Below are 56,738 nucleotides of genomic sequence, written 5' to 3' on the forward strand. Positions count from 1 at the left end.
AGACAGGCCTATATCGCCGGTTCTTGAACGCGCCCATCGTCTAGCGGTCAGGACACCGCCCTCTCACGGCGGGAACAGGGGTTCGATTCCCCTTGGGCGTACCAAGTTTTTCGACAAATTTGCAGGATGCCGTTGATTTCGTTCTGAAGTCGACGACCCTCGATACTGTGGCGTTCAGGAAACCAGCTCTGCACAGGTAGCCGCAGCCTTGAAAATCCCAGTGGCACCAACCACTCGGGCCTTCATTTCATTCATCTGGCAAATGTTAACGGACCCGAAACCGAGAACCTTAACGCCCCCGCAACTCACGGCAATATATTAGTTGTCGCTTTAGTAGCTGTAGGAGGTTGAAATGCAGAAAACAGCCTATCGTTTCGCTTGGGACGAGTCTGGCGCCACCGCGATCGAGTATGGCTTGATCGCGGCTCTTATCGCGCTCGCGATCATCACCGGCGCCGGGGCACTTGGCAATTCGCTCAACGGGATATTCACGAACGTCGGCACTACGGTCAACAGCAGCGGCTCGTAAGTCGGTACCTCAATTCGGTCGGCCGTCGGCCGGATCGTCGACCCTCAGCCTCCAAAAGCGTAGCGTGTACGTCCTTCCGATGCCGGGCATCGGAAGGACGGCGCACTCTCAATCACCCGGCTTATCCGTTGCGCTGCCGCGTTCGTCGCTTCTGGCGCTGCGGCCCTGTTTGCATTAGCATCACGTCACGGATCCTGAGGTGCGGCTCCGGCGGCGCGCAGAACGCCGCGCTGCCCGGACGGCCAGTTGATGCCGTGGGGAGGAAGGCCAATGCAGAAGCTGCAATCGCAGGGCGTCCATCACATCACGCTGGTCGGCGCCGGGCGCCAGACCTCTATCGATTTCTGGGAAGGCGTGCTCGGCATGCCGTTCATCTTCGAACAGCCCAATCTCGACAAGCCGAGGGAAAGCCACCTCTATTTCGATCCTGGCGACGGCCGGCTGGTCACCATCTTCACCGACGAGAGCCGCACACCAGAGAAGCGGCGCACGCCGACCGATCCGGGCTGTGTCCACCACATTGCCTTTTCGGTGTCGCGCGTCACCTTCCTGCAGGCGGTCTCTCGGCTCGACGAGCGCGGCATCAAGCACAGCGGCGTCAAGGATCGCGGTTTCATGGATTCGATCTATTTCGAGGATCCGCTCGGCCTGCTGATCGAGTTGGCGTCCTACCGCTTCGAACCGCCAGCGGGCTTCACCCACGCCGATGTGCTGATGGAAGCGCACAGGCTGCGGGTCGCGCGCGGCGACTACAACATCGCCGAAGTGCATCTCGCCGATGCGATCCAGGCGCTCGTCGAACGTTCCCGCGCCACCTTGTCGGACGATCGGGCGCCGAAAAACCCATACTGAACAGACCAGAGGGAGGAACAAGATGGCCAAGACAGCGACGAAGACTGCCGGGAAATCCGCGGCCAAAGCTGCCGCCAAGCCGGCGGCGAAAGCTGCGGCAAAGCCAAAAGCCAAGGCGGCCGCCAAGGCGACGGCAAAAGCCGCGCCCAGGGCCAAGGCCAAGCCGGCCAAGAAGCCGGCGCTGAAGCTCAGCATGCTGAAGCCCAGCGTCAACAACATGACCGTGCGGGTGTTTGCGCGCGCGGCCGGTTTCGACCATGCCGAGACCGATGCCTGGGGCCACACCCGTTCGCCGGAGTTCATGGCGCGAAATCCCGCCCATTTGACACCGATGATCGAGGACAAGGGCCTCCCCAGAGGCGTGTTGTGGGAAAGCTGCGCCATCATGCAGTATCTCGCCAACAAGCACGGGCTGGAGAAATTCTATCCGAAGGCGCCGGCCAAGCGGGCGATGGTCGACAGTGCCATGTTCTACCTGATCGGTACGCTCTACCCCTATGTGGCGCGCGCCACCTATCCGGCGCTCGGCTTCCCTCATTATGCCGGCGAGGTCGGCCACAGCGACGCGCACCCCGACAGGAAGTCGGAGGCCCAGAAGGCGGCGATGGCCGCGATCGCCGAGCCGCTGGAGGTCTTCCACAGCTTCTTCAGGGACGGCAAGCCGTTCATCGGCGGCAAGCATCCTTCGATCGCCGATATCCGGCTGGCGGCGACGCTCGAATTCCTGGCCGTCGTCGACTATTCCTTGCCCCGATGGGCGAAGGACTATGTGGCGGCGATCGAGAAGACGCTCGGCAAGGCCTATAGCGAGCCGGCCGGCGACGTGCGCGGCTATATCGCGCATGTGAAGTCGCAGGCCAAGGCCTGAGGTTAAGGATGCGTTAACCAAAGCCCTGTCTACTGCGGGGCAATTCGCTTTCGGCCCGCGACCACGGATGTACTGGCGCAGAACGTCGTAGCGATAGGAAAGGTCGGCGCAATGCCGGCCTTTTTGCTTTCGCACGCGGTCTCTTTGTTCAACGCAATTCCCAAGGGAAGCGCCATGCGCTTTCCCCGGGAAAACCGTTTCACACTTTTCCTGGAATTGCTCTATCGCCGGGCGCGATCGAGCAGCGATCAGGCCACGCAAGCCTCGGCCGCTGTCGCTTTTTTGGCGTCAACTTTTGCGGAGAGATATTGTCATCGCCGGCGTTGACCCTACCATCCATTTCGGCAGTCCGGCATGGATTGTCGGTCAGGCGCGAAATGAGGGCTGGCGATGAAAAGCGTTGCGAAGCGGGTTGCGGTTGTGGGTGTGATGCTGGCGAGTGCTGTTCATCCTTCAAATGCGGCTGAACTGAACACAATGAACGATGTCGGGACCGCCATTCAGGCATGCTGGACACCGCCGGCGGATGCCGGAACCGCCAGCGTCACCTTGAGCTTCAGCTTCAAGCGGGACGGCACGCTAATCGGCCCACCGAGGCCGACAGCCATCAAGGTGGAAGGCGGTGCCATGGCGAAGAAATCGTTTGTCGACGCCGCGACAACCGCCCTGCAGAATTGTCTGCCCCTGACCTTCTCAGCGAAGCTGGCGCAAGGGATCGCCGGCAACGTGTTCACATTGCAATTCGCTTCTCCAAAATAGGCGCTGCCGCTCAGTGGTGACTGCGCCTTGCCTCGGCATGCCGGGCAAGATCGGGCGTCTCGAAGACGTAGTCGCTCCAGGCTGATTCAGGAACCTGGCCGGCCAGATAGCATTCCAGCAACAGGCTCTGCTCGGGATTGAGTGGCCTTGGCGCGCGCTGGTCCAGCCCCAGCGAGTGAAACAGGTTTCTTGTCAGGTCCGAGACGGTGAAGTGGATCGACATCTGCAATCTCCCTTTGGTCCTTCAACGCGGAAGGCCCGGCAAAGGTTTCGAACGCCTGGCGATAATGGCGCATTGATCTCGGTCCGTTGCGTTGCAAATCCTCGGCCACGGTCAGGCTTGCGCTTTCTTTCGAGGTTCGTCTCAATCTTGAAATAAAAATGTAATATCGAATTTACATGAGGTAACGTAGTACAATAGACAATAGGTCCTTCAGGTTGAAACTCTTTAGATTATTAGAAATTACTCATGTAGCTGAAGCTTGCTGAAGTCATGGGCTCTAAATTCCAGGTTCTCCGCAAAAGGACCAAGTTGTCCCGATGATCCGTTTCTGGCCTTCCATGGTGATCGCATTTATTTCACTGGCGGCAGTTTTGTTCGGTACGCTTTCGTCCTACGCGGACAGCTGCGGCGCGATCAGAAGCCAGTTGCTTTCGGCTGGCCGCAGCGGCGGGGCAAGCCCGGAGCTTGCCCCGTTGCGCCGGCAACTTGCAGCCATCCAGACTATCGAGAGACAGCGCCAGTGCACGGCGAAAAGTTCGCTTGGTGGTCTCTTCAACGCCTGCGCCGATCTCGCCAGGAGCCGCTCGGATGTGCAGCGCCGGATCGCTGCCGCCGGGAATTCGGGCCGCGACACAGCGGGCCTGCAGGCGCGCCTCGTCGCGCTTGGCTGTGCGCCTTCAGCAAAGCAACGGCCTGTGCGCGCCGCGCCCAGCACCCAATCGGCGACCACCACGTTCGCCGGCAATGCGATGCTGTTTTGCGTGCGTCTGTCGGACGGGTATTTCTTCCCGGCGCCAAAGTCGCAGTTCGCCGCCAGTGGCGATCTTAAGGAGACGGTCGATCAATGCCGTTACATCTGCGATGACCCCAGCGTCGACCTCTACACGTTGAGCGACGCCAGCCTCGAAACCGACCAGATGACCGCGCTCGACACGCGCAAACCCTATACCGAGCTGCCGGCAGCCTTCAGATATCGCGATGATGCGAATTTCAAGGCATGCGACGTCAAGCGCTACTACCAGCGGGTCACCGAACTGCGAGCCAGGACCGTGACGCCCGCCAACATGCGCAACGCCATTATTCCGCTGCCGACGGCGAAGCCGGATCTCGGCACGGTTGCGGCCGTCGCCGGGATCGATGCCGAAGCCCCAGGTGCGGCCCAGCACCTTTCGATCGAGGCCGGCGAGCGGCCGGTGCGCGTGGTCGGCCCGGCATTTTTCCCGGCCGAATGATCGCCGGTCTTCCCCGATCGGCGATCACCGGTGGCGGCGTGCGTGCTGCGATGCGGTTGCGCGATCCCTCTGGAACAGAGGGGCACTCACGGCGTTGTGATCGACATCAGCCGGGAGGAACGCCGTGGCTACGTTCAGGGAAATGCGGGTGCTGGAGATCGTCGAGGACGACTCGCTGACCACCGAACAGAAAATCGCCGAACTGCGCGAGATCGAATCCGAGGCGCGTGGGTTGCAGCGGGCTGCCTCGGAGGGTCCAATGGACGACGATGACGGTTGGCAGGAAGATCTGCGTCAGGTTCGTCTTGCACTCGACAAGCTCGGAGCGAAGGAGCCGAAAAAAGGCGCTGCTTCCCTGTGAAGGCCGGGTAACCGAGCTATCCGCGGATCGCGTTTTGTTTGATCGAATCCTGCTTTTAGAGACCCGCTCCAATCTAATCACAGACCATGCGAGCTCTCTTGCCGGGCTCGCTGACGTTCCTGCAGGTCAGCGGCTTCGCCGGCGCCGATAGGGACGCCGACGCAGGCAACCTCGTCTGGTGCCGTCTCGGTGCGGCATGGCTGACCTTGCGCTCGGAAAAACGCCGGGGTGGCTGCGGCGCCACCGGAAAAGCGCCGTTTTCGACCTCGGATTGGCCGTAGTCGACATTCGGTGGCGGCCGATCCCAGATGCGCCGGACATCGAGCGGTCTCGGGATGACGACCGTGCCGTCATAACTGCGAGAGCAACCGCCGCCGAAAAGCAGCGCCAGCCCCATGAAAAAAGGCACAATCCGTCCAAGCATCAGCAATACCCCTGCCGTTGCTTATATAGCGGGTTCGACCCTGCCGACAACCGGGCGGATGAAGCAGACCCTGCCGCCCAATCCTGTCTAACCAACCGTTAAGGTTAGCGGATCCTTAATGCTTCTCGGGCACATTCCGCCGACGAACCGCGGAGGAGGGTTCGGCCTTGGTTTTCGGGGTGGGGACGGCATGGCGGAAGCGAACGAAACAATCGGCGCGCGCGGCAAGCGCGAGCCTCGCAGATCCACTGCGCATGGCGATGATGCATCATCGTCCGCCTCTTGCATGGATTCGAACGATGCGCTTCGCCAACTCGTTGAAGCCGGTTCCGACTGGATCTGGGAGACCGACGCCGAACTGCGCTTCTCCTGGCTTTCGCAAAACTACCAGGCAGCCACTGGCACCGATCCGGCAAACGTGCTCGGCCGGTTCCGCTTCGACTTCCTCAACCAGGTCCTTAACGGCGATCGCAGTGGCGCCGCGCATCTGGAGGATCTGCAGGCGCACCGGCCTTTTCGCGACTTCGTCTACGAACTCAAGGGTGGCAACGCCGACTGTCGCTGGGTCTTGACGTCAGGCTTTCCGAAGTTCGACGACGAAGGAAGATTTGCCGGTTATCGCGGCATCGGCCGCAACGTCACGGCACTGGCGGGCGCCTTCAAAGATCCGGGGCCGGGACCATCGGCCTACGGCGAGCCCGACCAGCATCTGGCCGACCTCGAGCAGACCATGGACGCCATGCATATGGGCGTCGTGCTTCTCGATGCCAGGCTCGACACGCTGATCATCAACAAGGCCTATCGCGACCTCTCGAGGATTCCGGACGGCGCTGTTAGCGTCGGCGCTCCGTTCAGCCTGTTGATGGAGCTCAACCGCCGCAGCGGCATCTATGGCGACATCGACGAACAGCAATGGCAGCGCTACCTCGCCACCCGCCTCGACGAGATTCGCGCCGGATCCGTCGCGCCGCGCGAATTTGTCCATGCCAACGGCAGGACGATGATGTTCTCGGTGACGGCGTTGTCCGGGGGCAGGCGGCTGCTGACCTATTATGAGGTTACCGAGATCAAGCAGCGCGATGCGGAGATCAAAAGCGCCAATGCCAAGATCGCAGAGACCTTCGCCAGTCTCCGCACCATGGTCGACCAGATGCCGATCGGTGTCCTCGTCCTCGACGCCAATATGCGCGCGGAGATCATCAACCGTGCTTTCTATGATTTCTGGCAGATCGACGCCCGGCGCGCCGAGATCGGCTGCAGCTTCCGCGATCTGATGGACGCCAGCCGCGACATCGATCCGTTTGGTGCCGACGATGCATCATGGCAGCGGCATGTGGCAGAGCGCGAGGCGGAAATCAGGGCCGGGATCGCCGCCTCGCGGCAGTTCCCGCGCAATGACGGCCGCACCCTGATCTCGTCGATGGCGCCGCTGGCCGGCGGCAAGCGGCTGATCTCCTATGTCGACGTCACCGACATGAAGGACCGGGAGGCCGAACTTGCCGACGCGCTGGAGAAGGCGCGGCTGGCGGAGGCGGTGATCAACGCCGTCAAGGATCCGATCTTCGTCAAGGACGACCATCTGCGCTTCGTCTTCGTCAACGAGGCGTTCGCCGCTCTGTTTGGCCAGACGCCGCAAGCCATGCTCGGCAAGCCCGGCGGCGATTTCCTCCCGGCGAACGCTGTCGCGCTTTTCGAGCAGAGCGAAGGTGAGGTCCTTGCGACCGGGCGGCCGTACGAAGTGGAAGAGAATTTCGAGGTCGATGGCGCCAGCCGATCGCGCATCGTGAGGAAGAGCCGCGTCGGCATGGCCAGCGGCCGCGACTATGTTGCCGGCTTCCTGTTCGACATTTCCGACATGAAGCGCCGCGAGACCGAGGCGCAGGATGCGCGCAAGCATCTCGCCAGCGTTCTGGAATCCTTGCCGGCCGCCGTGATCATCTACGATAGCGACGACAGGTTCGTGTTCGCCAACCGCAAGATCCAGGATACGCTGCCGGCCTTGAAGCCGGCATGGCAGCCCGGCTGCACATTCCGCGAGGCACTCGTTCTGGGCCATGCGAACGGCTATTTCCGCAACAGCGGCGATCCACAAGTCGACCAGCTCTACGACAGCGACCATGACCGCTGGCTGGATGCGATCCTCGCCCGCTACCGCTTGCCCAATTCCTGCTACGAGCGTCATAACCCCGACGGCCGCTGGTACCAGGTCTACGACATGCGGACCGATGATGGCACCTTCATCGGTGTTCGCGTCGACATCTCCGAGATCAAGAGCCGCGAGGCGGCATTGCGCGATTCGATGCGCCAGATCGACCTGTTCCGGCACGTGATGGACGAGTTGCCGGTGGCCGCCTTCATCAAGGCGCAGGACCTGAGCATCGAATTCGTCAACAAGGCCTGGTGCGCGATCACCGGCTTGGCCAAGGAGGATGTCATCGGCCGCACCGACCGGCAGTTGTTCGGTGCGCAGGACGCCGATGGCTACAGCCATGACGACACGCAAGTCGTCGTGACGGGCGCCGTCAAGGAGGTCGAGGAACCCGTCACCCATCGCGACGGTACGGTTCGGCAGTTGATGACGCGCAAGAGCCGCCTGGTGACGCTGGACGGGTCGGTGCATCTGGTCGGTTCGAGCACCGACATCACCGACGTCAAGGCGCGCGAGCGTGCGCTGGAAGAAAGCATGCGCGAGAACGAGGTGTTCCGCAGCCTGATCGACAACGTGCCGGTATCGATCTACGCCAAGCGCTCCGATCTCCGGCAGTTCTATGTCAACAAGGGCTGGTGCGATCTCACGGGCTTCCGCAAGGAAGAGGCTATCGGCAAGACCGACATCGAGATTTTCGGGCCGGATGGCGAGGCTTTCGTCAATGGCGACCTCGCCGTGCTGCGCACCGGCGAAACCCAGGAGGTCGAAGAGACGGTGACGTTGGCCGACGGCAGCGTCAGGCATCAATTCGCCCGCAAGGGCGCGATGATCGCCTCCGACGGCTCGCTCTACCTGATCGGCTCGACCACCGACATCACCGAGCTGAAGATGCGAGAGGCCGAACTGCGCGAGGCGCGTCAGCGCGCCGTGCTCGCCGACCGCGCCAAGTCGGAATTCCTCGCCAATATGAGCCATGAGATCCGCACGCCGATGAACGGCGTGCTCGGCATGGCCGAACTGCTGGCCAAATCGGACCTCGACCCGAAGCAGAAGACGTTTACCGACATCATCGTGAAATCGGGCAATGCGCTGCTCACCATCATCAACGACATCCTGGACTTCTCCAAGATCGATGCCGGTCAGCTGGTGCTCGATCCCGCGCCCTTCAATCTGGCCGAGGCGATCGAGGATGTAGCGACGCTGGTGTCGACACGCGCCAAGGAAAAGGACCTCGAGCTGATCGTTCGTGTCGAGCCTCGGCTCGAGAGCCTGTTCGTCGGCGATGTCGGCCGTATCAGGCAGATCGTCACCAACCTGCTCGGCAACGCGGTGAAATTCACCGATGAAGGCCATGTGCTGGTCGACGTCACCGGCGAGAGGGTTCCAACCGGAACGAAGCTGACGATCTCGGTCACCGATACCGGCATCGGTATCCCCGAGGAAAAACTGAAACTGGTGTTCGAGAAATTCAGCCAGGTCGACACCTCTTCGACGAGGCGACACGAGGGGACCGGTCTCGGCCTCGCCATCACCTCGCGGCTCGTCGAGCTGATGGGCGGCGATATCGGGGTCGAAAGTGCGGAAGGCAAGGGCTCGACTTTCTGGTTCTCGGTGACGCTGCCGAGGGCCGGACAGCAGAACGGGCAACGCATCATGCCGATCGACGTGACCGGTGCGCGTGTGCTGATCGTCGACGACAATGCCGTCAACCGGGCGATCCTGACCGAACAGATGACATCGTGGACGTTCGATTCCTGCGCGGCCGAAAGCGGCGCCGAAGGCCTCAAGGTGCTGATCGCCGCCGCAGCCTATGGCGTGCCGGTCGACTGCGTCGTGCTCGACTACCAGATGCCTGAAATGAGCGGCGCCGAAATGGCGCGGATCGTGCGCAACACCGCCGGTCTTGCCGGCACGCCGATCATCATGCTGACCTCGGTCGACCAGTCGCTCGCCAACACCAGCTATCGCGATCTCGGCATCGATGCCCAGCTGATCAAGCCGGCGCGCTCTTCGGTGCTGCTGGAAACGCTGGTCGCCACCATCCAGCGGCATCGCCACAATACTGGCGACACGCAGCCGCTCGCGGCCGACGCCACTCCAGGCAATGTTGCACGGCCGCAGCCCTCGGCACCGTCCGAACAGCGTGCGCTGCTGCAGCCGCCTTCGATTCGCCCCCGGCCACCGGTGGCGGCTGGTGGCGACAGGCTGGATATCCTGGTGGCCGAGGACAATGAGGTGAACCAGATGGTGTTCACCCAGATCCTCGGCGAGACCGGTTATGGTTTCGAGATCGTCGGCAATGGCCGCAAGGCGCTCGACGCCTTTGGCCGGCTCAACCCGTGCATGATCCTGATGGATGTCTCCATGCCGGAGATGAACGGTCTCGAAGCAACCGCCGCCATTCGCCGGCTGGAGGAAGAAACCGGCACGCATGTGCCGATCGTCGGCGTCACCGCGCATGCGCTGAAGGGCGACCGCGAGCGCTGCCTGGAGGCAGGCATGGACGACTATCTGCCCAAGCCGATCAGTCCCCGGGCGTTGCTCGAGAAGGTCGAGCGCTGGGTCGGCGCCAGCCGGCAGGCTCAGCGCAACGCCGGGTAAGCCGGCTCTGCCCGAGTGCGGGGAACGCGGCGAAGATTCGCGCCCCTGTCAGCGGCCAAGACTATGGCGCGATCGCACCATATCAAAGGCGGCATCCAGCCGAGACAATGGCTACATTCGAATTCCGCTCTTCCCAGTTACGGGCGGGAGCAGCGACCGCCGGCATGAGACAGCGTCAACCTACCCCAACGGACCTGTTTTCGGCGATGGCCCGGCCACGACACCGTCTGGCTGAGAGCAACGCGCTCCCGTCCGGCTTTTCTTCACAGAGGCCGGCTGGTCCCAAATCGCCGGCCAGCCTCGGCTGAATAGAGCAAGTCCCTGATTCCGGTGACAAAGCCGGGCTGCGTCGGGAGTGCCGGCCAGGCGGCATTCTGCTCATCCCGCTGAAGCGTTACCGGGGTGACATCAAACTGTCATGCGACTGTTATAATCGAAGGCTATTGGCCTCAGCGGGCGCCGACTGACGAGCGCCGAGAGACCATCTTCCGAACAGGAGCAGGCCACATGAAGAAATTCCTCTATACGGCGTCGGCCGCTGCGCTTGCGCTCGCCGCGTCGTCCGGCTTCGCCGCCGCGCGCGACCAGATCCAGGTCGCCGGGTCATCGACCGTGTTACCTTATGCCAAGATCGTTGCCGAGCAGTTCGGCGAAACGTTCACCAACTTCAAGACCCCGGTCGTCGAATCCGGCGGCAGCGGCGCCGGCATCAAGGAATTTTGCAAGGGCGTCGGCGAAGACACGATCGACATCGCCAACTCGTCGCGTCCGATCAAGGAGGACGAACTCAAGTCCTGCGCCGACGCCGGCGTGAAGGAAGTCCAGGAAGTCCGGATCGGCTATGACGGCATCGTCTTCGCCACCGACATCAAGGGCCCGGACTGGGCGCTGGTTCCCGCTGACATCTACAAGGCGCTCGCGGCCAAGCTGGTCGTTGACGGCAAGCTGGTCGACAATCCGAACACCAAGTGGAGCCAGGTCAATCCGAAGCTGCCCGACTGGGACATCGCCGCCTACATTCCGGGCGAAAAGCACGGCACGCGCGAAGTGTTCGAGACCAAGCTCCTCGATGCCGGCTGTGACAAGGCTGCTCTCAAGGCTGCCGGCATTGCCGACGACAAGGAAATCGGCAAAACCTGCATCGCCATCCGCAAGGACGGCAAGGCCGTCGACATCGATGGCGACTATACCGAGACGCTCGCCCGCATAGACTCCAACAAGACCGGCGTCGGCGTGTTTGGCCTCGCCTTCTATGAGAACAATGCCGACAAGCTGAAGGTCGCCACCGTGGAAGGCATCGTGCCTTCGACCGAGACGATCGCCAGCGGCAAGTATCCCGTCTCGCGCCCGCTGTTCTTCTACGTCAAGAAGGCGCATCTGGGCGTCGTTCCCGGCCTCAAGGAATATGTCGAGTTCTTCCTTGACGACCAGATGGTTGGCCCGGAAAGCCCGCTCGCCGAATACGGCCTCGTTGCTGCACCGGATGCCGAGCGTCAGGCCCAGCGTGACGCTTTCGCCGCCGGAAAGTCGATGTAATCAGCTGCCGAACCGGGGTGCGGGCCAATCCCGCGCCCCGGTTTCATCGCAGGCCGCAATGGCGGCTGCGTAAGAATTTCTCTTGGGGTGGGTCCATGTCGTCCTTGCTCGTACTGGCCATCGTCGTTGCCGTCGGCCTGGTTGCCTTTTTCATCGGCCGGCAACGTGCCGCGGCCCAGGACAATGGCAAGGTCAAGCCGCATTCGCGCGCCCATTATCATGGCTGGTGGGCCTTCCTGCTCGCCGTTCTGCCTGCTCTTTTGCTGCTTGCCGTCTGGACCGTCGGGTCTTCCATCTATCTGGACCGACACATTCACGCTGCCTTGCCCGAGCGCACCGTCGACAGCAAGGTTGCCAGTGAGGCACTGGACGTCAGCCTGGTAAAGAGCCTCGCCAGGGGCCTGCGCAAACTCGATGCAGGCACACTGGCCGCAATGCCTGCCAGCTTTGCCGAGCTGCAGCCGCTGCTCGCCGCCAAGGGTGTGGCACTGGCGAGCGACACGCAGGATTACATGATCCCGATCGCCGTGGAGGCGAACAAGGTCCAGGACCGGCTCGGCCTGTTCGGCGCCATTGTCATCCTCGTTTCCTCGATCGCCGGCGCCTTCTATGCGCTCAGGCAGATCGAGCCGCGCGCCAGGGCACGCAACAATGTCGAGAGGCTGATGCTGTGGGGGCTGCTTGCCGCCTCCACCATCGCCATCCTGACCACCATCGGCATCGTGCTTTCGATGCTGTTCCAGACGATCACTTTCTTCGAAAGCGTCTCGCCGATGAGTTTCTTCTTCGGCACCGTCTGGGATCCGCGTTTTGCCGCTGCCGGTTCGGGCGGCAGCCAGGGCCAATTCGGCCTGATCCCGCTTCTTGCGGGCACGCTCTACATCGCCGCCGTCGCACTGCTGGTTGCGGTGCCGGTGGGGCTGATGTCGGCTGTCTACATGGCCGAATACGCAACGCCCAGGGTGCGCTCGGTGGTCAAGCCGGCGCTTGAACTGCTGGCCGGCATACCGACCATCGTCTACGGCATCTTCGCCGTCGTCACGCTTGGGCCATTCCTGCGCGACCTGTCCGCGGCGCTGACCGGCGGTTCGCCCTTCATCCAGGGCCAGAGCATCTTCACCGCCGGCCTGGTCATGGGCGTCATGCTGATCCCGGTCGTGTCCTCTCTTTCGGACGACATCATAACCGCGGTGCCGCGCGCCATGCGCGACGGGTCGCTTGGCCTCGGCGCGACCCGCTCCGAGACGATCAAGCGGGTGATCCTGCCGGCTGCACTGCCCGGCATCGTCGGCGCCATCCTGCTGACTGCCTCGCGCGCCATCGGCGAAACGATGATTGTCGTGCTGGCGGCGGGCGTCGCCGCCAACCTCACCATCAACCCGTTCGAGGCGATGACGACCATCACCGTCAAGATCGTCAACCAGCTCACCGGCGACCTCGAGTTCAATTCGCCGCAGACGCTGGTGGCCTTCGCGCTCGGCCTGACGCTGTTCGCGCTGACGTTGGTGATGAACATCGTCGCGCTCTACATCGTGCGCAAATATCGGGAGCAGTACGAATGACCGACATTTCCATGGATACGATGGTCAGGGCGGCGGCCCATCCGCGCCGCGACATCGGCCTGAAGGCCCGTTACGCCGCCGAACGCCGTTTCCGCATCTATGGCGTCGTGGCGATTTCCGTAGGCCTGGCGTTCCTGGCAATCATGCTGATCACCATCGTCTCGAAAGGCTACACCGCCTTCTGGCAGACGACGGTATCACTGCCGATCTCGTTCGACGAGAAGGTGATCGATCCTTCCGGCAAGCGCGCAACCGATCCGAGCGTTCTGATCAAGGCGAATTATCCCAAGCTCGCCGAAAACGCGCTGGTGGCCAAGCTCGGCATCAATCCCGACGACAAGCCGGCGATCAAGCAGCTCAAGGGCTTCCTGTCGGAAGGCGCCCGCGTCCAGTTGCGCGACATCGTTGCCGCCGATCCCTCGGTGATCGGCACGACACGCGACGTCAACATCCTCGCCGCCGCCAATCTCGACTCGGCTTTCAAGGGCCAGATCGACCTCAGTGTCGAGGAAGCGCGACGCAAGGTCTCGGACCAGCAGATCACCTGGATGAACAAGCTCAAGGCCGAGGGCGCGATGGCCGAGCACTTCAACAGCGGTCTGTTCACCTACGGCGCCTCCAGCCGCCCGGAAACCTCGGGCATGGGCGTGGCGATCATCGGCTCCTTTTATATGATGGTGATCGTGTTGCTCCTGGCGCTGCCGATCGGCGTCGCCGCCTCCATCTATCTGGAGGAGTTCGCCAAGAAGAACCGTTTCACCGACCTTATCGAGGTCAACATCAACAATCTGGCCGCGGTGCCGTCAATCGTCTTCGGCTTGCTCGGCCTCGCGGTGTTCATCAATTTCCTGGGCATGCCGCGCTCCGCCGCTTTCGTCGGCGGCCTGGTGCTGACACTGATGACGCTGCCGACGATCATCATCGCGACGCGCGCCGCACTTGCCGCGGTGCCGCCGTCGATCCGCTCGGCGGCTCTCGGTCTTGGCGCCTCCAAGATGCAGATGGTGTTCCAGCACATCCTGCCGCTTGCCGCGCCCGGCATCCTCACCGGCACCATCATCGGTCTAGCGCGTGCGCTCGGCGAAACCGCGCCTCTGCTGCTGATCGGCATGGTCGCCTTCGTCGCCGATCCACCGACGACGCCTTTCGATCCGGCCACCGCGCTGCCGGTGCAGATCTATATGTGGGCGAACGAGGCCGAACGCGCCTTCGTCGAGCGTATGTCCGGCGCCATCATCATCCTGCTCGTCTTCCTCATGGCCATGAACATCACCGCGATCGTGCTTCGGCGTCGGTTCGAGCGGCGCTGGTAGAAAAAAGGCATCTTGGTATGAACATCATGACCGAACAGTCCCTTGAAAACGCAGTGGGCGACAAGATGAAGTCGAACGAAGTGATCAAAATGCGCGGCGACAAGGTCGGCGTGTTCTATGGCGAGAAGCAGGCGCTGTTCGACGTCGATCTCGACGTCCGCCTGAACCAGGTGACGGCGCTGATTGGCCCCTCCGGCTGCGGCAAGTCCACCTTCCTGCGCTGCCTCAACCGCATGAACGACACCATCGATTCAGCACGGGTAACCGGCAAGATAACGCTCGACGAAGAAGACATCTACGACAAGAACATCGATGTCGTCGAACTCAGGGCGCGCGTCGGCATGGTGTTCCAGAAACCCAATCCGTTCCCCAAATCGATCTACGAGAACGTTGCCTATGGTCCGCGCATCCACGGATTGGCCAAGCGCAAGGCCGACATGGATCAGATCGTAGAGTCGAGCCTGAAGAAGGCGGCGATCTGGAACGAGGTCAAGGACCGTTTGCAAGAACCTGGCACGGGTCTTTCCGGTGGCCAGCAGCAGCGTCTGTGCATTGCACGCGCCATCGCCGTGTCACCCGAGGTGATCCTGATGGACGAACCGTGTTCGGCGCTCGACCCGATCGCCACTGCTCGCGTCGAGGAACTGATCGACGAACTGCGTCAGAACTATACGATCGTCATCGTCACCCATTCGATGCAGCAGGCAGCACGCGTGTCGCAGCGCACCGCGATGTTCCATCTAGGCTATCTGGTCGAGGAGGGCGCCACCGACAAGATGTTCACCACCCCCGACGACAAACGCACCCAGGACTACATCACCGGCCGGTTCGGCTGAGCTCAGGCATACGAGGGACGAAGATCATGGGTGAACATACCGTCGCATCTTTCGATGAGGATCTGGAGCAGATCAGCCAGCTGATCCGCGACATGGGCGATCTCGCCCGCTCGATGGTCAGTGGCTCGACCAGGGCTTTGCTCAATTCGGACAATGCGCTGGCGCAGCGCGTGGTTTCCGATGATGCCATCATGGATGCACGCCAGCGCGAGCTGGACGATCGCGCCATCACGCTGATCGCCAAGCGCCAGCCAATGGCCAACGATCTGCGTGCGGTGGTCGGTTCGATCCGCATGGCCGGCGACCTTGAGCGCATCGGCGACCTTGCCAAGAACATCGCCAAGCGCGTCGGCACTGTCGGGCTGAGTGTCACGCCGCACGACCTTTCGCATTCGATCGACGCGATGGCGCAACTGGTGCTGATCCAGGTGCAGGGGGTCGTCGACGAGTATGCCGCCGCTGACGCGGCAGCGCTTGCCACGCTCAGAAACAATGACGAACGCATCGACGTCAAATACACCTCGGTGTTCCGCGAGCTGCTGACCTACATGATGGAAGATCCCCGCAACATCACGGCGTGCACGCACTTGTTGTTCTGCGCCAAGAACCTCGAGCGGATCGGCGATCACGTGACCAACATCGCCGAAAATGCCTATTATGTTTTGACCGGCACGCAGTTGCCAGCCAATCGTCCGAAGCAGGACGAGACGGCAATGTCCGCGCCAGCGGCATAACAGGGGTGACCAGCCGATGATCGCACCACGCATCATGGTGGTGGAGGATGAGGAGCCGCTAGGCGTGCTGCTCCGCTACAATCTTGAATCCGAAGGTTACCAGGTCGAGGTGGTGACGCGCGGCGACGAGGCCGAGATCCGGCTGCAGGAGAACGTTCCCGACCTTCTCGTGCTCGACTGGATGGTGCCGGCGGTTTCCGGCATCGAACTCTGCCGCCGGCTAAGAATGCGCCCAGAGACCGAGCGGCTGCCGATCATCATGCTGACCGCGCGCGGCGAGGAAAGCGACCGCGTGCGCGGCCTCTCGACCGGCGCCGACGACTATCTGGTCAAGCCGTTCTCGACGCCGGAGTTCATGGCCAGGGTCAAGGCGCTGTTGCGCCGCGCCAAGCCGGAAGTGCTGTCCAGCGTGCTAAAGGTCGGCGACATCTTGCTCGATCGTGAATCGCACCGGGTCTATCGTAAGAAGAGCGAGATCCGGCTCGGACCGACCGAGTTCCGCCTGCTCGAATTCATGATGCGCCATCCAGGCCGCGTGTTCTCGCGCAGCCAGTTGCTCGACAATGTCTGGGGCGAAACGATCTACATTGACGAGCGCACGGTCGACGTACATGTCGGGCGGCTGCGCAAGGCGGTCAACAACGGCCGCATGCCTGATGTCATCCGCACGATCCGTGGGGCGGGCTACGCGATCAGGGAAGACTAGGTGGCTGTTCCGTCCCGATAGATCGGGAAAACTCGATTAGCACGCGGTCGCCAACAGCCGGTGGAATGTTGCACTCGTCTCATCGATGGGGAGCGAGCACGTGACGACAGGAGCGGTCATCCTCATCAGGTTTCGAATGACTGCATTTGGACCAAAGCGACAGGCAGCTTCTGGCGTTCCTCGATCTCCCAAACTCTCTATTGGGCCCCGGCTGGCCGCAGGAACCACGGCGAATTACTTGGTACGTCGCCATCTTGCCCGCAGGCTCCGACCAGAAAGCCACGCAAGAATGACTTTGAGTTAATTTAGATATACGTTCGTCGGATGACGCGCATTCTGCAGAAATATACAATTTTAATAAATTACTTCAAATTATTGCGAGTCCTCTCCTCTTTATTCATCGCTTGTCCGTCGATTGTTCAATGCGATCTCGGATCTAATGACGATTCCGTGGAACGATCTCGTTCTTTGCAGCGTTGCTTGGAAGCGGTCGCGGGACCTTTGACCAGGTCGGACACCATGAGGAAGGATTTCTGATGAGCACGGTCTTAAACGCCAAGGGCATCCCTCTTGCCTACACCGGCGCTTCCACTCATTGGTTCTCGGCCACCGGGTCTGGACCGGAACTGCATGGCACCTCCGGCAACGACTCCTTCTGGGGAGACACCGGCGTCACTGTCACGATCTACGGTGGCGCCGGCGACGACTACTATCATCTCTATTCCACCAACAATAAGGTGGTCGAGGATCCTGGGGCAGGGATCGACACGATCGACACATGGATGAGCTACAAGCTCCCCGACAATTTCGAGAACCTCGTCGTTACCGGCACCAACCGATTTGCGTTCGGAAATGCGGTGGACAACATCATCAAGGGCGGGTCGGGTCACCAGACGCTGGATGGCGGCAAGGGAAATGATGTCCTGATCGGCGGCGATGGCGCCGATACTTTCGCCATCTCCAAAGGTAATGGAAGCGATCTTATCTTCGACTTCGGTGCGACCGATGCGGTCCGGCTTGACGGCTACGACTTCACTTCGTTCGATGCCGTCCGTTCACAGATGGTCCAGGTGGAATCGAACGTGATGCTGAACCTCGGATCCGACGAGATCCTGGTGTTCAAGAATACGACCATCGACAAGCTGCAGCCCACCCAGTTCGAACTTCCGATCGACAAGTCCGCAATGACGCTGTCCTTCTCCGACGATTTCAACACGCTGAGCCTTCGGGACGGGCAGGACGGCACCTGGAATTCATTTCTGGTGGGGAGCGCCGAACGGCAGCACGTTGAGCAGCAATGGTGAGTTGCAGTGGTATATCGACGCCAATTATGGCCCGACGAGTTCGGTCCATCCGTTCAGCGTTGAGAACGGCGTCCTCACCATCACCGCCGCGCAGGCGCCGGAGGACATCAAGCCTCTGATCAACAACTACGAATACACCTCGGGGATCCTGACGACCCACGACACCTTCTCGCAAACCTACGGCTATTTCGAAATGCGGGCGGATCTTCCTGAAACAGCCGGAGCCTGGCCGGCGTTCTGGCTGCTTCCGGAGGACGGATCGTGGCCGCCGGAGCTGGACGTTGTCGAAACGCGCGGCCAGGACCCGAACACGCTCTACATGACGGCGCATTCCAATGAGACGGGAGCGCACACGAAGGTTTCGTCAACGGTGAACGTTGCGGATACCGACGGTTTCCACACCTATGGCCTGCTCTGGACGAAGGATGAGCTTGTCTGGACCTACGATGGTGTAAAGGTCGCTCAAGCAGCGACGCCGGCCGACATGCACGATCCCATGTATATGCTGGCCAATCTCGCGGTGGGCGGCATTGCCGGCCAGCCTCCTGACCATCTGGCTACGCCAGCGGAGATGAAGATCGACTACATCCGCGCCTATACGCTGGACGACCTGCAGCACCACCCCTTGGACATCGCCGGCGACCATTCGGTCTAAGCGACGCCCTTATGTTGGGGCCATGAGCCGTTAGGAGCGCGGGAATGATTGCACGGTCTGATCTGCGGGCAGTCTTGAGGCGCGCCATCGCCGATGTCGGCGTTTTTTCGTTCCTCATCAACATCCTGCTATTGGTGATCCCCCTTTATCTCTTGCAGGTCTATGACCGCGTCCTGCCTTCCTCCAGCGTCGAGACGCTTCTTTACCTCTCTGCTATCGCGGTTCTCGCACTCGCCTTTCTCGGTCTCCTTGATGCGGTCCGCTCCGTTTACACGCAGCGCGTTGCAGCCATTGTCGACAACAGACTGGGCGCGAGGACATTCGCCGTCTCGCTGGAGGCTAAGTACGCTGCGGGAGCGGCCCTGTCTCCACTGCGCGACCTTGCCTCGGTATGCGCCTTCATCAGGTCACGCGGCGCGGCGGTCTTGTTCGACCTGCCGTTTGCTCCGTTCTTCCTCGCCCTGCTGTACCTCATCCACCCTATGCTGTTCTGGCTTACGCTGGCGGGATCTGGGCTGTTGCTTGCGATGGTCGTGGCAAATCAGTTTGCCATCGGCAGGAATGATGCCTTGTCGGCGGAACGCTCGGCTGTTGCCAGCCTGTCGGAGCAGGCCTTTGCCCGGAATGCAGAGACGCTGCGCGCCATGGGCATGATCCAAAACGCCGCGCGAGTGTGGGGAAGGCACGTGGCGGAGGCGCTAGTCCTGCATGACCGTTCGTCGATGGCCAACGCGATTTTCAGTGGAACGTCGCGAGCCGTACGCATGATGCTTCAGCTGGCAATACTGGGTGTCGGAGCATGGCTCGTGCTGCAAGGGAAGATGACGGCCGGCATGATCTTCGCGTCTTCCCTGGTGTCGTCCCGCGCGCTGCAGCCGCTCGACCAACTGATCGGGTCATGGCGGCAGATCGTCGACGCCAGACGATCGTGGAAGCGGTTGGACAAGGCGTTTTCCGCCCATCCGGCGCTTGCGCAAAAACTGACCTTGCCGGACCCGTCCGGCGAAATTGTCGTGCAGGGCCTCATCTTTGTCGCGCCGAACGCCACACCCGGCACCGAACCCATCATCAAGAGACTGAACTTCCGCATCGGCGCAGGCGAAGCGGTGGCGATAATAGGTCCGAGCGGAGCCGGCAAGTCCACCCTGGCAAGATTACTTGTCGGTGCGATTCAGGCAACCAGCGGCTGCGTCAGGATTGATGGCGCCGATCTCAGAACCTGGGACGAGAAGCAGCTTGGCCGGCATATCGGATATCTCGCTCAGGAGGTGGAGCTCTTTCCCGGATCGATCGCGGAAAATGTCGCCCGCTTTGAACCCGATGCGAATGACGCCTCTATCGTCGAGGCAGCAAAGAATGCCCGGGCGCATGAGCTGATACTGGAGCAGCGAGACGGCTATCAGACCAGAATAGGTTCGTCGGACAGAACACTGTCGGGCGGCGAACGCCAAAGGATCGGGCTGGCGCGCGCTTTTTACGGCAATCCGCATGTTCTCGTTCTGGATGAGCCCAGTACCCATCTCGACGGCAGCGGCGAAGCCGCGCTCGAAGAAGTGCTTGCCGCCGCGAAAGCGGCGGGCGTTACGACAATCGTGATAACGCACCGCCCTTCGGTCGCCGCAGCCTGCGACCGCGTGATGCTTCTACGCAGCGGAGTGATCGAAGCCTTCGGTCCAAGCGGCGACGTGATGCGGCAGCCAATCGCCGGCATCGGCCTTGCCCCACAGCGCAGCATGGCGGTGACAGGGTCTTTTGCAACGACGAACCGCGGCACCCCTCATAGTGTCCGCTTTGGATCGTAGAAGATGACAGCACAGAGCCTCGTCCGGGAAGGCACAGCACGCACCGACATTCGCCGGGTGGCATTCGCCGGATACGCGGCAATGGCGATATTGATGGGTTGCTTTGGCTATTGGGCGGTCAGTGCACCGTTGTCCGGCGCGGTCATCACGCAAGGCACAATCTCGGCGACAGGCGGGAACATCCTCATCCAGCATCCCGAGGGCGGCATCATCCAAGAGTTGCTCGTCCATGAGGGTGATCGGGTGCAACAGGCCCAGGAACTGATCCTGCTGGATCGAACAGCCGCGCAAGCCGAACTCAACCGGCTGACGAGACAGTCGATCGCGTTGAAGGCCAGCGCCTCGCGGCTGGAGGCGGAACGCGACGGGTTGGATCGGCTTGCGCCAATCACAGAGGCTGCGCCGGCACCGTTCCAACACAATTTCGAGGTCCTGGTTCAAGAACAGCAGAAGGAATTCAACGCCAGGCTCGCCCGATTTCGATCGGAACAATCGATCCTCAGGCAACGGGTTGCCATGCATCGCCAGTCTGTTGTCGGATTGCAGGCCCAGAAACAGGCCATTGAGCAACAGGCCGAAGTCGTGAAGAAAGAACTCGGCATCAAGACCAGCCTTTTGGACAAGGGCCTCACCAATCGCACTGAATATTCACAGCTTTTGCGTAGCGAGGCCGATCTCGTCGGGCAGGCAGGGGCGCTGGAGGCAAATCTTGCATCGGCCAACACCCAGATCGTCGAAGCCCAGGAGCAGATAGAGCGCCTGACCACGCAACGCGTGGAGGAAGCCCTGACGAAACTCGACGAGGTACGTTCTTCGCTGGCTGACATTGACGAACAGATGCGGGCATCCGAGGCAGTGCTGCGGCGGACGACGATCAAGGCGCCGGCGGCGGGCATCGTGGTATCGTCCACCTACAATTCCAAGGGCAGCGTGATTGCCCCCGGCGAGAAGATCATGGAGATTCTGCCTACGGCATCGGGCTTGATCGTCGATGCACGGCTGCCGCCGAAAGACATTGACCAGGTTCGTGTCGGCCAGCCGGCAAGACTGCGACTATCAGCGTTGAACATGCGGCTCACCCCTGAGATTTCAGCCATGGTGACACAGGTTTCCGCAGATCGGCTTATCGATCAGGCTACGCATGAACCCTATTTCCGCGCCAAGCTGAAGATTGCCGCCAACTTGCCGCCCGGCGTGAAAGCGGAGCAGCTTTACCCTGGAATGCCGGTAGAAGCGTTCATCAGCACCGGCGAACGGACTTTCTTCGAGTATCTCGTACGGCCGATGCGCGATTCCTTCGCGCGCGCTTTCAAGGAGCGGTAGATGTTGCGGACCGCGCAATTTTGACCCTGGTCCTCACGCCACGCTCTTTCCGGCGCTCCCTCTCGCCTGCACGCCCGGCGCAAAAATCTCTTGATCGACGAAGATCAGTGCCCGCATGGCGCAGCCTTCGCGGATCAGTGGCAGTTCGTTCGGCTCGGTGTCGAAGGAAATCGATTTTGAGTGCTGGCCACCGGCGGTCTGGGCAATCGCCTCGCGCAGTGCCGGCTCTATCAGGTCGAAGGCGGCCGCGCTGACGCCGACCATGGCAACGGGCGCCGGATCGATCAGCGCGAACAGGCTGCCGAGGCCGTAGCCGAGCGCTTCGCCAGCCTTGCGATAGGCTTCCCGTTCGGGTCCGTCACCTTCGCGGGCCGCGGCAGCCAGGGCGCGCATGTCGGCGTCGCTGACATCGGCGACGGGTTCTGCATCCTCGCCCATCTGCCTGGCGTTGCGCCAGATGGCGTAATTGCCCGCATAGGCTTCGACGCAGCCGCGCCGTCCGCAGCGGCAGAGCGCGCCGTTCGGCCGATGGATCATGTGGCCGAATTCGCCGCCCGAGGAATGGGTGCCGGTGAACAATTCGCCCTTCAGCACCAGGCCCATGCCGATGCCGTGCGACAAAAGGATAGCGATGAAATCGTCGCGGTAACGATCGGGGTCGCGCCACCGCAGCGCCACCGCCATCATGTTGCAGTCGTTCTCCATTATGGCGGGGATGCCGAACGCGTCTTCGAATATGTCAGCGAAGGCGATATCGGTGTGCGGCGTGATCGGCGACCACAGCATGGCGCGGGCACGGGTGTCGGTAATGCCCTGGATCGCCAGCGCGATGCGGGCGATGCTGCGCACGTCCAGGTCGGGATCTGCCAGGCGGCGCCGCACGATTGCCGTGCATTCACCGATCAGCGACTCGCGCGACATCGTCAGCGTGTCCAGCCGGCGCTGTTCCTCGGATACTACCTGGCCGGCATAGTCGATGACGGCGACGGAGAGGAAGTTCAGCGACAGCACCACGGTCATTACCGCGGCCGCTTCCGGATTGAGGCTGAGGCCGACCTGCGGCCGGCCGCGTTTGAGCGAGCCGGCCTCGCTCGGCTTGCTTTCGGTCAGGATGCCTTCGACGATCAAGTCGGAGGAAATCGCCGAGATGGTCGAATGGCTGAGGCTTGTGGTCGCGGCGATTTCGGTGCGGGACGGTTGTCCGGCCTGGCGCACGGCCGCAATTACCATCGCCCGGTTGCGGCGACGCAGATCGTCGTGGCGGATTCCGACCGACATGTTCTTTCACGTCCTCCCGGTCGCCGCGGTTCTTCCTGCCCTGGAACGCTGTCGGTGACGCAGGTAAATACTGGCAGAAGCTGCACGCCCTGTCATTTATTTATTCCGAGACTCGAAAAAAACTCGAAATCACATCAAAATCCATCAGAATCGATGTTGACAGCGTTCGGACGTTGGCCCAGTGTTTTTTCGAGGCTCGAAAAAATAGGGCTTCTGTGCCGGCCCTCGGGTCAGTTTGGTCGCGCCATACGCGGCGCAGGGAGGATAATATGAAAAGATTCACAGCCGCCATCCTGGCGGGTGCCGCCATGTCGCTGACGCTCGCGTCTGTCGCGCAGGCGAAGGACAAGGTCGTCGGCGTTTCGTGGTCCAATTTCCAGGAAGAGCGTTGGAAGACCGACGAGGCCGCCATGAAGACGGCGATCGAGGCCGCCGGCGACAAGTACATCTCCGCCGATGCGCAGTCCAATCCCGGCAAGCAGCTCACCGATGTCGAAAGCCTGATTTCGCAGGGCGCCAATTCGCTGATCATCCTGGCGCAGGACGCCTCGGCCATCGGCCCTGCGGTGCAGAAGGCGCTGGACGAAGGCATTCCGGTCGTCGGCTATGACCGGTTGATCGAAAACAAGGACGTCTTCTATCTGACCTTCGACAACAAGGAAGTCGGCCGCATGCAGGCCCGCGAAGTGTTCAAGGTCAAGCCGGAAGGCAACTACGTCTTCATCAAGGGCTCCGGTGCCGATCCCAATGCCGACTTCCTGTTCTCGGGCTCGATGGAAGTGCTCAAGGAAGCCATCGACAGCGGCAAGATCAAGAATGTCGGCGAAGCCTACACGGATGGCTGGCTGCCCGCCAACGCCCAGAAGAACATGGAACAGTTCCTGACCGCCAACGACAACAAGGTCGACGCGGTGGTCGCGGCCAATGACGGCACCGCCGGTGGCGTCGTCGCGGCGCTGACGGCGCAAGGCCTTGCCGGCACAGTGCCGGTCTCGGGTCAGGACGGCGACCACGCCGCGCTGAACCGTATCGCGCTCGGCACGCAGACCGTTTCGGTATGGAAGGACGCGCGTGAGCTCGGCAAGACCGCCGCCGAGATCGCTTCGCAGCTCGCAGACGGCAAGAAGACCGGCGACATTGCCGGCGCCAAGGACTTCACGACGCCGGGCGGCAACACCGTCAAGTCGCTGTTCCTGACCCCGATTGCCATCACCAAGGACAATCTCAACCTCGTCATCGACGCTGGCTGGATCAAGAAGGAAGAAGTCTGCACGGGCGTCGCTGCCGGCACCGTCGCGGCCTGCAACTAAAAGCTGGCTTGTGCCTGCATTCTCAACGCCGCGGCCCAAAAGCCGCGGCGTTTTCTCAAAAACTTTTGTGTTTCCGCATCATGCGGATAGCTTCTAGGCTGGGCTCCGGCATGCGCGTCAGACGGCCAGTCGGTGGGAGGAAATCATGACCGATACGACGTCCAACCCACAGGCCGATACGGCGCGCGCGTCGGAACTCGGGGCCGTCGCCCGGTTCCTGAAGGCGACCGAGATCGACACCCGCATGCTCGGCATGATCGGTGCGCTGCTGGTCATCTGGATTGGGCTGCATGTCATTTCCAGCCTGCGCCTGGGCGTCAACCCGCTCGATTTCGACAGCCGCACCTTTCTCACGCCGCGCAATCTGTGGAACCTGTCGGTGCAGACATCCGCGGTTGCCATCATGGCCTGCGGCATGGTGCTGGTCATCGTCATGCGCAACATCGACCTGTCGGTCGGTTCCGCCGAGGGCCTGATCGGCATGGTAATGGGATTTGCTCAGGTTCATTTCCTGGTGCGCTTTGTCGGGCTCGAACTCGGCAATCCGTGGATCTGGGTCCTGGCGCTGGTCATCGGCCTGGCGCTTGGCCTGTTGATCGGCGCCTTTCAAGGCTTCGTCATCGCCTATCTCGAAGTGCCCGCCTTTATCGTGACGCTGGGTGGCCTGCTGGTCTGGCGCGGTGCGGCCTGGTGGGTCACGTCAGGCCAGACCGTGGCGCCGCTCGACGCCACCTTTCAGCTGATGGGCGGCGGGCCGGCGGGATCGATCGGCGCGACCTGGAGCTGGGTCGTCGGGATCGTCGCCTGCCTCGCCGTGGTGTTTGGGCTGTTCAACGGCCGGGTGCAGCGCAAGCGTTTCCGGTTTCCGCTACGTCCGATCTGGGCCGAGACGCTGCTCGGAGTCGTCACCTGCGGCGCCATCATGGGCGCGGTCTGGCTCGCCAATTCCTATCCCTGGCCGATCGGCATCGTGAACAGATATGCGGCCGCCAACAACATCACCCTTCCCGAAGGCGGCCTGTTCATCGCCCACGGTATCGCCATACCGGTGCTGATGGCGGTCGCCGTCGGGCTGGTCATGACCTTCATCACCAACCGCACCCGCTTCGGCCGCTATGTCTTTGCCATCGGCGGCAATCCCGAGGCGGCCAATCTCGCCGGCATCAACACGCGCTGGATCACCATGAAGGTGTTCATGATCATGGGCGTGCTGGCCACGATCGCCGCGGCAATCTCCTCGGCCCGGCAGAATTCGGCCACCAACGTGCTTGGAACGCTCGACGAACTGCTGGTCATTGCAGCCGCCGTAATCGGCGGCACGTCGCTTGCCGGCGGATCGGGAACGATCATCGGCGCCATGCTGGGCGCGCTGCTGATGCAGTCGCTGCAGTCCGGCATGGTGCTGCTCGGCGTCGACTCGCCGCTGCAGAGCATCGTCGTCGGGGCCGTACTGGTCATCGCCGTGTGGCTCGACACCGTCTATCGCAAGCGCGTCTAGGAGGGCATGCCATGATTGACAAGACTGCTCCTGCAGCCACCGCGCTGATCGACATGAGGAACATCTCGATCGCGTTTGGCGGCATCCGCGCCGTCGACGACGCCTCGATCGATCTTTTCCCCGGCGAGGTCGTGGCGCTGCTCGGCCATAATGGCGCCGGCAAGTCGACATTGATCAAGATCCTGTCCGGCGCCTACAAGCGCGATTCGGGCCAGATCTTCGTCAACGGCGAGGAGGCATCGATCTCCAATCCACGCGACGCCAAGAAATATGGCATCGAGACGATCTACCAGACGCTGGCGTTGGCCGACAATGTCGATGCCGCCGCCAATCTGTTCCTCGGCCGCGAGCTGATGACCGCCTGGGGCACGCTCGACGACGTTGCCATGGAGGCCGAGGCGCGCAAGGTGATGGGTCGGCTCAATCCCCGGTTCCAGCGCTTCAAGGAGCCGGTGATCAAGCTGTCGGGCGGCCAGCGGCAATCGGTGGCGATCGCGCGTGCGATCCTGTTCAACGCCCGCATCCTGATCATGGACGAGCCGACGGCGGCGCTTGGTCCGCAGGAAACGGCGCAGGTCGGCGAACTGGTCAAGCAGCTCAAGTCCGACGGCATCGGCATCTTCCTGATCAGCCACGACATCCACGATGTGTTCGAGCTTGCCGACCGGGTCTGCGTCATGAAGAACGGCCAGGTCGTCGGCACCGCCCGCACCACCGATGTCACCCAGGACGAGGTGCTGGGGATGATCATTCTGGGCAAATGCCCGCCGGGCGCCATTCCCGGACCGGGCGCGCTGAAGATAGCGGCCTGAGATCGAGCCAGATCGCGGTTGCCGGACACGTGATATGCCAGCCGTAAGGATGGCTTGGCCTTGGCATTGTGTTGGCACGGCGACTTGCCCATAAAGGTCCGACATTGCTCAGGGACCGCACGATCCGTTGAAGAAGCTTTTTCCGATCATCGCCTTTATCGCCGTCGCGCTGATCAGCATGGTGATGGCAGGTTTTGCCTATTTCGCCACGCAGGAAGCCGCGCGCATCAAGTTCGAGGCGACTGCCGACGATGCGCTCAACCGGATCGAGAGCCGCATCGACCTGCATCTGTCGCTGCTGCGCTCAACGCAGGCCCTGTTCGACGCCCGCAATGGCGATATTTCTCGCAATGAGTTCAAGGCGTTCTTCAACGCGCTCGATGTCGACAAGAATTTCGCCGGCTTGCGCGGTATCGGCTTCCTCAGGCTGGCAAAGGCGGGCGACGAGGCGACGGTCGAACGCGATATGCTGCACGATTATGGCGACAGTCATCCAATCTATCCGGATACCACTCAACCCTGGCGCACCCCTATCGTGCTGTTCGAACCGCTGGATCCATCCAATCAAGCCGGCATCGGCTATGACATGTTCAGCGAACCGGCGCGGCGTGTGGCGATCGAAAAGGCGATGTCCGACGACCAGCAGCACGCCAGCGGGCTGGTGCAATTGGGCCAGGACACGGGCGCCGCGCAGACGTTCACCGGCTTCTTCGTTTTCGTGCGGCTCAATGTCGAAACCGCTCCCGACGTCATCAATGCTTCGAGATCCTCGACGGCCGGTTTTCTCTATGCGGCCTTTCGGGCTCGCGATCTGTTCCAGACCGCGCTCAGCCGGTCGCCGTTGCTGCCGGTCAACACCGAAATCTATGATGGCGATGGTGCCGTGAACGGCGATAATCTGCTGTTCCGGTCGGAGACGCCGCCGGCGTCGACTTTCGGCGACAGGCTGCTGGTCACCCGAAAGATCATCGTCGCCGGACGGCCGTGGACTGTCCTGTTCCGGCCGACAAGCGCCTTCTCGCAGCCGTCGTCGCGCGCCATTCCGGTGATGCTGGGGCTGTTCGGCCTGCTGTTGGCGGGCGCCATCGCGCTGGTGGCGCGCTATCAGGAGCGGGCCTATGAGGCAGCGTCGCGATTGCACGAAACGACGGAAAAGAGCCTGATCGAAAAAGACCTGATGCTGCAGGAGATGAAGCATCGCATCAAGAATTCGATTACCAGGGTGCTGGCTATCGCGCGCCAGACGGCGTCGCGGGCTACCGACGTCAACGAGTTTTCCGCATCCTTCTCGGCCAGGCTGCAGGCGATGGCGGCGTCCCAGGATATGCTGACGCGCTCGCGCTGGCAGAAGGCCGATCTTGGCGATCTCCTGCGCATCGAGCTGGGTCAGGTGTTCGGCAAGGAGCTACCCGATGAGCTGTTGTCGGGACCACAGGTGCTGCTCGACGAAACCACGACGCAAGCGCTCGGCCTGACCTTCCACGAACTGGCGACGAATGCGCTGAAATACGGCGAAGCCGGCAATTCCGTCGGCGCGCTGAAAGTGGACTGGTCGGTCGAAGGGCGCGGGCGCGACAGGACGCTGGCTCTCAATTGGCGCGAAAACGGGCAGACGAAACTCGAAGCGCCAGCCAAGACCGGATTCGGCACCAAGCTGATCGATCTCAACGTGACGCGCGAACTGCGCGGTACGATTAAACGCGATTACCAGGCCAATGGGCTGAACGTGGAAATCAAAATTCCACTCGCCAACTGAGCGCGACCTTCACCCGAAAAGGATCAAGCGTCCAGACATGAAAAATCCGAAGGCCAGCGGACCGGCCTCCGGATCGACGTTTCGATGATCGCCGAATTAGTTGCAGCGAGCCGTGTAGATCCGGCCGCGATGATCGCGATATTGGCAATAGCCGTTGCGCAGATTGCGCACCAGCAGGCCGGAACCGGCACCAACGGCCGCGCCGATCAGCGCACCCTTGCCGCCGCCGACCAAGCCGCCGACACCGGCGCCGATCAAGCCGCCGCCAACCACGTCCTGCTCGGTCGAGGTGCAGCCGCTGACGGCAACCACCGCAACCAGTGCAATAATCATCTTCCGCATAGAGTCACTCCTCACTTTTTGTCCTCACTTGGTAAAGCTCCAGCTGCCATTTAGCATGAAATGACGGCCTTTGCTGCTGCAATCTATTGTTGGTGAAGATAGTCTTTTTCTGGGCGTGCCGCGTTCGACGCCATTACGAGGCTGGAAATTGCCAAAGACGCGTCAAGCGTACCATCGGCGCGCACATTCCAGACGATCTTATCATAGTCGTCTTCAAGCGCCGGATCGACGGCAAGGCATTTGGCGACGATGTTGTCAGCCTGCCCTTGCACGTCGCCCAAGGCGAACGGGCGTTCGGCCACGCATTGCTCGGCGCTCGCGAAAACGCTTCTGGGCACCTGGAGTTCACGGCAGTCGGCCATCGTGTTCGAGCAACCGATGACCAGCAGCAATGCAGCGATATGTTCCATGGCGGGAAGTCCTCTCGCCATAGTAACGGTCTACATTCGCCAAAGTTCCTGGCTCGCTGGGCCGGGCAGGGAAGTAAGAGGGCGACAATCGATTCTGTCACCGGCCGAAACGAGCTGGCCTCAGACCAATTGGTACAGGGCGACCACCGCGATCACGGCCAGCAGGCCCAGCGCGACAAGGCGCAAGGCCCCATTGGGAACAGGGGCCAGCGGTGGCGCGGATGCCTCGGAGTCCTCAAACTCGCCCATGGAAATCCGGGCGGCCTGCTCCAGTCTGTTCATGTCGGCAACCGTCAAGGCATTCCTCCCGCACCATGCTGCAATCCTGCTGCGGAAATGTTCGGTGATGCAACAAGTTCCAGCGGTATCTGGGAAAAACAGCATCTGCTTTTATGGTGAACAGCTGGTTAAGGAAGCTCGGGTCGCTCAATCCGTCTCGAAATTGCCGTGCGGAACGACAAGGCGGTACTCGAGACGGCCAGCCGCGATTTCGAGCGTCGCCGTTCCGTTCAGCGACGTCGGCACGACCCGTTCGAGTGCGACGCTGCCGAAGCGCTTCTCGCTACGCCTAACATCACTGGCTCCGATTGCCTCGGCCCATGTCAGGGACAGGGAGGTTCCCGTGTCGGCGGCGGTCAGGTTAGCTGTAACATCGACGAATCCATCGGGCCGCGACAGGGCGCCATAGCTCACCGAATTGACGGCGAGTTCATGCATCGCAAGGCCGATATGCAGGGCAGCGTTGGGATTGAGATAGGGGTTTGCCCCCTGAAATCTCAGGCTGCGAACCGGATCGCCGCCGTAGCGGCCCACCTGGCCCGATACGAGTTCGCGAAGTGCTGCACCCCGCCAGTTGGAAGAGGTCACGAGATCTTGGGACGAAGCCAGCGATTGCAGCCGGCCGCGAAAGCGTGTCAGGAAATCGCCGATGCTGTCGGAGTAGCGACCGGTCTGGGTGGCTATGCTCTGGATGATCGCCAGCAGGTTTTTGGAGCGATGGCTTACCTCCCGCAACAGCGTCGTCAGGGTCTGCTCGCGGCGCTTTTGCTCGGTCGTCTCGACCATTGTGGTGACGACGCCTTGCACCGTGCCGCCGTCGCCGTGGTCGGCATCGATCCAGACCTCAAACCAGCGGCTGCCATCCTCGACGGGAACGCTGATCTCGAGACGTTGGGGGTTGCCGGATGCAATGACGTCGCGCTTGGCCGCGCCGATGCGGTCGGCCTGCGCCTCCGGCAGAATACCGATGCTGTCGGTGGTGTCCGAAACCCAGGGCGCACGCATGTTGCGCGCCCATACGGTTTTCATCTCGCGATCCTGGTAGAGAACGGAAATGCCGGCATTGTGCAACGCGTGAAGAAGGGCGCGGCCGAGCTGCATGCCGCTTTCGGCAGGATGGAGGGCGATGACTTCATCGCTTTGCACGTCGTCCTTCCTGTTTCCGGTCCTGGAACCCATCGGCCAAACTGTCCACCCAATTCAGGCTGAACGGCTCACCGGTAAATGGGTTCCAAACAGGTTTCCCGAACCCGCCGCCAAAAACGGTCCGCCGGACGGCGTCCTTTAGGACACCGCCCGGCGGTGGCTGGAAACCGTTTGAGGGGTGCGGCTTCCAGTGTTCGGCCGTTGGTCGTTACGAAGCCCGTTTGAACAGGCCCGCAAGAAGCGAAATGACCAGGAAAGCGAGGAAGATGAAAAACAATATCTGCGCTATGCCGGCAGATGTACCGGCGATGCCGCCGAAACCAAGCGCGCCGGCGATGATCGCAACGACGAGAAATACGAGCGCCCAGTAAAGCATGATGCATCTCCTTCGAATGCTGCGATAAAAACGTGGATGGGTGCGGTTTGTTCCCACCCTTTGCCGAAAAAGACCGAGCTTGCAAATCGTTAAAGCAGGAAGCGCGCAGGAATTTCACCGTCGCCGCCCGCGTGCATCAGGCGGCACGATTACCACTTCCCCAATTCACGACTATGCGGCGGCTTTCGCCTGGCGGTCAAAGAACAGTGCCTGGCTGATCAGCGCCTTGACCATGTCGGGATTGAAGGGCTTGGTGACCAGGAAGGCCGGTTCCGGCCGTTCGCCAGTCAAGAGGCGCTCGGGGAAGGCGGTGATGAAGATGACGGGCACCGACGTCGATGACAGGATCTCGTTCACGGCCTCGATGCCGGAACTGCCGTCGGCAAGCTGGATGTCGGCCAGCACCATCTTCGGCCGTGTCTTGCCGAACATCATCACTGCCTCGGCATGGGTGCGCGCCGTTCCAACGACGCGGTGCCCGAGGCTCTCTACCATTTCTTCGATATCCATGGCGATCAGCGGTTCATCCTCGATGATCAGGACGTCGGTTGCCACCTGACGGGATATCTCGTTGCTCGCTTGGGCAAGCAGCTCTGAAAACTCCTGGTCGCCGACGTCGAGGATCTCAGCCGCTTCGTCCTCGCTGAAGCCTTCGACAGCCACGAGCAGAAAGGCCTGACGAGGCCGCGGCGCGATCGCATTCAGATTGGCGGCGGTGCGCTGTTCCCACGCCGATTGCGCCTGCTCCTGTGGGACGCGGATGGCGACCGATGTGAACAGCTTGGCGAACACCTTGTACAGCGCGATGCGGTCGCTCGATGCTTCGGGAAATATTTCGATATCGGCGATGATGGCCTCGAGCATCGCGGCTACCAGCGCATCACCACTCTCTTGCGACCCGGAAACAGCCCGCGAGAAGCGGCGCAGGAAGGGCAGATGTGGTGCGATGGTGGCGGATAAGCTCATGGTAAGACGTCTCCCTCAGAATGACGTGATTGCATAGGTGCATAGGTCAAGCTGACTGCAAGCCCTGACGTTAACGCGGATTTTTTGAAAAAGTTCCGCCTCGACGGAACAAAAGCCGGGGAGTGGCGTTTGTGGTCGGGATGGGCGACCAGACGAGGGCGCCGCTTGCGTTGTGTTGAGTATGATAAGAGCGGCTTGAGCGCTGGGAATACAAGGGCAAAATGAAGGATATGACGAAAGATATTCTGGCTGGCGCCGAGAGCAGGCGCCGGAACGGTTCTGGTGACGCCCTTGGGCCGAACTCCGAAATCGGACGCAAACTCAAACAATATTACGACGCGCTGGTCTCCGACGATGTGCCGGATCGCTTTTCCCAGTTGCTTAGCCAGCTGGAACAGGCTGAACCCGCACAGAAGAAGGACTGAGGCATGGCCGCGGTCTCCCAAGGCTTCAAGACCGATCTGCTTGGGGCAATCCCAAGTCTGCGCGCGTTCGCCGTGTCGCTGACGCAAAATGCCGATAAAGCCGACGACCTCGTCCAGGAAACGCTCGTCAAGGCTTGGGACAAGCATGAGAGCTTCCAGCCCGGCACCAACCTCAAGGCCTGGCTTTTCACCATCCTGCGCAACGAGTTCTATTCGCAGATGCGCAAGCGCGGGCGCGAAGTGCAGGACAGCGACGGTATCATGACGGCCAGGCTTGCCGTTCATCCGGCTCAGCACGGCCAGCTTGACCTGAAGGATTTTCGTGGGGCGCTGGAGCAATTGCCGGAGGACCAACGCGAAGCCATCATCCTCATCGGCGCGTCTGGTTTCTCCTACGAGGAGGCCGCCGAGATCTGCGGTTGCGCGGTGGGGACGATCAAGAGCCGCGTCAGCCGAGCCCGTACGCGCTTGCAGGAGATCCTGAAAATATCAGGCGAGGACGAGTATGGTCCGGACGCAATTTCGGCCCAGGTAACGAGCTCGCCGGCAAGCTGACCGCGATCGTGTCTCAAGCGCGTCCGCAGGCCGCGGCGACCGCTTGCACGAGGTCTTCACCCGAATAGGGTTTGCCAATCAGCCTGACGCCCGGAAACGATGCCTTGATCTCCTCTGCATCCGAATAGCCCGACGCAAACACGAAAGGTATGCCTGCCGCGCGCAGGCCGGAGGCGAAATCGATCGTCGAGACACCGCCCAGCATCAAGTCGACAATGGCTGCATCGAATCGCGTGGCGACCTCGCGGCCATCGACCTCGGTCAGGTCACGGGCGATCACCACCTCATCGGCGCCATGGTCGCGGCAAAGCTGCTCGACATCCATGGCGATCAGAAATTCGTCCTCCAGGACCAGAATCCGCAATCCGTCAAGCAATGTGGGCACAGGCAAAGACTCCTTGAAACGCCGGAGTCATGATCGCTAATTCGCTTGCTGTCATTTAAAAAAGACATGTGGCAAGCGGGCGGAATCTCAATCCTTGCAACGGGATGAAACGCGCTCCTCCAAGAGCGGGCTTTCGAAGGGGGTCGAAATGTCAGTCCAGAACAATAGCGCTTTCTCCAGCCGCCAATATCCTTGCGAGAACTGCCCATTGCGGCCGTTGCCGATTTTCCGCGATTTCGAAAAACAGGAACTGGCCTTCATCAGCAAATTCAAGAAGGGCGAACTCGCAGTCGAAAAGGGTGGCACGGTGCTGGTGGAGGGAAGCCATAGCGCCCATCTCTACACCGTGCTCTCCGGCTGGGCGTTTCGCTACAAGTTGTTGCGGGACGGCCGCCGCCAAATCCTCAACTATCTCATGCCCGGCGATCTGATCGGCCTGCAAGGCAGTGTGATGGGCGAGATGCAGCATTCCGTAGAGGCACTGTCGCCGATGCTGCTGTGTGTTTTCGAGCGCGAATATCTGCATGAGCTGTACCGCAATCATCCCCGGGCTGGCCTATGACATCACCTGGATCGCATCGCGTGAAGAGCGGATGCTGGACGAGAACCTGCTCAGCCTCGGGCGCCGCAGTGCGATCGAGCGCGCTGCCTATCTCATCGCCTTCATCGGCAGCCGCGCCAAGGTCGTTGGACTGAATGGCAACCAAACTGTCCAGATACCGATCACGCAGCAGCACATTGCCGATACGCTCGGCCTGTCGCTGGTTCACACCAACAAGACGATCCGCAAGCTGATGGATCGCAAGCTGATCGTCTGGCGCGACGGCGGCTGCGTGGTCTCCGACAATGAAGGCCTCAAGCGGCTCGCCGGCTGGGAAGGGCTGGGTGAAGCGCGCCGGCCATTAATCTGAGGAAGCGTCTTTTGCGGGAGCCGACGGACCGGGTGCGCGCCGATGCGTTTTCGGCTACTTTGTCCCCAATGCCGGAACCTTGAGGCGGGCAGCGCGTTTGAAACCAAGCAATCACAAGGAGTTAAGCCATGGCCACTGCCGCAGGAAAGACCGCAAACGACGCCCGTGCAAATGCGGACCTGGAAGCCGACATCAGGCAGTTGAAGGCCGACATCGACAAGCTCACCAAACAACTGGCCAAGACCGGCGAGCATGGTTATGGCACCGCGCGCCGCGCAGCCACGGAAGGGGTCGAGCAGTTGCGTGCGCAGGGCGAAGCAGCCTTTGACAGCCTGCGCAGCAATGCCAAGGACATCGAAGCGCAGATGATGGCAAGTGTACGCGAAAAGCCGGTGACGTCACTGGCGATCGCCGCCGGCGTCGGCTTCCTTTTCGCGCTCATCGCGCGTCGCTAGTCGCGCTTCGGATGGGAATGCTGGCAACCCTGATCTCGGGTCTCGCCTCGGGGGAGACCGTGGCCGCCATATACCGGGCGCGCACGGCGGCAATCGTCTATGTGATCGCCATGGCCGCCGCACTTTGCGGTCTCGGCTTTCTTGTCGGGGCCGCCTATATCTGGGCGGCGATGCGCTATGGGCCGCTTGCCGCGGCACTGGGGTTCGGCGTCGGTTTTCTGGTGCTTGCCGGGCTTGTCCTGCTGGTCTACCGGATATCGGCAGGCTCGCGTGCCCGGCGCCGGGCGCAGCGCCGCAATGCCGACATGAAGGCGATCGGCATCACCGCCGCACTCGCCGTGCTGCCGAGCCTGCTTAAGGGAAAAGGCGGTCTCGGCGTCATTCTGGGGCCGGCCGTGGCCCTCGCGGCCTACGCCATCTACCGCGAGAATGTGAAATCCGACGATCCGGACGAGAGCGAGCGGAGATAGAGCTGTCGGGAGGTCACTTCGACAGATCTTCCAGGGGCATCGATATTTCGGCAAATACGCCTTCCGGCCGGAATTCATGGGTCACTTCGCTGGAAATGACCTTGGCAAGGCTGCGGCGAATGAGGATCGAGCCGAAGCCGTGCCGATCCGGCGGAGCGACTTGCGGGCCGCCGCTTTCACGCCAGGTCAGCACAAGACGCCGGGCATCCCTCCTGCCTTGCGTCCTCCAGCCGAGGTCGACCCTGCCTGACGGCACCGACAGCGAGCCATATTTCAGCGCGTTGCTGGCGAGTTCATGCAGGATCAGGCCAAGCCCGATGGCCTGGTCGGGCGACAGCAGCAGGTCGTCGCCGGAGATCGTCATGCGCGGCTGCTCGGCCGTTTCGAAAGGTTTGACCTCGATTTGGACGAGTTCACTGATGCCGATGCCACGCCACTCGCGGTCCGACAACAGATTGTGGGCGATGCCCAAGGCCTGAAGCCTGGCGCCGAAGGCCTCAAGGAACTGGCTTGGCTGGCGGGCGTGGCGCACGGTCTGGGTTGCCAGCGCCTGGACGGTCGCCAAAGTGTTCTTGACGCGATGGTTGAGCTCACGCAGCAGCAGCCGTTGCCGTTCGTCGCCGAGCTTGCGCTCGGAGATGTCGTAGTTGACGCCGAAGATCAATGTCGGCTTGCCGTCGCCGTCACGCTCGATCACACGGCCGCGCGTGGCGAGCCAGCGCGGCGGATGAAAGCCCTTCACCCGGTGTTCGCCGAAATAGTCGTCGCTGCCGGTCAGGGCGTCGCGAAAGCGGGTTTCGGTCTGGTAGACGTCACGCGGATCGATGGCGGCGAGGATGTCACGTGCGCGCAGCCGGTTGGAGCGCGGCAGGCTGAACAGCTCCGACATCAATGTGTCGCATTCGATGATATCGGTGCGGATGTCCCATGCCCAACTGGCGAGCGACGCCGCATCGAGTGCGATGGCGCGTCGTTTTTCCTCGCGCACCAGTGCGGCCTCGGCGATCGCGCCGCTGCGGGTTGCATCCTTGAGGGTGAACAGGCTGGCGGCGAGGCTGGCGAGCGCCTTCAACTGGTCGAGCTCGGCGCGGGATGGAAAACCATGCGGCTCGCGGTCGAGCACGCACAGAGTACCGATGCGGGCACCTGCCACGATCATCGGCGCGCCGGCATAGAAGCGGACATGATGTTTTCCGGTGACCAGCCGGTTGGTCTTGAAACGGGGGTCCGTCGTTGCATCCACGACCACCATCGGCTCGTCGCCGGCGGAAATCGCATGGGCGCAAAACGAAACGTCGGTCGCCGTTTCGGTCTCGTCCAGGCCGAAGCAGGATTTGAACCACTGCCGTTCGAGGTCGACGAGCGTGACCAGGGCCATCGGCACCTGCATCACCGCCGCGGCAAGGCTGCTGACGCGGTCGAAATCGGGATCGGCCGCCGTATCCAGCATCTCCAACCCGTGCAGCACGGCGAGCCGGTCAACATCCTTGACTGCGCGCGCAACTTCGGCCGGCAGCTCGGGCACTGTTTGCGTCTTGCCAGTCACCCCACTTGCCTCGTCCCGGTCTTCGCCGCCGCCTGCTTGCGCTGGTGCAAGGCCAGCGCGCTTTTCCGGAACCATCCAAGCGAGGAACCGTTACCCGACCATGATTTGCCGAGCGCGCCAGCTGGTGCAGAATGAGACAGGGATCGAGCATGGCCAAGATCATTCCAGAAAACAAGGCGCGGCAGGGGCGTTGGGGCTGGCATGGATTTCGAATCCTGATCGCCGCATTGCTTCTGGTGTTTGCTGCGTGGGGCATTGCCGAGATTTATGGTGTGTTGATCAAGGCGCCAACCAGCGATGAACAGCATGTCCCCGCACCCAGCACCACCGAGCAGGCTCCTGCTGGCTAAAGCCGGTTTGTTCGTTGCAACGCATCGCATCAGGCGGCTCTCGATTGGGCCGCGCTCGCCGGCACCAGTACATTCAGCGCGCCAGGCTGGATTTCGATTACCGTTTCATGGTCAAGCCTGACCAATTCGCCGTCCATCACAGCGCGAAACTTGCGGCTGCTCGAATGGATTTTCAGCACCGTTCTGTTCGTCTGGTGGATTTCGACATGTTCGTTGTCGCGCCATTTGCCGCGCGCCACGTTGAAGAAAAACTTGACCAGTTCGGCGCGCTGCTTCGCCACCGTGACATAGACACCGAGTACGCCGCCCGCCGGATTGTCGGCGTAAGGCAAATGGCCTTCGCCGAACAAATTGTTGGTGATGCCGATGCCGGTGATGCGTGCCGCCATTTCGGCTTCGCCGATGCTGAGCGTCACATTCATCGCAGGTGGATTGTTGATCGTCGCCCAAGCCGCTTTGGCCGAGGCGCGGATCTTTCCCAACCGCGAACCGAACTCCATCTTCTGGCGCAGTTGCACCATCTTCGCATGCATGCCGATCGAGAACTGATGTATGAAAGGTTGGCCATTGGCTGTCGCCACGTCGACCGCGATGATTTCGCCGTCGGCGAAGGATTTCAGCGCTCCATCGAGTGACTGCGGAATGCCCAACCCCCGTGCGAACAGGTTCATGGTGCCGGCCGGCAATATGGCAAGCGCCTTCTTCGTGCCCATCAGCCGGGCGGCCGCGGCGGAAATGGTCCCGTCGCCGCCACCCGCCAGCACGATGTCGACAGAGCGACGCGAAGCCGCGCTGTCGAGCGTTTCCACCACGTCCTTGCCGGCGACAATTTCGATGCTGAGCGAGTGCCCTGCCGTCTCCAGCGTCTGATGCATCCTGTCGGAGAAGGCGACGAGGTCGGTGGTGCGCAAAGTGCCGCCATCCCGGTTCAGCACCGCTGCGAATTTCATACCCCGCTCCACCATGTCAGCCAAAAAGCGGCCGGGACACGCCCAGCCGATGGCTGAAACGCGGCAGCGACGGAAAGGTTCCTTTGACACGGAGGGGCTTCTAAGCCGCTCGATCATTCCGTGTTTTCGTTTCCCGAACCGCAGTGGTTTTGTCGGAACAACAGACTGGTCACGACGTTGTGAACCTGTAGATGCCGCGTCCGATTTCCCCAGCGAGCACGACGCGGCGCATGAGATCAGGCACGAGGAGAGACTATCATGATCCGCAATCTTTTAGCCACGACCGCACTCGCAACACTGATCGCGACGGGCGCATATGCGCAGAGCGCGACGACCCCGGCGCCGGCACAGAGCCCAGCCGTTCAGGAGTCAGGCGCCGCGACGGTCCGCGCAGAGGGCAGCATCGTCACCAACATCATCGGTGAATCCGTCTACAACGGCACCGGCGATGATGCCGAGAACATCGGCAATGTCAGCGACGTCGTCTTCGACAAGGATGGGCAGGCGAAATCCGTCGTCATCGACGTTGGCGGTTTTCTGGGTGTCGGTGCCAAGAGCGTCGCCTTCGAGTACGGCAAGCTGCAGTGGGCCGAAAAGAATGGTGACCGCTGGCTGGTAGCCCAGACGACCAAGGACGAGTTGACCGCTCAGGCGGAATTCGACAGCCAGCCCTACAGTCCGGCCCCCGCACCTGCGGCATCGACCGACGCGACCGCACCTACGGCACCTGCTACGACGGATACGGCACAAAAGCCGGCCGACATGAACGCCGCTCCGGCGGAACCGGTAAAGCGCGCGGACGGTAACCTTGCCACCAACATCATCGGTGAAGACGTATATAACGGAACCGGTGATGACGCGCAGAATATCGGCGACGTCAACGACATCGTGCTGACCAAGGAAGGCAAGGCCGAGTCCCTGGTCATCGGCGTGGGCGGTTTCCTTGGCCTCGGCGCCAAGAATGTCACCTATGATTTCTCTAAGGCGCAGTGGGCCGAGAAGAATGGCGACCGCTGGCTGGTGGCCCAGACCACCAAGGAAGAGCTGCAGGCGCAGCCCGATTTCGACCGCAAGGCCTATGATCCGGCGCCGGCCACGACGGCTTCCAACGAGCCTGCGGCCACCGCTCCGGCTGCTGTGCCGTCCGACACGACGGCTCCTGCTGTCGCTCCGGCAGATAAGACCGCCGAAGCTCCGGCAGCGACCACCCCTGACGCCTCGGCTCCCGACCAGACACAGACTGCCGCCATCGACAAGTCGACGTTGACCGAGATGCCGGTCGGCGAGATTCGTGCCGATGACCTGAAGGGCACGACTGTCTACGGCGCAAACGACGCCAGGGTAGGCGAAATCGGCGATGTCGTGCTTGCGCCTGACAACAAGACGGACGCGGTGGTCGTCGACGTTGGCGGCTTCTTAGGCGTCGGTGAAAAGGAGGTCGCGGTTGGTATGGATAATCTCAAATTCATGACCGACAAGGACGGCAACAAGTACCTCTACACGACCTTCACCAAGGAACAGCTCGAGGCTCAAACCGCCTATGATAAAGGCAGTTACGCCGAACAGCGCGATCAGCAGCGCATGATCGTAAGGTAATTCTGTTCAGCCCAATGAAGCCCGCGCTGGCAACGGCGCGGGCTTTTTATGTGTGGCCAGGTGGCAGGCCAGCGGCATGGCCGACGAGGCCGTTCTCGGTCAATTCGGCCAGCGCCAGCGACTGGTCGAGATGTTCGGCCCGCCAGGCGAGCAGCCGTTCGGCGAATTCCAGGCGCACGGTGAGATGGCCGGGGTCGGCCGCGAGATTGTCCAGCTCGCCCGGATCGCTTTTTAGATCAAAGAGCAGCGGCGGCAGATTGCCGCCGAAATGCACATATTTGAAATGCTCCGTGCGGATAACGGCGAGGTTGCATTGGCGTGCGGCGATGCCGAAATGGTTTTCGGCCTCGCCCGCGGCAATCGAGCGGAAGTCAAACTCCCAATGCGCGGCATCGCGCCAGGCCGCAGGGGTTTCTCCGCCCAGGAACGGCTTCAGCGAGGCGCCGTCGAGATGCGGCGCGGGCTTTTCGCCGAGCAGGTCGAGAAGCGTCGGCAAAATGTCGACCGCTTCGGTGAAGCTGTCGACACTGCCGCCGGTCGCCTTGCCTTGGCGCGGATCGCGAATGATCAGCGGAATGTGGTAGCTGCCGTCGAAATAGCCGCCCTTGCCCAGCATGAAATGGTCGCCCATCATCTCGGCATGGTCCGAGGTCAGAACGATGATGGTGTCGTCCCACGCGCCTGTGGCCTTGACCGCTTGCCAGACGCGGCCGAGCTGCGCATCGACCTCGGAAATCATGCCGTAATAGATCGCGCGGATGCGGCGAAAATCGTCTTCGCTCCAGTCGTGCACCTTGCCTCTGGCGTCCGGGCGGAATTTTATCTGTTTCTGCCGGCCGAGATCATAGGCAAGGTAGGGATGGTTTTCCGCCTCTTCGTGCCAGCTTGCCGCGCGCCGGAAGGCCGGGCCGTCAGCTGGATCGTACATCGTGTTGTAGGGCTCCGGCACAATGAAAGGCGGGTGCGGGCTGATGAAGGAAAGATGCGCGAACCACGGCGTGGCGTCCTCCTGTTCGCCAAGCCAACGCGTGAATTCGCCGGTCAGGAAAGCCGCCGGCGTTTGTTGCCCGGAGTAGACGGGCGGCGCGTTGCTGATGGTCCCGGCCACGCCGTCGGCCAGCGGACGGTGGATGTCGGGAGACCCGGCGCTGGCGTCGACACCTTGCAGCTCCAGCCAGGATAGCCATTGCTTCTGGTGCTCGGGCAGCAACTGGCGCACCGTAAAGCCCGGCAGCACGCCTTCATAGCTTTGCAGCCGCGGATCGCCCGGCGCCAGCAGGCGCGGATCGAGCGAGACGTCGGTGTAGCCGAACAGCGTCGGATCATAGCCCAGGGCGCGAGCCGAGAGCGCGATGTTGCCGTGGCGAGCGTCGAGCGGCGTGCCGTTGCGGCAGACGCGGTTGTTCATCTGGTAGAGGCCGGTGTAGAGGCAGGCGCGAGCGGGCGAACAGGGTGCCGCGCCGCCATAGTGCCGCTTGAACAGCACACCCTCCGCGGCCAAAGCGTCGGTATTGGGCGTCTGCACGACCGGATGGCCGGCTGCGGACAGACAATCGCCACGCCACTGATCGCATGTGATCAGGAGAATGTTGGGCCGCCTGGCTTTTCCAGTCACTCACGATACCTTTTTCGCGGGATGTCGAACGCCGTTCATGGAACCGAATTCCGGCCACGGCGCAAGCCCGACTCTGCGGGCCAATTGGTGAACGAACCTTGTTCCATCGTTCACTTTTACGACACAGTCCATTCTGTGTTTGCCGCCTTTGCCTAAACTGCTCTGGTCCTCATATTGGCGTGGACAGCGGCGAGGGCCGCACATGCACCAAGGAAGGAGCAAGACAATGCTCGACCAGATCAAGGGCCTGCATCACGTCACATCGATGGCCAGGGATGCCCGCCAGAACAACGAATTCTTCACCAGGAAACTCGGCCAGCGCCGGGTCAAGAAGACCGTCAATTTCGACGCGCCCGACGTCTACCACCTCTATTACGGTGACGAGATCGGCACGCCGGGTTCGGTGATGACCTATTTCCCTTTCCCCGATATAGGCAAGGGCCGGCATGGGGTCGGGGAAGTCGGAACCACCGTCTACTCGGTGCCGGAAGGCACGCTTGGCTATTGGGAAAGCCGTTTTGCCGATGAGGGCGTCACCGGCCTCTCGCGCGAAGAGACCTTCGGCGAGAAGCGCCTGGCTTTTGCCGGACCGGATGGTGACGGCTTCGCGCTGGTCGAGGGCAAGGGTGACGGCAGAGCGCCCTGGGCGAAAGGCGGTGTTCCGGTCGACCAGGCGATCCGCGGTTTACATTCGGTATCGCTCAGGCTGAAGGATGGCGGCGCCACCGAGGAGCTGCTGAAGTTCATGGGCTATGAGGAAGTCGACAAGTCCGGCAATCTCAGGCGGCTGGCGGTGAAGAACGGCAATGGCGCCGACGTCATCGACATCGAATCGCTGCCGAGCACGGCCTTCGCCGATCTCGGTGCCGGCTCTGTCCATCACGTCGCCTTCGCGGTCGAGAACCGCGCCAGGCAGCTCGAGGTACGCAAGGCGTTGATGGACACCGGCTATGGGGTGACGCCGGTGATCGATCGCGACTACTTCTGGGCGATCTATTTCCGCACACCGGGTGGCGTGCTGTTCGAAGTCGCCACCAACGAGCCGGGTTTCGATCGCGACGAGGATACCGCTCATCTGGGCGAGGCGCTGAAGCTGCCGTCGCAGCACCAGCACCTGCGGCCGTATCTGGAACAGCATCTGCAGAGACTGGAAGGCTGAGGTCATGAGCAAGGACGCTTACATCCACAAGCTGATGCCCGGTTCGCCGGGTGGTCCATTGCTGTTCGTCTTCCATGGCACTGGAGGCGATGAGAACCAGCTTCTGTCGCTGGGGCGCGATCTGGCGCCTCAGGCAACCATCATCTCGCCGCGCGGCGATGTGTCCGAACAAGGTGCCGCGCGCTTCTTTCGCCGCACCGGCGAGGGCGTCTACGACATGGAGGATCTGGCACGGGCGACGATCAGGATGGCGGGCTTCGTCAAAGTCCATGTCGAAGCAGCGAAGCCATCGGCCGTGCTGGGTCTCGGCTATTCCAACGGCGCGAATGTCCTGGCCTCGGTGGTGTTCGCGGTTCCAGCGCTGTTCGACGCGTCGGTGTTGATGCATCCGCTGATCCCGTTCGAGCCGCAGGTGAAGGGCAGTCTCGCCGGCCGCCATATTCTGATGACCGCCGGCAAGCGCGACCCGATCTGCCCGCCGAACCTGACCACGCGACTCGAGGCATATTTGCGTGCCGACGGCGCCGATGTCACAGTGGAATGGCACGATGGCGGGCACGAGGTGCGGCCAAACGAGATCGAGGCGGCACGGCGGTTCTTTGCCGATGCTGCCCAAGGAGCATAGCGATGCCTGACCAACTGCCTGAGATCGAACTTGAGGATCGCGGTTCCAAGGGCCGCTATGTCCTGCGTGGACCCGATGGCGCCGAGGCCGAGATGACCTTCACCAAGATCGGTGAGCACCAGATCATCATCGACCACACCGAGGTGCCGGACGTCTTTCGCGGCCAGGGTGCCGGGCTTCGCCTCGTCACCCGCGCCGTCGAGGATGCGCGTGCGGCGGGTAAGAAGATCATCCCGCTCTGCCCGTTCGCCAACGCCCAGTTTCGTCGCCATCAGGAATGGGCCGACGTGCTGAAGCAATAGGGGTTTCGTCGCTTGGAAACGGTGCGGAAAGCGGCTGCGATCCCCACGGGGATGACTTTGGCATTTGTGCGGGTAGCGCATCCTGCCTAAGTCGATATGATATATCTCAGCCCCTTGCCGACAAACGAACCGAATGATCCCCCTATGACCGAAACCGATCTCGTTCCCGTCTTCGACGGCCACAACGATACGTTGCTCAGACTCTACCAGTCGAAAGACACGGATGTCGAAAAGCTGTTCATAGAGGGGAAATCGGGCGGCCATATCGACCTGCCGCGTGCCAAAGCCGGCGGCTTCGCCGGCGGCATGTTTGCCATCTTTCCGCCGCCTGTCGAGAAATCCAGGCGCGGCGCCGTGCCCCTGGCGCCGAGTACCGCCGAGCCGCTGCCGCCCGAGGTTCCGCGCAATGAGGCGCTGACCTCGACCATCGCGATGACCTCGATCCTGTTCAGGCTGGAACGGGCCGGAGCGCTCACCGTCTGCCGCAGCGCCGGCGATGTGCGCGGTGCCATGGCGCAAGGCTCGATCGCCGCGGTGTTCCACATCGAAGGGGTCGAGGCGATCGATCCCGAGCTCACCATGCTCGACGTGCTGCATGAAGCCGGCCTGCGTTCCCTCGGCATCGTCTGGAGCCGGCCGAACGCCTTCGGCCACGGCGTGCCGTTCCGCTTCCCGTCCTCGCCCGACACCGGCCCCGGCCTGACCGATGCCGGCAAGGCGCTGGTCAAGGCCTGCAACCAGTTGAAGATCATGATCGACCTCTCGCATCTCAACGAGAAGGGCTTTCGCGATGTCGCGGCGCTCAGCGATGCGCCGCTGGTCGCGACCCATTCCAACGTGCACGCGATCTGCGGCCATTCGCGCAACTTGACCGACTGGCAGCTCGGCGCGATCCGCGAAACCGGCGGCATGGTCGGGCTGAACTTCGCAACCGGCTTCCTGCGCGAGGATGGTCGCATGAATGCCGACACAAGCCTCGACATCATGGTGCGGCATATCGATTCGCTGCTGCAGGCGCTGGGTGAGGACGGCGTTGGTCTTGGCTCCGATTTCGACGGCGCCATGATCCCGGCCGTCATCGGGGATGTCGCCGGCCTGCCGAAGCTGATCGATGCATTGGCGGCACGCGGTTTCGGCCGCGCACTGATCGAAAAAATCGCCTATCGCAACTGGCTCAATATGCTCGAGAAAACGATAGGTTAGAGACAGCCTGCGGCATGGCGCGTGCGGCCCGCCGGCATATGTCGACAAGGACATACTTCGTCGGTGGAAGCCGGATGCGATTGGGTGGATAGCCGGCAATGCTGAAGACCTCCACGGATGAGGGCGGCGAATTCGAGCGAACCGATGTCGTCATCGTCGGTGCGGGTTTCACAGGCCTGTCGGTGGCGCTCGAGATGAAGAAGGCCGGCATCGATTTCATTCTGCTCGAAGCACGCGACCGGGTCGGCGGACGCGTCGAGTCCCGACTGAACGGACTTGGCGAACGGATCGATAGTGGCGGCCAGTTCCTGTGCGAGGACATGCCGGAATTGATGGCGCTGATCGAGGCGCGCGGCAAGACGCTGGTTGAAACCTATGTCGATGGCGATTTCATCACCCAGCCGACGATGTCCGTACAACAAGCAGAGCGGATCTATGACGCGGCAATGGCAATCCGCGAGCGCATGAACGGGGTCGATCCGGACGACGTCTCGATTGCCGGACTGACCGTTGCCGACTGGCTTGCCCGCCAGCGCGATTCGGCCGATGCCAGGGCCGTCTTCCGTTCGATGATCGAAGGTCTCTGGTGCATGGCGCTGGATCAGATTCCTCTCTGGTATCTGATCGACAATGACCGACGCGTCACCAACGAGGTGCCGGAGCTGCAATATTTTGTGCGCGAAACCATGCATTCACTGGCCGACGATCTGGCCCGCGACCTTGGCGATCGGTTGCGGCTCAGCGAGCCGGTCACGCGCATCGAGCATAGTTCGCAAGGTGTTCTTGTCGTTTCGGCCGGGGGTGCCATCGAGGCGCGCACGGTTCTGGTTGCCGTCCCCCCGGCGACGGTGACGGAGCTCGCCTTTGCCCCCGCCTTGCCAGCTGGACTGGGGCGGGCGCTCGGCGCCTGGAAAAGCGGCGCGGCTATCAAGATCCTGGTGCGCTATGCCAAACCGTTTTGGCGCGGGCGGGATTTGAACGGCATGGTGATGTGGCTCGATCCGCCGGGACTGTTTGCCTGCGACGCCGGCAAGGATGTGGAGCATGCCGCGCTCGTCGTGTTCGTCGGCGGGTCGCTCGCGCTGCGCTGGCGCGACCTCGGTGAGGTGGAACTGCGTGCGGAGGTGACCGGCCGGTTGGAGGCAGCCCTCGGCCCGAGTGCCGGCGACGTCATCGATTTCAGTTTGCGTGACTGGGTAAGAGATCGCTGGAGCGGCGGCGCGTACAGCGATCTTGTTGTCGACGTGACAGCAAGAGATGCCGAGCGAACGATCCTTGCCGGCGCACCGCCGGTGTATCTCGCCTGTTCTGAACTCTCGCCGTCGTTTCCGGGGTATGTCGAGGGCGCCATCATTGCCGGGCGTATCGCCGCGCACAAGATCATTGCCGAACTTCAAGCTCCGGTCTGAGCCTGGTCTTTTCGAAAAACTGTTTGGCAAGATCGGGTCAGGTTGCGCCTCGAGCCCGAGCGCCGTCGAAGCTATGCCCGATTTTGCCCGACTTCGCCCGAATGCTGTTTCGAATTGGTTACAGTGCCAGTCCTTCGCCACCCCATCGCCGTTACAAAGTGCGGATAAGTTCATTTCACCGCCAAAAGAAACTCAGCGAAGGGGAAGGCAATGCATGCGAAAATCCAGACGATCCGCGGCGAGAGCCGCCTTCAGGCTCCAGAGCGCAATGACCGCCGTCCGAAACTGGCGCTGCGCCAGCGGGCCAGCGACCACCCCATGGCGATGTTCATGGTGCTGGCTGCTTGCGCCTTCGTCGGCATGGCGTTCACGCCGACAATCGGGCCGGCCTTCGCTTCGTTGAATCCGCCGTCCAATCTCATCGACGGGGCGCAGACGACGACCAGGACCGCGCGTCTGCCGGTACCGGTGACCGACTTCGCCTGCAAGGGCCAGACCTGGGGTGCCGAGAGTATCGACTGCCTGCGCGCAATCGCCGAACAGTCCGGAACACACAAGAGCCGCGCCATCCGCATGATCGCCACTGCCGCACCGTTGGCCGACACGCCGAATATTTTCTGATTTTATCGTAGCCTGATCCGAAACCGTTCCCGTTTTGGGATCATGTTCTGGACTCCCCGAGCGCTCCCTCCAGCGCGCTCTTCTTCGGCCCCCGCCCCCGGGGGCCTCTTTTTATTCTTTAAAGGCCGCCTGTTCGGCAATGGCGGACAGCACACTGCGCACATCAAGCGTGCTGAACGGCTTTTCCAGGATCTGCGGCCGCTGCTGTGCCGGCAGGGCCTCGATTTCGGCTTTCGCACCGATCAGGTCGCCTGTAACCAGCACGAAACGCCGCGCCAGGTCAGGCTTTTCGGCGAGCAGCTCGCGATAGATCGATATGCCGCTGACGCCGGGCATGCGCAGGTCCGAAAAGACGATGTCCGGCGGCATGTGGCCGCTCAAAGTGGCGGCGGCCGATTCCCAGACAGGAACGATCCGCGACTTGATGCCCATCAGTTCGAGTATGTCGGAGAGCGAGCCGGCGACATCCGGCTCGTCGTCGATGATCAAGGCATGGCGCAGGCCGCTCGATCGCGGCTGGTTGTCGCCGGCGGTGGCGAGGCCGGCCACGATGGCCGGCAGCTGGACGACGAAACGCGCGCCTCTCGGGAGCACTTCCTCGAACCAGACATTGCCATTGTGCCGCTCGATGATCGATTTCGAGATCGACAGGCCGATGCCGGTGCCGACGCCGACCGGCTTGGTGGTGAAATAGGATTCGAAGATGCGGCCGCGGATCGCTTCCGGCACGCCGGGCCCATTGTCCTCGACCGAGAAGCAGGGATGACCGCGGTCGCTGCGGAACGTCCGCACCTTGATCAGCCGGTCACCGGCAATGCCAGCCAAGGCGTGCTGGCTGTTGATGAGGAAGTTGGCCGCTACCTGCGTTACATGATCGGCGTCGGCCATGGCCAGCAGCGGGCCGGCGGCGAAATCGGTGTCGATGACGATGCCGCTTGAGCGCGCGCCATAGGCGGTCACTTCGAGTGCCGACCGGATCACCTGGTTCAGGTCGGTCTCGGCCTGTGCCGCGGGATGGAGGCGGACCATCGACAGGAAGCTCTTGACGATGCGGCCGCAGCGCTCGGCCGCAGCGCGGACTTTCTCGGCGCGCACCTTGGTCTGCGGATCGGAAGCGAATTCGTGCAGCAGCGTCGATTGCGCCACAACCACGGCCAGGGGATTGTTGAGCTCGTGCGATACGCCGGCCAGCAACGAACCCATCGCCGCCATCTTCTCGTTCTGGTGCAGCTTCTCGCGCTGCCGGCCGATTTCCTCCTCCGCACGCAATTTGTCGCGTAGGTCGCGGATGGAGCCGAAGATCAGGCGGCGGTCGGCGACCCGCATCTCGGTCGCCGTCAGCTCGATCGGGAACACTTCGCCGGCGGCATTCTGGGTCACCGTCTCGAGCCTTTGGCCGACCATCGGCGCGCCGCGGCCGGACATGTATTCGGCCCCCGAAGCATAGCCCTTGCGGTAATAGATCGGCACGATCGTATCGAGCAGATCCTTGCCGAGAATGTCGCTGCGCTGGAAGCCGAACATCTTCTCGGCGGCCGGATTGAATTCGATGATCGAGCCGGTCTCGTCGATGACGACGATGGCATCGAGCGAGGCCTGCAGCATAGTGCGGCGAATGACCTCGCTGGCATGGGCGTCGGAGGGCGAGCGCTCGATGGCGTCGCCGATAGCCAGGGCGATGATGTGCAGCGTCGCCTCTTCCTCGTCGGTCCATGCACGCTCGCTGACGCAGTCATTGACCGCCAGCGTGCCCCAGAGATGGCCATGCGCGAAGACCGAGACCGAGAGGAACGACTTGATGTTCTGCTTCTCGAAATCGGTCCTCAGGAAGCCTTCGAGGTCGCGCGTATGGCCGGCGAAGATCTTGCCTTGCCTCTCGTCCTCGGCAAGCCGCTCCAGCAGGGGGTCCGAATTGACGATCGATTGCATGATGACGGTCGGCGATGCCAGTTCGCCGCCGAAAAGAGGGTCGATCCAATAGGCGGCGACGGATTGGGCGAAGCCCTGGCCTGGCAGTTCGCGCAAGCGAAACAGGATGCCGCGCTGGCAATCCATGGCCCGGCAGAGCGTTTCCAGTATGCCGTCCATCTCGCGCTGCCAGTCGCCGGCCTCGCGCAGCCGGCGAACGACACGCACGGCCGCCATCGCCGCGCCCTGCCTGAACCCTTGCATATCGGTGCTTGCTGCTTCAGCGATCATCTTGTGCTGTCATTCCGGAGTCGCGCCAATTCGGAGTCGTGCCAATTTCGGCTGGCGAGCAACCGAATCCTTCTGGCCCGATCCTCAGTTGCCATCGCCGGTCGGCAGCGAGAAGATATAGCCCTCGCCGCGCACCGTGCGCAGGAATTTCGGATTGGCCGGATCAGCCTCGATCTTTTTGCGCAGCCGCATGATGCGAATGTCGACCGCACGCGACGATTCCGGATCTTCGGTGAAACCGATCGCCTCGGAGATCGCGGCGCGGGTCAGCAGCCGGTTGGCGCGGGTGAGGAAAATCTCCAGCACGTCGAATTCACTCTTGGCCATGTCGATCACCGCGCCATTGGCGCCGGTGACCAGCCTGCCATCGAGATCGGCCTGAAAGGGGCCGAAGGCAACGGAACGGCGATCCGTCCCGGCCTTCTTGTCCTGGAGCTCCTTCGGCTGGGGAACGCGGCGCAACACGCTGCGCACCCTGGCCAGCACTTCGCGCAATTCGTAGGGCTTGACGATGTAGTCGTCGGCACCGAGTTCCAGCCCGACGATGCGGTCGAGCGCGGTGCCGGCCGCGGTCGCATAGATGATGCCGATCGGCAGCTTCGAACGCAGCCAGCGGCCGAGGGAGAGGCCGTCCTCGCCGGGCATGGCGATGTCGAGAATGGCGAGATGGAACGATTGCGTTTCAACGAGGCTGCGCGCGGCGGCAGCACTTTCGGCGGTGACCACTTCATAGCCCGCGGCTTCGAGGTATTCGGCAACCGCATCCCTGAGGTCGGGCTCGTCCTCGACGATAACAATTCTTGCCCGCACGATGCTTTCGCTCCCACTTTCAGTGGAAAGTAGATTGGGTATAAACATCATGTCCAGCACTCATATCCGGGTTGCCAGGGAACGGTTGGAAAATATGGCCGCACGATCCGTTATTGCGCTTGTTTCGGTAGCCGAAGTGGTCGCGACCGAACTCGCCGACCATCTCGAGCGGCGCGGCCACGACGTGCATCAGGCGCGCCAGCCCTGGGAGGCCGAATCGCTGCTGTCGGGAAAGGGCATCGACGTCGTCGTCGTCGGCGACAGCCTCAGCCAGGCGGAGGGGCGCGACCTGCTCAGACGTTATGGCGGCCAAGGAGGAGGCGGCGAGGGCGGGCCGGATTTCATCCTGATCTGCCGGCCGGCCGATCTTGTCGACAAGGTGCTGGCGCTGGAGCTTGGTGCGGCCGACGTCGTCGAGAGTCCGCTCAATGTCCGTGAACTGGCCGCTCGTGTCGGCGGCCTTCTTTCGCGCCGCGGCAGGGGCACCCAGGAACTGATCGTGCTGGAGAACGCGACCGTCGATCTGAGATCGGCCATGGTCATGCATCGCTCCGGCTCCGAGGAACAGCTTTCGCCCGGCCAGGTGGCGCTGCTCAGGTTGTTCCTGGCCAGTCCGCGCAAGGTGCTCACGCGTGACGACATCATCGCCGCGGCACCGGCCGAAAACGCCGACGCCTTCGATCGCTCGATCGATTCGCGCATCGTGCGGCTGCGCCGCAAGCTCGACACCGACACCATCACCACAATACGTGGCGCCGGCTATCGGTTCGATCCGCCGCGGCAATTCGCCGACTGACTGCCGGGTACTGGCGCAATCCCTTTTTTCGGGCATCGGATTTTCCATCTCTGGGCCCGATGCTCTTGACACTCAGCGTACCAGCAGAAGCGATGGCCCCACCGGCATGTCACTGCCCATGGTGAGTTCGCTTGCATGGGCGCGGTCCCTGAGAAGCATGGTGGCAAGACCGGCAAAGCCGAGCAGGCCCTGGGCGTAAAGCAGTGCGGACAGCACCGAAGCAGCGAATTTCGTTTTCATCGTCGCAGTTCCCCAAAAATGCCAATTCTCTAGAAATGAACCTGTTGCGGGTCGCTTCAGGATACCCCCGAAGTGCCCGCGCCGCCCACGGAGCCCCCCGTCGCGGCGCGGGCCTTCGGTCCTCTCGGCAGCAAGTTGCCGGAGGCGCCGCGCAAACCCGTCAGCCTAAGGCCGACCCGCCAGAGGGCCTTTAGCCGGGCGATGCGCAGGCTGGAAACAATCCAGACCGTGGCGAAAAACAGTGCGGCATGCAGCGTCGAAATCTCGCCTGAAGTCATCGCGCCGAGGCTTGCCAGCGGGGTGCCGGCAACCGTGCCGACGCCGCCGATGACCGTTGCCGCGATGCTGATCCTGAGTAGCCAGGACAGCGCGTTCGATTTCGTTCCCATGTTTCGTTACCGGCTGTTTTCGTTACGTCAACTTTGCTTGCGGCCGGTATCCGGATCATGCCGCTTGAAACCTCGTTTTGTTGCAGTTCGGTTTCGAGATCGAGGGGCCTTCTTTCGTATGCCGTTGATTCGCACTTTCGTTTACAGGCAGATACCTATGTTCCCGGCTTTGATCTCGCCGTTAGGCTGCAGAGACGACACTTATTCGCTTCTATGAAGGGCTGCGCTCGTTAACCTGAGGAAACAGATTCGAAACACAAATGAGCGTTTTGCGAAATATCCCCGAAACATGACGCTGGGAAAAGCAGCCATCGAATTGGAGCCGGCCGAACCGGCAGAGAGAGGGGACTTCATCATGCATACCGCCATTTCCGCCAAGCTCATCAACATTACCGCCGCCGCGCTCACGGGTGCCGCACTGCTGCTCGGCGCCGGCTCGGGCGCAGCGCATGCCGCCAACAAGATCGTGGCGCGCGTTTCGCTTTCACAGCAGGTCATGGAAGTCTCGGTTGACGGCCGGCCGACCTTCGCCTGGAAGGTTTCCACCGGCGACCGGGCCCATGTGACGCCGACCGGCTCGTTCAAGCCGACGCGCATGCATGCGATGTGGTACTCGAAGAAATACGACAACGCCCCGATGCCGCACTCGGTCTTCTTCAGCGGCGGCTATGCCGTGCATGCGACCTATGCGATCAAGCGTCTCGGCCAGCCGGCTTCGCATGGCTGCGTGCGGCTGCATCCCGACAACGCTGCCGATTTTTACCAGCTCGTCGAAACCTTCGGGGCAACCAACACCAGCATCGTCATCGTCAAGTAGCAGGCTGGAAACGATGGCGTGTCAGCATGCTGCCACGCCTTGTTCAAGGCTCCCGCGGAATCCCGGGGTTGAGCACAGCCAAAAAAGAGGCCGGAGATTTCCGGCCTCTTTTCGTTTCTCAGCTCGGCAGTGCCGGCATCAGCTTGGGATCCGGTTTCTCGGCCAAATGAGGCAGGTCCTTGCTGGCGATGAAGGTGTAGAACATGGGCACGACGAAGAGCGTGAACAGGGTGCCGACCAGGATGCCGGTGAAGATGACCAGGCCCATCGAATAGCGGGCCGCGGCACCAGCGCCGCTGGACGTGATCAGCGGCACCACGCCAAGCGCCATCGCCGCTGTCGTCATCAGGATCGGCCGCAGGCGCACCTTGGCCGAGGCGATGATGGCGTCGCGCCGCCGCATGCCATGCATTTCGCGCTGCTGGTTGGCGAACTCGACCAGCAGAATGCCGTGCTTGGTTATGAGACCGATCAGTGTGATCAGGCCGACCTGCGTGTAGATGTTGAGCGTGCCGAGGCCCAGATTGAGCGGCACGATCGCGCCGAAGATCGACAGCGGCACCGCCATCATGATGATCAGCGGGTCGCGGAAACTTTCAAACTGCGCCGCCAGCACCAGATAGATGACGACAACTGCGGCCGCGAAAGCGATCAGGATGGTGTTGCCCTGTTCCTTTTCCTGCCGCGATTGACCGGAATAGTCGAGGAAGAAGGTGTCGGGCAGGCTCTCCTTGGCGATGTCCTCCAGCGCCTTCAGCCCGTCGCCGGTGGTGACGCCGGGCAGCGGGAGCGCCGAAATCGTCGACGAATTCAGCTGGTTGAACTGCTCGATTGCCGCCGGCGCCGCATTGGTCGAAATCTTGACCACCGCCGATAGCGGCACCATCTCGCCCGTCACGCTGCGCACGAAGTATTCGCCGAGCTTGTCGGGGTTGTCGCGAAACTCTTGCGGCACCTGCGGGATGATGTCGTAGCTGTTGGAGTCGCGGTCGAACTGCGCCACTTCGGCGCCGCCGACCAGCAAGGTCAGCGTGCGGCCGATATCGGCGATCGGCAGGTTCAGCGCCGCGGCGCGGTCGCGGTCGATGGTCACCGTCACCTCCGGCGCGTCATAGGCCATCGAATTCTGCACGACGATGAAGCGGCCGGAGGCCTGCGCCTTGTTCTTGATCTGCTCGGCCACCTCGTACACCTCCGAGGAAGCGCCCGTCGATCGCACCACCATGGAAATGGGCAGGCCGCCGCCGGAGCCCGGCAACGTCGGCGGTGCAAAGACGAAAGCCTCGACACCGGCCACTTTGGCGATACGGGCCGTAATGTCGGCCTGCAGTTCCTTCGAATTGCGCTTACGTTCCGCCCAGTCCTTGAAGGCATAGCCGACGAAGGCGCTGTTTGTCGTGCCGCCGAAGGCCACGGCCGAGAACTGCGCCCGTGTTTCGGGAATATCCTTCACCAGGCCGAGGATCTGGTTGACGTATGTCTCGGTGTAATCGGAGGTCGCATAACGCGGCCCCGTCACAATCGAGAGCAGAAAGCCCTGGTCTTCTTCCGGCGCCAGTTCGCTTGAGGTCTTGGTGAACATGAAGCCGGTGACGCCGACAAGCGCAAGCACGATGATCAGCGTCAATGGGCGATAGTTCAGTGATCCGGTGACGGCCCGTTCATAGCCATGCTCGACGCGCGCGAAGGTGCCGTCGACAATGCGCTGGAAACGGCCCGGCGTGCCGGACTTCAAGAGGCGTGCCGACATCATCGGGGTGATGGTGATGGCAATGACACCCGACAGCACCACCGAGCCGGCGAGCGTGACCGCGAATTCACGGAACAACGCGCCGGTCAGGCCGCCGGTGAAGGCCAGCGGCGCGAACACGGCGGCCAGCGTCATGGTCATGGCAACGATGGCCGACGATATTTCGCGCATACCGCTGAACGCGGCCTGCATCGGCGACATGTGGTCTTCTTCCATATGGCGATGGATGTTCTCCACCACCACGATGGCGTCGTCGACGACCAGGCCGATCGCCAGAACCATGGCCAGTAGCGACAGCAGGTTGATCGAGTAGCCGACCGCAAACAAAAGGAAGCAGACGCCGATCAGCGACAACGGGATGGTGATGATAGGCATCATCACCGACCGGAAGGAGCCAAGGAACAGAAGAATGACGACGATGACGATGGCAACCGCCTCGGCGATGGTCTTGAACACCTCTTCGATCGAGGCGCTGATCTGCCCGGTCGCGTCGTAGACGACCTCGATCGTCATTCCCTTCGGCAGTGTCTCCTGAATCTGTGGCACCAGCTTGGTGAGCGCCGCCGCCGTGGTCAGCGGATTGGCCGCCGGCGTCGGGAAGATGGCGAGGAAGGTGCCGGGCTTGCCGTTGAACGAGACCCTGGTGTCGGTGTTCTCGGCGGCGAGTTCGACGCGAGCCACGTCGCGCAACCGCACCACATTGCCGTCAGTCGAGCGCAGCGGCAGCTCGGCGAAGGCCTCCGGCGTCTGCAATGTCGAGCGCACGGTGATCGAGGAAACGACATACTCGTTCTGGGTGTTGCCGGGCGCCGACAGGAAGTTGGAATTGTTGATCGCCGTCAGCAGTTCGGAGGCCGTCACGCCGCGCGCGGCAAGCTTGACCGGATCGATCCAGACGCGCATCGAGTATTCCTGGGCGCCGAAGATCTGCACGTCGGCGACGCCTTCGACCGTCGACATGCGCGGCCTGATGACGCGCTCGATATACTCCGTAAGCTGCTCCTTCGTCATGTTCGGATTTTGCATCGAGATGTACATCATCGCGAACTGCTGGCCGGTGCCCTTGACGATGACAGGGTCCTTCGATGCGTCCGGCAAGGTGCCGCGCACGCCCTGGACCTTGGACAGAACTTCAGTCAGCGCGACGTCGGGGTTCGAGCCGAGCTTCATCTGCACCGTCACGGTGCTGGAGGACGGGCGGCTGGACGAGGTGACGTAGTCGATGTTTTCGGTCGAGGCGACGGCGCGCGCGATCGGGGCGGAAATGAAGCCCTGGATCAGATCGGCGCTGGCGCCCGGATAGGCCGTGGTGATGGTGATCGCCGTTTCGTCGACCTTCGGATACTGCCGGATCGACAGGTTGAAGATGCCCTGGAAACCCAGAAGCAGGATCATGCAGCCAAGGACCGTCGAAAGAACAGGCCGGCGAATGAAGAGATCGGAGATGCTCATTGCTGGCCGGCCTGCTTGTTTGCCGATTTGGTCGGGTCGATGGTGTTGTCCACAACGACGGACATGCCGTTGAAGAGGCGGTTCTGACCGGCGGTGACGACTTCGTCGCCAGCCTTCAGCCCCTCGACGATCTCGACCATGCCTTGATTGCGGCGGCCGGGCTTGACGAACACCTGCGACAGCACGAGCGCGGGCTTGTCACCTTCCGCCGCCGGCTTGGCCGCATCGGGAGCCTGGTCAGTCGGCTTTGCCGCATCGGCGGTGGGCTTGGCAGCATCAGCCGCCGGCTTCATGGCATCGGCCGGCTTGGTGTCCGCAGGCTTGGCATCAGCCGATTTGTCGGCTGCCGGCGCGGCGGGTTTTTCCTCCGGCTTGGCAGCTGGCGCCGCCTCGGCGGGCTTGGCTGGCTGCACCACGAAGATGTAGTCGCCATAGAGACTTGTCGTCAGCGCCGTCTGCGGCAGGGTCAGCACGTTCTGCTCTTCGGGCAGCTCGACACGCACCTGCACGAACTGGCCGGGGGTCAGCTTGCCATCGGGATTGGCGACTTCCGCCCGGATGTTCACCAGCCGGCTGGACGAGTCGATCTTCGGGTCGATGCCGCGAATGGCGCCTGCGAATGGCCTGTCCTCACCGCCAAAGCCCAATCGAATCGTCTGGCCTATCTTGAGCAAGGCGAGTTGCTGTTCGGGAACCGAGAAATCGACCCGCATCGTGTCGAGATCCTGCAATGTCACCACGGCGGTGCCGGGCGCCAGATACTGGCCGATATCGATCCTCGGAATGCCCACCGTGCCGCCGAAAGGCGCCGTCAACTGCTTCTGCTCGAGCACGGCCTGCAGCTTGGTGACCTGAGACGCCGAGGCCGAGGCCGCCGCACGCGCCGTGTCCAGCGTCGAGTCGGAGCCAACGCCACGCCTGGTCAGTTCGATGGCGCGGGCAAGCGATGTCTGATCGAGCGCGGCCTGAGCCTTCTGTGCGTCGAGATCGGCGCGCTCGACGGCGTCATCGAGCTGCAGCAGAACCGCATTGTCCGCCACCTTCTGGTTGGCATGGAAAAGGATGTCCTTGACGATACCGGTGGTCTCGACCGTCAGGTCGACACCGCGCACGGCCTTGACCGTACCGATCGCCTCGACGCCGGGCGTCCAGGCCGAAGGCTTGGCGATGGTTGTCGAAACGGTTGCTGCCGGCGGCTTCATCGATGCGAAGTACTGCTTGATGCCGTTGTCACGCAGGAAGTTGAAGCCCACGATGCCGCCGACCACGACGACGAGCAGGGCCAAAACCAGAACAATGATAAATATACGGAGTATGCGCTTGAACAAGGAAGTCCCCTCAGTCGAAAATCCGGCGCGAAGCGCGGATATCGGGACACATATCGACTGCGGGTCCCGATTTCAAATAATGGCGGTCTTACTGTACCGTCTGGACGGTCTTGTCAATTGGGCCTAAGCTTGCGATGGGAGGCACCATGAGAGCCCAACGACCGAATTCGCGCGAGAAGATTCTCGCCGCGGCGGCTGATGTTGCCCGGGAATCCGGACCAGGCAGCCTGTCGCTGGATGCCGTCGCCAGCCGTGCCGGCGTGTCGAAAGGAGGGCTCCTCTACAACTTCCCGACCAAGGCCAAATTGATGCAAGGTTTGGTCGAAGGCTATCTGCGTGAGTTCGAGCACGCGCTGGAAGCCGCCCGCACAAATGACAAGGACGAAAATCCCCTGGCCGTCTACATCAGGCTGTCGGCCAATGATTGCGAGGAAAAGC

53 protein-coding genes, 1 tRNA gene and 2 pseudogenes (1 of these 56 running past the window's edge) are annotated in these 56,738 nt (G+C 62.1%); 37 read left to right on the forward strand and 19 right to left on the reverse strand.

All coding sequences use genetic code 11. The features are described from left to right. Nucleotides 1-29 precede the first annotated feature (29 nt). The 5 genes from EOA19_RS24295 to EOA19_RS24315 all read left to right on the forward strand — a co-directional run bounded on the left by EOA19_RS24295 (nt 30) and on the right by EOA19_RS24315 (nt 3,008). Nucleotides 30-104, forward strand: a tRNA-Glu gene (locus tag EOA19_RS24295). 248 nt (nt 105-352) lie between these two features. Continuing rightward, nucleotides 353-529 (forward strand): Flp family type IVb pilin, encoded by a 177-nt coding sequence (locus tag EOA19_RS24300; protein WP_128305014.1) that lies wholly within the window; start codon nt 353-355, stop codon nt 527-529. Between the two features lie 270 nt (nt 530-799). Then, complete coding sequence (locus tag EOA19_RS24305; protein WP_128305015.1) at nt 800-1,381, forward strand: VOC family protein; 582 nt, start codon at nt 800-802, stop codon at nt 1,379-1,381. 22 nt (nt 1,382-1,403) lie between these two features. Next, nucleotides 1,404-2,249: a glutathione S-transferase family protein gene (locus EOA19_RS24310; RefSeq protein WP_128305016.1), complete on the forward strand. Its 846-nt coding sequence runs from the start codon at nt 1,404-1,406 to the stop codon at nt 2,247-2,249. 390 nt (nt 2,250-2,639) lie between these two features. Then, on the forward strand, nt 2,640-3,008 hold the full coding sequence (locus tag EOA19_RS24315) for a hypothetical protein (RefSeq protein WP_128305017.1): 369 nt from the start codon (nt 2,640-2,642) through the stop codon (nt 3,006-3,008). A 10-nt stretch (nt 3,009-3,018) separates the two neighbouring features. On the opposite strand, the gene EOA19_RS24320 is transcribed toward EOA19_RS24315, so the two are convergent. Next, on the reverse strand, nt 3,019-3,231 hold the full coding sequence (locus EOA19_RS24320; RefSeq protein WP_023810978.1) for a hypothetical protein: 213 nt from the start codon (nt 3,229-3,231) through the stop codon (nt 3,019-3,021). Nucleotides 3,232-3,548: 317 nt separating this feature from the next. Between EOA19_RS24320 and EOA19_RS24325 the strand changes: the two genes are divergently transcribed. Continuing rightward, nucleotides 3,549-4,463 carry a DUF2865 domain-containing protein gene (locus tag EOA19_RS24325; protein ID WP_128305018.1) on the forward strand — a complete coding sequence of 305 codons (915 nt, stop codon included), beginning with the start codon at nt 3,549-3,551 and terminating at the stop codon, nt 4,461-4,463. A 124-nt stretch (nt 4,464-4,587) separates the two neighbouring features. Further along, on the forward strand, nt 4,588-4,824 hold the full coding sequence (locus EOA19_RS24330; protein ID WP_013529265.1) for a hypothetical protein: 237 nt from the start codon (nt 4,588-4,590) through the stop codon (nt 4,822-4,824). 73 nt (nt 4,825-4,897) lie between these two features. On the opposite strand, the gene EOA19_RS24335 is transcribed toward EOA19_RS24330, so the two are convergent. After that, nucleotides 4,898-5,248: a hypothetical protein gene (locus EOA19_RS24335; RefSeq protein WP_027037074.1), complete on the reverse strand. Its 351-nt coding sequence runs from the start codon at nt 5,246-5,248 to the stop codon at nt 4,898-4,900. 190 nt (nt 5,249-5,438) lie between these two features. On the opposite strand from EOA19_RS24335, the gene EOA19_RS24340 reads away from it, so the two are divergent. The 10 genes and pseudogenes from EOA19_RS24340 to EOA19_RS24385 all read left to right on the forward strand — a co-directional run bounded on the left by EOA19_RS24340 (nt 5,439) and on the right by EOA19_RS24385 (nt 21,769). After that, nucleotides 5,439-9,998: a PAS domain-containing protein gene (locus EOA19_RS24340; protein WP_164893020.1), complete on the forward strand. Its 4,560-nt coding sequence runs from the start codon at nt 5,439-5,441 to the stop codon at nt 9,996-9,998. A gap of 507 nt (nt 9,999-10,505) precedes the next feature. Beyond that, nucleotides 10,506-11,534, forward strand: coding sequence for a substrate-binding domain-containing protein (locus tag EOA19_RS24345; RefSeq protein ID WP_128305020.1), 1,029 nt, complete (start codon nt 10,506-10,508; stop codon nt 11,532-11,534). A gap of 95 nt (nt 11,535-11,629) precedes the next feature. Then, the gene (gene pstC, locus EOA19_RS24350) at nt 11,630-13,096 is read left to right on the forward strand and encodes a phosphate ABC transporter permease subunit PstC (protein WP_128305021.1); all 1,467 of its coding nucleotides are present in this window, start codon (nt 11,630-11,632) and stop codon (nt 13,094-13,096) included. Then, on the forward strand, nt 13,093-14,409 hold the full coding sequence (pstA, locus tag EOA19_RS24355) for a phosphate ABC transporter permease PstA (protein ID WP_023810984.1): 1,317 nt from the start codon (nt 13,093-13,095) through the stop codon (nt 14,407-14,409). Before pstC ends, pstA begins: the two co-directional genes overlap by 4 nt. Before the next feature lie 17 nt (nt 14,410-14,426). After that, the gene (pstB, locus tag EOA19_RS24360) at nt 14,427-15,245 is read left to right on the forward strand and encodes a phosphate ABC transporter ATP-binding protein PstB (RefSeq protein ID WP_013529271.1); all 819 of its coding nucleotides are present in this window, start codon (nt 14,427-14,429) and stop codon (nt 15,243-15,245) included. A gap of 26 nt (nt 15,246-15,271) precedes the next feature. Continuing rightward, the gene (gene phoU, locus EOA19_RS24365) at nt 15,272-15,979 is read left to right on the forward strand and encodes a phosphate signaling complex protein PhoU (protein ID WP_128305022.1); all 708 of its coding nucleotides are present in this window, start codon (nt 15,272-15,274) and stop codon (nt 15,977-15,979) included. A gap of 16 nt (nt 15,980-15,995) precedes the next feature. Continuing rightward, complete coding sequence (gene phoB / locus EOA19_RS24370) at nt 15,996-16,685, forward strand: phosphate regulon transcriptional regulator PhoB (protein WP_128305023.1); 690 nt, start codon at nt 15,996-15,998, stop codon at nt 16,683-16,685. A gap of 536 nt (nt 16,686-17,221) precedes the next feature. Further along, nucleotides 17,222-18,644 (forward strand): annotated as a pseudogene (locus tag EOA19_RS24375) (family 16 glycosylhydrolase). 74 nt (nt 18,645-18,718) lie between these two features. Further along, nucleotides 18,719-20,446, forward strand: a complete 1,728-nt coding sequence (locus EOA19_RS24380) for a type I secretion system permease/ATPase (protein WP_245486296.1) — start codon at nt 18,719-18,721, stop codon at nt 20,444-20,446. A gap of 3 nt (nt 20,447-20,449) precedes the next feature. Further along, nucleotides 20,450-21,769, forward strand: a complete 1,320-nt coding sequence (locus EOA19_RS24385; RefSeq protein WP_128305025.1) for an HlyD family type I secretion periplasmic adaptor subunit — start codon at nt 20,450-20,452, stop codon at nt 21,767-21,769. A 33-nt stretch (nt 21,770-21,802) separates the two neighbouring features. On the opposite strand, the gene EOA19_RS24390 is transcribed toward EOA19_RS24385, so the two are convergent. Then, nucleotides 21,803-23,047, reverse strand: coding sequence for an ROK family protein (locus tag EOA19_RS24390; protein ID WP_128305026.1), 1,245 nt, complete (start codon nt 23,045-23,047; stop codon nt 21,803-21,805). Nucleotides 23,048-23,316: 269 nt separating this feature from the next. On the opposite strand from EOA19_RS24390, the gene xylF reads away from it, so the two are divergent. The 4 genes from xylF to EOA19_RS24410 all read left to right on the forward strand — a co-directional run bounded on the left by xylF (nt 23,317) and on the right by EOA19_RS24410 (nt 28,423). Continuing rightward, on the forward strand, nt 23,317-24,357 hold the full coding sequence (xylF, locus tag EOA19_RS24395) for a D-xylose ABC transporter substrate-binding protein (RefSeq protein WP_023810990.1): 1,041 nt from the start codon (nt 23,317-23,319) through the stop codon (nt 24,355-24,357). 145 nt (nt 24,358-24,502) lie between these two features. Continuing rightward, the gene (locus tag EOA19_RS24400) at nt 24,503-25,855 is read left to right on the forward strand and encodes a sugar ABC transporter permease (RefSeq protein WP_023810991.1); all 1,353 of its coding nucleotides are present in this window, start codon (nt 24,503-24,505) and stop codon (nt 25,853-25,855) included. Nucleotides 25,856-25,866: 11 nt separating this feature from the next. Beyond that, on the forward strand, nt 25,867-26,667 hold the full coding sequence (locus EOA19_RS24405) for an ATP-binding cassette domain-containing protein (RefSeq protein ID WP_023810992.1): 801 nt from the start codon (nt 25,867-25,869) through the stop codon (nt 26,665-26,667). A 127-nt stretch (nt 26,668-26,794) separates the two neighbouring features. Next, nucleotides 26,795-28,423, forward strand: a complete 1,629-nt coding sequence (locus EOA19_RS24410) for a CHASE domain-containing protein (RefSeq protein WP_128305027.1) — start codon at nt 26,795-26,797, stop codon at nt 28,421-28,423. A gap of 96 nt (nt 28,424-28,519) precedes the next feature. Here the strand turns inward: EOA19_RS24410 and EOA19_RS24415 are convergent, their stop codons facing one another. The 6 genes from EOA19_RS24415 to EOA19_RS24440 form a co-directional block, all read right to left on the reverse strand. After that, complete coding sequence (locus EOA19_RS24415) at nt 28,520-28,765, reverse strand: membrane lipoprotein lipid attachment site-containing protein (protein ID WP_023810994.1); 246 nt, start codon at nt 28,763-28,765, stop codon at nt 28,520-28,522. An 83-nt stretch (nt 28,766-28,848) separates the two neighbouring features. Then, a complete protein-coding gene (locus tag EOA19_RS24420; protein ID WP_023810995.1) occupies nt 28,849-29,175 on the reverse strand; it encodes a hypothetical protein in 327 nt (108 codons plus the stop codon). Nucleotides 29,176-29,295: 120 nt separating this feature from the next. Continuing rightward, nucleotides 29,296-29,472, reverse strand: a complete 177-nt coding sequence (locus EOA19_RS24425) for a hypothetical protein (RefSeq protein ID WP_127295168.1) — start codon at nt 29,470-29,472, stop codon at nt 29,296-29,298. 129 nt (nt 29,473-29,601) lie between these two features. Then, nucleotides 29,602-30,633 (reverse strand): sensor histidine kinase, encoded by a 1,032-nt coding sequence (locus EOA19_RS24430; protein WP_164893021.1) that lies wholly within the window; start codon nt 30,631-30,633, stop codon nt 29,602-29,604. Between the two features lie 175 nt (nt 30,634-30,808). Further along, nucleotides 30,809-30,976 carry a DUF1328 domain-containing protein gene (locus EOA19_RS24435; RefSeq protein ID WP_013529282.1) on the reverse strand — a complete coding sequence of 56 codons (168 nt, stop codon included), beginning with the start codon at nt 30,974-30,976 and terminating at the stop codon, nt 30,809-30,811. Between the two features lie 171 nt (nt 30,977-31,147). Then, complete coding sequence (locus EOA19_RS24440; RefSeq protein WP_023810997.1) at nt 31,148-31,942, reverse strand: response regulator; 795 nt, start codon at nt 31,940-31,942, stop codon at nt 31,148-31,150. Nucleotides 31,943-32,163: 221 nt separating this feature from the next. On the opposite strand from EOA19_RS24440, the gene EOA19_RS24445 reads away from it, so the two are divergent. Together EOA19_RS24445 and EOA19_RS24450 are read left to right on the forward strand one after the other, a co-directional pair. Beyond that, nucleotides 32,164-32,367 carry a NepR family anti-sigma factor gene (locus EOA19_RS24445; protein WP_023810998.1) on the forward strand — a complete coding sequence of 68 codons (204 nt, stop codon included), beginning with the start codon at nt 32,164-32,166 and terminating at the stop codon, nt 32,365-32,367. A gap of 3 nt (nt 32,368-32,370) precedes the next feature. Beyond that, a complete protein-coding gene (locus EOA19_RS24450) occupies nt 32,371-32,922 on the forward strand; it encodes an RNA polymerase sigma factor (RefSeq protein ID WP_013529285.1) in 552 nt (183 codons plus the stop codon). 13 nt (nt 32,923-32,935) lie between these two features. On the opposite strand, the gene EOA19_RS24455 is transcribed toward EOA19_RS24450, so the two are convergent. Next, nucleotides 32,936-33,307, reverse strand: coding sequence for a response regulator (locus tag EOA19_RS24455; RefSeq protein ID WP_023810999.1), 372 nt, complete (start codon nt 33,305-33,307; stop codon nt 32,936-32,938). A 148-nt stretch (nt 33,308-33,455) separates the two neighbouring features. Here EOA19_RS24455 and EOA19_RS24460 point away from each other — a divergent pair. The 3 genes and pseudogenes from EOA19_RS24460 (at nt 33,456) to EOA19_RS24470 (ending at nt 35,143) form a co-directional block, all read left to right on the forward strand. Next, nucleotides 33,456-34,218, forward strand: a pseudogene (locus EOA19_RS24460) (Crp/Fnr family transcriptional regulator). Between the two features lie 128 nt (nt 34,219-34,346). Beyond that, nucleotides 34,347-34,673 carry a DUF883 family protein gene (locus EOA19_RS24465; protein WP_023811001.1) on the forward strand — a complete coding sequence of 109 codons (327 nt, stop codon included), beginning with the start codon at nt 34,347-34,349 and terminating at the stop codon, nt 34,671-34,673. An 11-nt stretch (nt 34,674-34,684) separates the two neighbouring features. After that, nucleotides 34,685-35,143: a hypothetical protein gene (locus EOA19_RS24470; protein ID WP_023811002.1), complete on the forward strand. Its 459-nt coding sequence runs from the start codon at nt 34,685-34,687 to the stop codon at nt 35,141-35,143. A gap of 13 nt (nt 35,144-35,156) precedes the next feature. On the opposite strand, the gene EOA19_RS24475 is transcribed toward EOA19_RS24470, so the two are convergent. Continuing rightward, nucleotides 35,157-36,689, reverse strand: coding sequence for an HWE histidine kinase domain-containing protein (locus EOA19_RS24475; RefSeq protein WP_128305029.1), 1,533 nt, complete (start codon nt 36,687-36,689; stop codon nt 35,157-35,159). Nucleotides 36,690-36,838: 149 nt separating this feature from the next. Between EOA19_RS24475 and EOA19_RS24480 the strand changes: the two genes are divergently transcribed. Next, nucleotides 36,839-37,039: a hypothetical protein gene (locus EOA19_RS24480; RefSeq protein ID WP_128305030.1), complete on the forward strand. Its 201-nt coding sequence runs from the start codon at nt 36,839-36,841 to the stop codon at nt 37,037-37,039. Between the two features lie 29 nt (nt 37,040-37,068). Here EOA19_RS24480 and EOA19_RS24485 read toward each other — a convergent pair whose 3' ends face one another. Next, nucleotides 37,069-37,989, reverse strand: coding sequence for a diacylglycerol kinase family protein (locus EOA19_RS24485; protein WP_128305031.1), 921 nt, complete (start codon nt 37,987-37,989; stop codon nt 37,069-37,071). Nucleotides 37,990-38,247: 258 nt separating this feature from the next. On the opposite strand from EOA19_RS24485, the gene EOA19_RS24490 reads away from it, so the two are divergent. After that, nucleotides 38,248-39,585 carry a PRC-barrel domain-containing protein gene (locus EOA19_RS24490; RefSeq protein WP_128305032.1) on the forward strand — a complete coding sequence of 446 codons (1,338 nt, stop codon included), beginning with the start codon at nt 38,248-38,250 and terminating at the stop codon, nt 39,583-39,585. Nucleotides 39,586-39,631: 46 nt separating this feature from the next. Here EOA19_RS24490 and EOA19_RS24495 read toward each other — a convergent pair whose 3' ends face one another. Continuing rightward, entirely contained in the window at nt 39,632-41,200 is a 1,569-nt protein-coding gene (locus tag EOA19_RS24495) for an alkaline phosphatase family protein (protein WP_128305033.1), read from the reverse strand. 226 nt (nt 41,201-41,426) lie between these two features. On the opposite strand from EOA19_RS24495, the gene EOA19_RS24500 reads away from it, so the two are divergent. The 6 genes from EOA19_RS24500 to EOA19_RS24525 all read left to right on the forward strand — a co-directional run bounded on the left by EOA19_RS24500 (nt 41,427) and on the right by EOA19_RS24525 (nt 46,519). Beyond that, nucleotides 41,427-42,359, forward strand: a complete 933-nt coding sequence (locus EOA19_RS24500; protein WP_128305034.1) for a VOC family protein — start codon at nt 41,427-41,429, stop codon at nt 42,357-42,359. Nucleotides 42,360-42,363: 4 nt separating this feature from the next. After that, on the forward strand, nt 42,364-42,984 hold the full coding sequence (locus EOA19_RS24505) for an alpha/beta hydrolase (protein ID WP_128305035.1): 621 nt from the start codon (nt 42,364-42,366) through the stop codon (nt 42,982-42,984). A gap of 2 nt (nt 42,985-42,986) precedes the next feature. Next, nucleotides 42,987-43,286 carry a GNAT family N-acetyltransferase gene (locus EOA19_RS24510; protein ID WP_127322535.1) on the forward strand — a complete coding sequence of 100 codons (300 nt, stop codon included), beginning with the start codon at nt 42,987-42,989 and terminating at the stop codon, nt 43,284-43,286. A 144-nt stretch (nt 43,287-43,430) separates the two neighbouring features. After that, nucleotides 43,431-44,489 (forward strand): dipeptidase, encoded by a 1,059-nt coding sequence (locus EOA19_RS24515; RefSeq protein WP_128305036.1) that lies wholly within the window; start codon nt 43,431-43,433, stop codon nt 44,487-44,489. Nucleotides 44,490-44,587: 98 nt separating this feature from the next. Beyond that, on the forward strand, nt 44,588-45,898 hold the full coding sequence (locus tag EOA19_RS24520) for a flavin monoamine oxidase family protein (RefSeq protein WP_128305037.1): 1,311 nt from the start codon (nt 44,588-44,590) through the stop codon (nt 45,896-45,898). A 210-nt stretch (nt 45,899-46,108) separates the two neighbouring features. Further along, nucleotides 46,109-46,519 (forward strand): hypothetical protein, encoded by a 411-nt coding sequence (locus EOA19_RS24525; RefSeq protein ID WP_127271289.1) that lies wholly within the window; start codon nt 46,109-46,111, stop codon nt 46,517-46,519. A gap of 111 nt (nt 46,520-46,630) precedes the next feature. Here the strand turns inward: EOA19_RS24525 and EOA19_RS24530 are convergent, their stop codons facing one another. Further along, nucleotides 46,631-48,718 (reverse strand): ATP-binding protein, encoded by a 2,088-nt coding sequence (locus tag EOA19_RS24530; RefSeq protein ID WP_164893022.1) that lies wholly within the window; start codon nt 48,716-48,718, stop codon nt 46,631-46,633. An 84-nt stretch (nt 48,719-48,802) separates the two neighbouring features. Then, nucleotides 48,803-49,576: a response regulator transcription factor gene (locus tag EOA19_RS24535; RefSeq protein WP_206631195.1), complete on the reverse strand. Its 774-nt coding sequence runs from the start codon at nt 49,574-49,576 to the stop codon at nt 48,803-48,805. 46 nt (nt 49,577-49,622) lie between these two features. Between EOA19_RS24535 and EOA19_RS24540 the strand changes: the two genes are divergently transcribed. Next, the gene (locus EOA19_RS24540; RefSeq protein WP_127271440.1) at nt 49,623-50,324 is read left to right on the forward strand and encodes a response regulator transcription factor; all 702 of its coding nucleotides are present in this window, start codon (nt 49,623-49,625) and stop codon (nt 50,322-50,324) included. Nucleotides 50,325-50,396: 72 nt separating this feature from the next. Here the strand turns inward: EOA19_RS24540 and EOA19_RS24545 are convergent, their stop codons facing one another. After that, nucleotides 50,397-50,564, reverse strand: a complete 168-nt coding sequence (locus EOA19_RS24545) for a hypothetical protein (protein ID WP_023811016.1) — start codon at nt 50,562-50,564, stop codon at nt 50,397-50,399. Nucleotides 50,565-50,620: 56 nt separating this feature from the next. Beyond that, a complete protein-coding gene (locus EOA19_RS24550; RefSeq protein WP_128305039.1) occupies nt 50,621-50,953 on the reverse strand; it encodes a hypothetical protein in 333 nt (110 codons plus the stop codon). A gap of 355 nt (nt 50,954-51,308) precedes the next feature. Between EOA19_RS24550 and EOA19_RS24555 the strand changes: the two genes are divergently transcribed. Beyond that, nucleotides 51,309-51,770 carry a L,D-transpeptidase gene (locus EOA19_RS24555; RefSeq protein WP_128305040.1) on the forward strand — a complete coding sequence of 154 codons (462 nt, stop codon included), beginning with the start codon at nt 51,309-51,311 and terminating at the stop codon, nt 51,768-51,770. Nucleotides 51,771-51,888: 118 nt separating this feature from the next. Here EOA19_RS24555 and EOA19_RS24560 read toward each other — a convergent pair whose 3' ends face one another. Both EOA19_RS24560 and EOA19_RS24565 read right to left on the reverse strand, forming a co-directional pair. Then, complete coding sequence (locus EOA19_RS24560) at nt 51,889-54,972, reverse strand: efflux RND transporter permease subunit (RefSeq protein WP_128305041.1); 3,084 nt, start codon at nt 54,970-54,972, stop codon at nt 51,889-51,891. Beyond that, nucleotides 54,969-56,300 (reverse strand): efflux RND transporter periplasmic adaptor subunit, encoded by a 1,332-nt coding sequence (locus tag EOA19_RS24565; RefSeq protein ID WP_128305042.1) that lies wholly within the window; start codon nt 56,298-56,300, stop codon nt 54,969-54,971. Before EOA19_RS24565 ends, EOA19_RS24560 begins: the two co-directional genes overlap by 4 nt. A gap of 146 nt (nt 56,301-56,446) precedes the next feature. On the opposite strand from EOA19_RS24565, the gene EOA19_RS24570 reads away from it, so the two are divergent. Continuing rightward, nucleotides 56,447-56,738, forward strand: the 5' portion of a protein-coding gene (locus tag EOA19_RS24570; RefSeq protein ID WP_023811021.1) for a TetR/AcrR family transcriptional regulator. Its footprint extends 242 nt past the window's final position; 292 of the gene's 534 nt are visible here — the first part of the coding sequence; it begins with the start codon at nt 56,447-56,449; its stop codon lies beyond the right edge, outside the window.

The organism is Mesorhizobium sp. M7A.F.Ca.US.010.02.1.1 (assembly GCF_004023085.1).
Lineage (GTDB): Bacteria > Pseudomonadota > Alphaproteobacteria > Rhizobiales > Rhizobiaceae > Mesorhizobium.

Coding starts and splice junctions, on each gene's coding strand:
- EOA19_RS24465 (WP_023811001.1), top strand. CDS start 34,347: ATGGCCACTGCCGCAGGAAAGACCGCAAACGACGCCCGTGCAAATGCG.
- EOA19_RS24390 (WP_128305026.1), bottom strand. CDS start 23,047: ATGTCGGTCGGAATCCGCCACGACGATCTGCGTCGCCGCAACCGGGCG.
- EOA19_RS24480 (WP_128305030.1), top strand. CDS start 36,839: ATGGCCAAGATCATTCCAGAAAACAAGGCGCGGCAGGGGCGTTGGGGC.
- EOA19_RS24535 (WP_206631195.1), bottom strand. CDS start 49,576: ATGTTTATACCCAATCTACTTTCCACTGAAAGTGGGAGCGAAAGCATC.
- EOA19_RS24520 (WP_128305037.1), top strand. CDS start 44,588: ATGCTGAAGACCTCCACGGATGAGGGCGGCGAATTCGAGCGAACCGAT.
- EOA19_RS24300 (WP_128305014.1), top strand. CDS start 353: ATGCAGAAAACAGCCTATCGTTTCGCTTGGGACGAGTCTGGCGCCACC.
- EOA19_RS24405 (WP_023810992.1), top strand. CDS start 25,867: ATGATTGACAAGACTGCTCCTGCAGCCACCGCGCTGATCGACATGAGG.
- EOA19_RS24485 (WP_128305031.1), bottom strand. CDS start 37,989: ATGAAATTCGCAGCGGTGCTGAACCGGGATGGCGGCACTTTGCGCACC.
- phoB (WP_128305023.1), top strand. CDS start 15,996: ATGATCGCACCACGCATCATGGTGGTGGAGGATGAGGAGCCGCTAGGC.
- EOA19_RS24510 (WP_127322535.1), top strand. CDS start 42,987: ATGCCTGACCAACTGCCTGAGATCGAACTTGAGGATCGCGGTTCCAAG.
- EOA19_RS24525 (WP_127271289.1), top strand. CDS start 46,109: ATGCATGCGAAAATCCAGACGATCCGCGGCGAGAGCCGCCTTCAGGCT.
- EOA19_RS24505 (WP_128305035.1), top strand. CDS start 42,364: ATGAGCAAGGACGCTTACATCCACAAGCTGATGCCCGGTTCGCCGGGT.
- EOA19_RS24470 (WP_023811002.1), top strand. CDS start 34,685: ATGGGAATGCTGGCAACCCTGATCTCGGGTCTCGCCTCGGGGGAGACC.
- EOA19_RS24530 (WP_164893022.1), bottom strand. CDS start 48,718: ATGATCGCTGAAGCAGCAAGCACCGATATGCAAGGGTTCAGGCAGGGC.
- EOA19_RS24430 (WP_164893021.1), bottom strand. CDS start 30,633: ATGGGTTCCAGGACCGGAAACAGGAAGGACGACGTGCAAAGCGATGAA.
- EOA19_RS24310 (WP_128305016.1), top strand. CDS start 1,404: ATGGCCAAGACAGCGACGAAGACTGCCGGGAAATCCGCGGCCAAAGCT.
- EOA19_RS24420 (WP_023810995.1), bottom strand. CDS start 29,175: ATGGAACATATCGCTGCATTGCTGCTGGTCATCGGTTGCTCGAACACG.
- EOA19_RS24320 (WP_023810978.1), bottom strand. CDS start 3,231: ATGTCGATCCACTTCACCGTCTCGGACCTGACAAGAAACCTGTTTCAC.
- EOA19_RS24415 (WP_023810994.1), bottom strand. CDS start 28,765: ATGCGGAAGATGATTATTGCACTGGTTGCGGTGGTTGCCGTCAGCGGC.
- phoU (WP_128305022.1), top strand. CDS start 15,272: ATGGGTGAACATACCGTCGCATCTTTCGATGAGGATCTGGAGCAGATC.
- EOA19_RS24400 (WP_023810991.1), top strand. CDS start 24,503: ATGACCGATACGACGTCCAACCCACAGGCCGATACGGCGCGCGCGTCG.
- EOA19_RS24500 (WP_128305034.1), top strand. CDS start 41,427: ATGCTCGACCAGATCAAGGGCCTGCATCACGTCACATCGATGGCCAGG.
- pstB (WP_013529271.1), top strand. CDS start 14,427: ATGAACATCATGACCGAACAGTCCCTTGAAAACGCAGTGGGCGACAAG.
- EOA19_RS24315 (WP_128305017.1), top strand. CDS start 2,640: ATGAAAAGCGTTGCGAAGCGGGTTGCGGTTGTGGGTGTGATGCTGGCG.
- EOA19_RS24340 (WP_164893020.1), top strand. CDS start 5,439: ATGGCGGAAGCGAACGAAACAATCGGCGCGCGCGGCAAGCGCGAGCCT.
- EOA19_RS24335 (WP_027037074.1), bottom strand. CDS start 5,248: ATGCTTGGACGGATTGTGCCTTTTTTCATGGGGCTGGCGCTGCTTTTC.
- EOA19_RS24515 (WP_128305036.1), top strand. CDS start 43,431: ATGACCGAAACCGATCTCGTTCCCGTCTTCGACGGCCACAACGATACG.
- EOA19_RS24450 (WP_013529285.1), top strand. CDS start 32,371: ATGGCCGCGGTCTCCCAAGGCTTCAAGACCGATCTGCTTGGGGCAATC.
- pstC (WP_128305021.1), top strand. CDS start 11,630: ATGTCGTCCTTGCTCGTACTGGCCATCGTCGTTGCCGTCGGCCTGGTT.
- EOA19_RS24385 (WP_128305025.1), top strand. CDS start 20,450: ATGACAGCACAGAGCCTCGTCCGGGAAGGCACAGCACGCACCGACATT.
- EOA19_RS24345 (WP_128305020.1), top strand. CDS start 10,506: ATGAAGAAATTCCTCTATACGGCGTCGGCCGCTGCGCTTGCGCTCGCC.
- EOA19_RS24325 (WP_128305018.1), top strand. CDS start 3,549: ATGATCCGTTTCTGGCCTTCCATGGTGATCGCATTTATTTCACTGGCG.
- EOA19_RS24445 (WP_023810998.1), top strand. CDS start 32,164: ATGAAGGATATGACGAAAGATATTCTGGCTGGCGCCGAGAGCAGGCGC.
- EOA19_RS24435 (WP_013529282.1), bottom strand. CDS start 30,976: ATGCTTTACTGGGCGCTCGTATTTCTCGTCGTTGCGATCATCGCCGGC.
- EOA19_RS24545 (WP_023811016.1), bottom strand. CDS start 50,564: ATGAAAACGAAATTCGCTGCTTCGGTGCTGTCCGCACTGCTTTACGCC.
- EOA19_RS24560 (WP_128305041.1), bottom strand. CDS start 54,972: ATGAGCATCTCCGATCTCTTCATTCGCCGGCCTGTTCTTTCGACGGTC.
- EOA19_RS24550 (WP_128305039.1), bottom strand. CDS start 50,953: ATGGGAACGAAATCGAACGCGCTGTCCTGGCTACTCAGGATCAGCATC.
- pstA (WP_023810984.1), top strand. CDS start 13,093: ATGACCGACATTTCCATGGATACGATGGTCAGGGCGGCGGCCCATCCG.
- EOA19_RS24490 (WP_128305032.1), top strand. CDS start 38,248: ATGATCCGCAATCTTTTAGCCACGACCGCACTCGCAACACTGATCGCG.
- xylF (WP_023810990.1), top strand. CDS start 23,317: ATGAAAAGATTCACAGCCGCCATCCTGGCGGGTGCCGCCATGTCGCTG.
- EOA19_RS24305 (WP_128305015.1), top strand. CDS start 800: ATGCAGAAGCTGCAATCGCAGGGCGTCCATCACATCACGCTGGTCGGC.
- EOA19_RS24540 (WP_127271440.1), top strand. CDS start 49,623: ATGGCCGCACGATCCGTTATTGCGCTTGTTTCGGTAGCCGAAGTGGTC.
- EOA19_RS24440 (WP_023810997.1), bottom strand. CDS start 31,942: ATGAGCTTATCCGCCACCATCGCACCACATCTGCCCTTCCTGCGCCGC.
- EOA19_RS24555 (WP_128305040.1), top strand. CDS start 51,309: ATGCATACCGCCATTTCCGCCAAGCTCATCAACATTACCGCCGCCGCG.